Source organism: Collinsella aerofaciens, assembly GCF_018785265.1.
In the GTDB taxonomy this organism is placed as follows: domain Bacteria; phylum Actinomycetota; class Coriobacteriia; order Coriobacteriales; family Coriobacteriaceae; genus Collinsella; species Collinsella aerofaciens_AI.
Window position 1 is genome coordinate 1 of record NZ_WQPK01000004.1, and the last position, 47,469, is coordinate 47,469.

38 protein-coding genes and 4 tRNA genes are annotated in these 47,469 nt (G+C 60.2%); 19 read left to right on the plus strand and 23 right to left on the minus strand.

The window, feature by feature from the left end; genetic code table 11:
• The 3 genes from GPK42_RS00595 to GPK42_RS00605 form a co-directional block, all read right to left on the minus strand.
• Positions 1–1,327 (minus strand): GH25 family lysozyme (locus GPK42_RS00595; protein WP_275950415.1); only part of this gene is annotated, 1,327 nt, incomplete at its 3' end.
• A 148-nt stretch (positions 1,328–1,475) separates the two neighbouring features.
• Complete coding sequence (locus GPK42_RS00600) at positions 1,476–4,538, minus strand: NlpC/P60 family protein (RefSeq protein WP_215692796.1); 3,063 nt, start codon at positions 4,536–4,538, stop codon at positions 1,476–1,478.
• A 346-nt stretch (positions 4,539–4,884) separates the two neighbouring features.
• On the minus strand, positions 4,885–5,034 hold the full coding sequence (locus GPK42_RS00605) for a hypothetical protein (RefSeq protein ID WP_195535193.1): 150 nt from the start codon (positions 5,032–5,034) through the stop codon (positions 4,885–4,887).
• 514 nt (positions 5,035–5,548) lie between these two features.
• Between GPK42_RS00605 and GPK42_RS00610 the strand changes: the two genes are divergently transcribed.
• From GPK42_RS00610 to GPK42_RS00620, 3 genes are all read left to right on the plus strand, one after another.
• Complete coding sequence (locus GPK42_RS00610; protein ID WP_118405878.1) at positions 5,549–6,649, plus strand: glycosyltransferase family 2 protein; 1,101 nt, start codon at positions 5,549–5,551, stop codon at positions 6,647–6,649.
• Positions 6,650–6,653: 4 nt separating this feature from the next.
• On the plus strand, positions 6,654–7,784 hold the full coding sequence (locus GPK42_RS00615; protein WP_215692798.1) for an acyltransferase family protein: 1,131 nt from the start codon (positions 6,654–6,656) through the stop codon (positions 7,782–7,784).
• Between the two features lie 170 nt (positions 7,785–7,954).
• The gene (locus GPK42_RS00620) at positions 7,955–8,974 is read left to right on the plus strand and encodes a glycosyltransferase (RefSeq protein WP_195361697.1); all 1,020 of its coding nucleotides are present in this window, start codon (positions 7,955–7,957) and stop codon (positions 8,972–8,974) included.
• A 20-nt stretch (positions 8,975–8,994) separates the two neighbouring features.
• On the opposite strand, the gene GPK42_RS00625 is transcribed toward GPK42_RS00620, so the two are convergent.
• From GPK42_RS00625 to GPK42_RS00645, 5 genes are all read right to left on the minus strand, one after another.
• Positions 8,995–10,791: an AAA family ATPase gene (locus GPK42_RS00625; RefSeq protein WP_215692800.1), complete on the minus strand. Its 1,797-nt coding sequence runs from the start codon at positions 10,789–10,791 to the stop codon at positions 8,995–8,997.
• Positions 10,792–10,994: 203 nt separating this feature from the next.
• Complete coding sequence (locus GPK42_RS00630; protein WP_215692801.1) at positions 10,995–12,776, minus strand: VgrG-related protein; 1,782 nt, start codon at positions 12,774–12,776, stop codon at positions 10,995–10,997.
• A 127-nt stretch (positions 12,777–12,903) separates the two neighbouring features.
• Positions 12,904–13,323 carry an HI0074 family nucleotidyltransferase substrate-binding subunit gene (locus GPK42_RS00635; protein WP_055286557.1) on the minus strand — a complete coding sequence of 140 codons (420 nt, stop codon included), beginning with the start codon at positions 13,321–13,323 and terminating at the stop codon, positions 12,904–12,906.
• Entirely contained in the window at positions 13,310–13,597 is a 288-nt protein-coding gene (locus GPK42_RS00640; protein ID WP_195544756.1) for a nucleotidyltransferase family protein, read from the minus strand. The genes GPK42_RS00635 and GPK42_RS00640 overlap by 14 nt, the downstream gene beginning before the upstream one ends.
• A gap of 9 nt (positions 13,598–13,606) precedes the next feature.
• Positions 13,607–14,038 (minus strand): RrF2 family transcriptional regulator, encoded by a 432-nt coding sequence (locus GPK42_RS00645; protein ID WP_215692803.1) that lies wholly within the window; start codon positions 14,036–14,038, stop codon positions 13,607–13,609.
• Positions 14,039–14,260: 222 nt separating this feature from the next.
• Here GPK42_RS00645 and sufC point away from each other — a divergent pair, with 222 nt between their 5' ends.
• From sufC to sufU, 5 genes are read left to right on the plus strand one after another with little or no spacing between them, the layout of a single operon-like run.
• Positions 14,261–15,061, plus strand: a complete 801-nt coding sequence (sufC, locus tag GPK42_RS00650; RefSeq protein WP_006235561.1) for a Fe-S cluster assembly ATPase SufC — start codon at positions 14,261–14,263, stop codon at positions 15,059–15,061.
• A gap of 12 nt (positions 15,062–15,073) precedes the next feature.
• Positions 15,074–16,486 carry a Fe-S cluster assembly protein SufB gene (gene sufB, locus GPK42_RS00655; RefSeq protein WP_138112781.1) on the plus strand — a complete coding sequence of 471 codons (1,413 nt, stop codon included), beginning with the start codon at positions 15,074–15,076 and terminating at the stop codon, positions 16,484–16,486.
• Positions 16,486–17,757: a SufB/SufD family protein gene (locus GPK42_RS00660; protein WP_215692805.1), complete on the plus strand. Its 1,272-nt coding sequence runs from the start codon at positions 16,486–16,488 to the stop codon at positions 17,755–17,757. Before sufB ends, GPK42_RS00660 begins: the two co-directional genes overlap by 1 nt.
• Positions 17,754–19,079, plus strand: coding sequence for an aminotransferase class V-fold PLP-dependent enzyme (locus GPK42_RS00665; RefSeq protein ID WP_215673611.1), 1,326 nt, complete (start codon positions 17,754–17,756; stop codon positions 19,077–19,079). Before GPK42_RS00660 ends, GPK42_RS00665 begins: the two co-directional genes overlap by 4 nt.
• The gene (sufU, locus tag GPK42_RS00670) at positions 19,072–19,506 is read left to right on the plus strand and encodes a Fe-S cluster assembly sulfur transfer protein SufU (RefSeq protein ID WP_138340649.1); all 435 of its coding nucleotides are present in this window, start codon (positions 19,072–19,074) and stop codon (positions 19,504–19,506) included. Before GPK42_RS00665 ends, sufU begins: the two co-directional genes overlap by 8 nt.
• Positions 19,507–19,572: 66 nt before the next feature.
• Here the strand turns inward: sufU and GPK42_RS00675 are convergent, their stop codons facing one another.
• Positions 19,573–20,382, minus strand: a complete 810-nt coding sequence (locus tag GPK42_RS00675; RefSeq protein ID WP_215692807.1) for a transposase — start codon at positions 20,380–20,382, stop codon at positions 19,573–19,575.
• A 403-nt stretch (positions 20,383–20,785) separates the two neighbouring features.
• On the opposite strand from GPK42_RS00675, the gene GPK42_RS00680 reads away from it, so the two are divergent.
• The 3 genes from GPK42_RS00680 (at position 20,786) to GPK42_RS00690 (ending at position 24,391) form a co-directional block, all read left to right on the plus strand.
• Entirely contained in the window at positions 20,786–21,520 is a 735-nt protein-coding gene (locus GPK42_RS00680; RefSeq protein WP_006235554.1) for an iron-sulfur cluster assembly scaffold protein, read from the plus strand.
• Between the two features lie 18 nt (positions 21,521–21,538).
• Entirely contained in the window at positions 21,539–22,543 is a 1,005-nt protein-coding gene (locus tag GPK42_RS00685; RefSeq protein WP_006235553.1) for a GGGtGRT protein, read from the plus strand.
• A 321-nt stretch (positions 22,544–22,864) separates the two neighbouring features.
• A complete protein-coding gene (locus tag GPK42_RS00690; protein ID WP_215692809.1) occupies positions 22,865–24,391 on the plus strand; it encodes an FAD-dependent oxidoreductase in 1,527 nt (508 codons plus the stop codon).
• A 394-nt stretch (positions 24,392–24,785) separates the two neighbouring features.
• On the opposite strand, the gene GPK42_RS00695 is transcribed toward GPK42_RS00690, so the two are convergent.
• The 3 genes from GPK42_RS00695 to GPK42_RS00705 form a co-directional block, all read right to left on the minus strand.
• A tRNA-Lys gene (locus GPK42_RS00695) sits at positions 24,786–24,858 on the minus strand.
• Positions 24,859–24,901: 43 nt separating this feature from the next.
• Positions 24,902–24,977 (minus strand) — tRNA-Lys (locus tag GPK42_RS00700).
• A gap of 22 nt (positions 24,978–24,999) precedes the next feature.
• Positions 25,000–25,076 (minus strand) — tRNA-His (locus tag GPK42_RS00705).
• A 166-nt stretch (positions 25,077–25,242) separates the two neighbouring features.
• Between GPK42_RS00705 and GPK42_RS00710 the strand changes: the two genes are divergently transcribed.
• The 3 genes from GPK42_RS00710 (at position 25,243) to GPK42_RS00720 (ending at position 27,453) form a co-directional block, all read left to right on the plus strand.
• Positions 25,243–25,383: a hypothetical protein gene (locus tag GPK42_RS00710; RefSeq protein WP_215692811.1), complete on the plus strand. Its 141-nt coding sequence runs from the start codon at positions 25,243–25,245 to the stop codon at positions 25,381–25,383.
• A 70-nt stretch (positions 25,384–25,453) separates the two neighbouring features.
• Complete coding sequence (locus tag GPK42_RS00715; RefSeq protein WP_215692813.1) at positions 25,454–26,425, plus strand: pyridoxal phosphate-dependent aminotransferase; 972 nt, start codon at positions 25,454–25,456, stop codon at positions 26,423–26,425.
• Positions 26,426–26,562: 137 nt separating this feature from the next.
• A complete protein-coding gene (locus tag GPK42_RS00720) occupies positions 26,563–27,453 on the plus strand; it encodes an ROK family protein (protein ID WP_215692814.1) in 891 nt (296 codons plus the stop codon).
• A 114-nt stretch (positions 27,454–27,567) separates the two neighbouring features.
• Here the strand turns inward: GPK42_RS00720 and GPK42_RS00725 are convergent, their stop codons facing one another.
• The 4 genes from GPK42_RS00725 to argS form a co-directional block, all read right to left on the minus strand.
• Positions 27,568–28,017 carry a VanZ family protein gene (locus GPK42_RS00725; RefSeq protein ID WP_006235485.1) on the minus strand — a complete coding sequence of 150 codons (450 nt, stop codon included), beginning with the start codon at positions 28,015–28,017 and terminating at the stop codon, positions 27,568–27,570.
• A gap of 7 nt (positions 28,018–28,024) precedes the next feature.
• Complete coding sequence (locus tag GPK42_RS00730) at positions 28,025–29,425, minus strand: hypothetical protein (RefSeq protein ID WP_196025429.1); 1,401 nt, start codon at positions 29,423–29,425, stop codon at positions 28,025–28,027.
• A gap of 313 nt (positions 29,426–29,738) precedes the next feature.
• A complete protein-coding gene (rho, locus tag GPK42_RS00735) occupies positions 29,739–32,156 on the minus strand; it encodes a transcription termination factor Rho (RefSeq protein WP_338404306.1) in 2,418 nt (805 codons plus the stop codon).
• Positions 32,157–32,820: 664 nt separating this feature from the next.
• Complete coding sequence (argS, locus tag GPK42_RS00740) at positions 32,821–34,674, minus strand: arginine--tRNA ligase (RefSeq protein WP_215692816.1); 1,854 nt, start codon at positions 34,672–34,674, stop codon at positions 32,821–32,823.
• A gap of 342 nt (positions 34,675–35,016) precedes the next feature.
• On the opposite strand from argS, the gene GPK42_RS00745 reads away from it, so the two are divergent.
• Together GPK42_RS00745 and GPK42_RS00750 are read left to right on the plus strand one after the other, a co-directional pair.
• Positions 35,017–35,502 carry a CarD family transcriptional regulator gene (locus GPK42_RS00745; protein WP_138112805.1) on the plus strand — a complete coding sequence of 162 codons (486 nt, stop codon included), beginning with the start codon at positions 35,017–35,019 and terminating at the stop codon, positions 35,500–35,502.
• Positions 35,503–35,609: 107 nt separating this feature from the next.
• Positions 35,610–36,209: an HD domain-containing protein gene (locus GPK42_RS00750; RefSeq protein WP_138375338.1), complete on the plus strand. Its 600-nt coding sequence runs from the start codon at positions 35,610–35,612 to the stop codon at positions 36,207–36,209.
• A gap of 70 nt (positions 36,210–36,279) precedes the next feature.
• Here GPK42_RS00750 and GPK42_RS00755 read toward each other — a convergent pair whose 3' ends face one another.
• Positions 36,280–37,566, minus strand: a complete 1,287-nt coding sequence (locus GPK42_RS00755; RefSeq protein ID WP_055310674.1) for a glutamate-5-semialdehyde dehydrogenase — start codon at positions 37,564–37,566, stop codon at positions 36,280–36,282.
• Between the two features lie 112 nt (positions 37,567–37,678).
• Here GPK42_RS00755 and GPK42_RS00760 point away from each other — a divergent pair, with 112 nt between their 5' ends.
• The gene (locus GPK42_RS00760; protein WP_252200005.1) at positions 37,679–39,097 is read left to right on the plus strand and encodes an alpha/beta fold hydrolase; all 1,419 of its coding nucleotides are present in this window, start codon (positions 37,679–37,681) and stop codon (positions 39,095–39,097) included.
• Between the two features lie 101 nt (positions 39,098–39,198).
• Here the strand turns inward: GPK42_RS00760 and proB are convergent, their stop codons facing one another.
• From proB to GPK42_RS00785, 5 genes are all read right to left on the minus strand, one after another.
• Positions 39,199–40,326, minus strand: a complete 1,128-nt coding sequence (proB, locus tag GPK42_RS00765; RefSeq protein ID WP_215692820.1) for a glutamate 5-kinase — start codon at positions 40,324–40,326, stop codon at positions 39,199–39,201.
• A 79-nt stretch (positions 40,327–40,405) separates the two neighbouring features.
• Entirely contained in the window at positions 40,406–41,911 is a 1,506-nt protein-coding gene (locus GPK42_RS00770; RefSeq protein ID WP_215692822.1) for a nicotinate phosphoribosyltransferase, read from the minus strand.
• Between the two features lie 82 nt (positions 41,912–41,993).
• Complete coding sequence (locus GPK42_RS00775; RefSeq protein ID WP_215692825.1) at positions 41,994–42,479, minus strand: hypothetical protein; 486 nt, start codon at positions 42,477–42,479, stop codon at positions 41,994–41,996.
• Positions 42,480–42,543: 64 nt separating this feature from the next.
• A tRNA-Ala gene (locus GPK42_RS00780) sits at positions 42,544–42,616 on the minus strand.
• A gap of 151 nt (positions 42,617–42,767) precedes the next feature.
• The gene (locus GPK42_RS00785; RefSeq protein WP_215692827.1) at positions 42,768–43,706 is read right to left on the minus strand and encodes a radical SAM protein; all 939 of its coding nucleotides are present in this window, start codon (positions 43,704–43,706) and stop codon (positions 42,768–42,770) included.
• A 535-nt stretch (positions 43,707–44,241) separates the two neighbouring features.
• Between GPK42_RS00785 and GPK42_RS00790 the strand changes: the two genes are divergently transcribed.
• Both GPK42_RS00790 and trpS read left to right on the plus strand, forming a co-directional pair.
• A complete protein-coding gene (locus tag GPK42_RS00790) occupies positions 44,242–45,441 on the plus strand; it encodes an MraY family glycosyltransferase (protein WP_215692829.1) in 1,200 nt (399 codons plus the stop codon).
• A gap of 156 nt (positions 45,442–45,597) precedes the next feature.
• Positions 45,598–46,647, plus strand: a complete 1,050-nt coding sequence (gene trpS, locus GPK42_RS00795; RefSeq protein ID WP_215692831.1) for a tryptophan--tRNA ligase — start codon at positions 45,598–45,600, stop codon at positions 46,645–46,647.
• A 392-nt stretch (positions 46,648–47,039) separates the two neighbouring features.
• Here trpS and GPK42_RS00800 read toward each other — a convergent pair whose 3' ends face one another.
• Positions 47,040–47,360: an MGMT family protein gene (locus GPK42_RS00800; RefSeq protein WP_215692833.1), complete on the minus strand. Its 321-nt coding sequence runs from the start codon at positions 47,358–47,360 to the stop codon at positions 47,040–47,042.
• Positions 47,361–47,469: the final 109 nt, after the last annotated feature.

Genomic DNA, 47,469 nt, shown 5'->3' on the forward strand with positions numbered 1-47,469 from the left:
CGGCCTCGACGGCGCGTCCCTGGCCGGTGGTTCCGCCCTCGGAGGCCGAGGGGGTGTCCCAGCCCTGCCAGCCGATGCCACTTACATTGGCGTTAATTTGCACAGAGCCATCTTCAACGGGATTCAAGATGCTGACTTTAAGATCCTCCACTGATTTAGATTGCCCCGTTGTGCCAGCCGTAGATCCGTCGCGCTTACTGCTCATCCAGCCAATATTCGAGACATGCGCCTCATACTGAATATGCATCTTGCTGTCATCTACGTTCAGAAGAGAGCCGTTGAAGCAGTAGTTCATGTCACAGCGTCCGTTGACGCCCGGGACATTGCCACTGCTTGAATACTGCCAGAAACTGTAGCTGCCAGCATAATCGCAACGCCAATTATATTGAGCGACCCAATGGTCATAACCGCTCAACGACGGAGAATTCAGGTAGTTGTTAAGCCAGTTAAGGTTCGCATAGATACCCGACTTAAAGCCAACGGCCTCCATACGGTTGCAAAAAGCCTGCGCAATCTGGGTAAGCTTATCCTTGCTGAAATCCGGATCTTGCAAGATATAGCTATCCTCAAGATCATAATAAACGGGAAGCGACGGATGATGGCCGCCGAGCCAAGCAAGTGTCCTGTCGGCCTCTTTATTGGCATCCTCTACAGAACGGGCGTAGGAGTAGTAATACACGCCATAAGGAATGCCGAGGCGTTCACATTCAGCAGCGTTCCTTTCAAAAGAATCGTCAGGTTTTCCGTAAACCGGACCGACCTTGAGAATGGCAAAATCAATCCCCGCGGCCTTAACCTTATTCCAATCAACAGTTCCTTGATGATTGCTGACATCGATGCCGCGCGCAACAGCGCCATTGGGCAAAGGATCGTCAGTTAAAGACTGCGCATCGATGTCGCCATTGTCAGAATCGATAAGCACGCCGTTTTCGAAACGCCAAGAGTTCGGTTCCAAAGAGTCGGCTTCGCAGGAATTCATTTCAGTGGAATCATCGGTTGGGGCTTCACCGTTTGACTCGTCAACACGAGACTCTTCGATGCCAATTCCAGGCTGTTCGCCTGAATCAGAGTCTACACCCCCATCAGGACGAGCAGCATTTGCATCGTCACCATACCATTCGGTTACACCCTGAGAACCCGAGGCATCGTCCTGCGCTCCCTGAGAGCTTGCACCTTGAGATTCGTACTCGTTCGATGTTTGCGAGACCGACTGCGAAGCAGCGGCGGCCTGGACCGACAGCGCATACGCGCTGTAAGGCTGAATGATTTGCGACCAGCCCATCAATAGCGTACAAACCAAAGCAGCAGACGCTTTAAGACGTTTCATGCATATCCCCCGAGACAGTAACCACAGATAAAGAAACGAACACTAGCTATATTACCGCACTTCCATACAGGCATTTAAAGCTTAGGAAAGCACCAGTTAGCACACAGTCAAAAAGAGGCGCTCCTGCAACGGAGCGCCTCAACAGACTCTATGCGAAAGGCCTAGCGGCACCGATTACACGACCTGGAGCATTGACCGAGCGCTCGGTCACACCGATCCCAGGCCACGAATCAATGATTCGACCGTTTCCGATATAGATTCCAATATGGCCCTGGTAGTAGACCACATCTCCCCTCTGCATAGCAGAAGTGCTAACCGGCATAAACGTGTTGTTGCGATACCAATTCATGGAGTTGTAGGTTTGCTCGGGCAACCAACGATGGTTATACGGGTTATACCAACCCATATCCATGCCAGTCGCATACAGACATTGCAGCACTAAGCCCGAACAATCAACCGCATCCCCCGGCCAAGAAGACCAAGGCTCGATATAACGCGTCCCGATATATTCACGAGCACGCTGGACGAATGCGTTGATGCAATCCTGTCGCGAAGCGTTGTAAGGAATTCGAGAAGGCGTGACATACGTAAAGTAACCGGTGCAATACGAAGGAAGCTGCACGCTATTGCAACTAACCTTTGGATAAGATCCCGGGGTCTGATACCCCATATAACGATAGGTCTCAAAATACGAATCAGACGTAGAGCCTGGTGCGGAAGCGCCCTTGGGAACAATCTTTACCTGTAATGCCTGAACAGGAATGCCAAGCTTCGTGGTGCCCGCCGGTGATCCATTTTTGGTCCAGCCAAGCCATCCGTAATTTGACACGTGGACGCGATACCAGACATCAAAGTAATTCGAAACGTCACCAGTCAAATTAATCTTCACAGCTTGGATTTGTTGTCCCTGTCCAATGGTTCCCGCTGTGGCTCCATCTGAGACAGCAGATTGCCAGCCGATATTGGATACGTGGGCGGAATACGAAATGCCACCGTTCATGGAACTATCGGAAAGGGACAGTTGCATTGCCTCCATGGCACGGTTCTGCCCAACCGTTCCGGCAACACCGCCATTGCCAACAGACGCTTGCCAGCCAAGACCGGAGCAATTTGCCTTAGCGGATAGCCCAGGAAGCTGGATCAACGCAGCATGATCTTGAACGGGAGCGTCGGACGAACCCTTGGCAACCAACTTAATTTGAATTGCCTCGGCCTGCTTAGACAGCCCAACGGTGCCAGCTGCGGCGTCATTTTTAGCCCAACCAAGCCAACCATAATCCGCCGCATGAATACGGTAGTAAATATTGTATTTTGACGAGTCGTTACCAGTGAGCCTTAATTTAACCGCCTGAATTGCGAGGCCCTTGCCAACAGTGCCAGCATAGGAAGCACCCGAAACGTATGGCTGCCAACCGATATTCGCAACGTGTGCTGACACTTCAACGGAGGCATCGATGCCCTGCGTCGAAATATACAACGCCTGCAGAGAACGAGACATGCCCGTCTGGCCGGCAGTTTCGCCATTGCCAACGGGAGCCAACCAGCCCGCAGAAGCAACGTGCGCCTGGGATACAAGACCGATTCCCGACGTTTCGGTAAATGCATTACCGGTAGAACCAGGGGCAGGTTGACCCTTACGAACAAGTGCAACATCTATGCCGCACAAACCGGAAGAACCACCAGAAACGCCACATGCCTGACCATTTGACGTCCAGCCAGTCCAGCCATTACCGGAATCGCATACTCGATACCAGATGTCATAATTGGCAGCGAGTTGACCGCTCAACGACATTTTTATCGCTTTTATGGGTGCGCCGGATACCGCCTTGGCAGCGCCACCATCCGATGAAGAAGCGCCCCAGCCTGAATACCCATCCATAACGGAATAAGAAATAGACCCGTTATCAGTTTGACCGGCAACGCTCAGGGCAATAGAGTTCAGCAGTTTAGCACCCTTGCCTCCGATCGTGGCCTTTTGACCAGAAGAGGAGCCAAGACTCTCCCCAGAAACGGCCGATCCGGAAACCGCAACAGCATCTGGATCGCCGATAAAGACCTTGGCCGAGGAACCGGGCGCCGCTCCGCCTTTCTCCACGAGAACCACTTTGACCGCTTCGATAGCCCTGCCCTTACCGGCAGAACCAGCGGCAGCACCATTGCAGGCCCAATCGAGCCAGCCAATGCCTGACACATGAGCGCAATACCAGATGTCATATTTATCTGCCGCCTCGCCGGTCAAGCGAATCTGGACGGCCTCGAGGCGCTGAGACTTTCCGGTCGTGCCGCAGTGCCCCTTAGACCACTGCTGCCAGCCAACATTCGAGACATGACCACGAAGCTCAATAGAACCCGAGTGGCCATACCAGCCAAGCTGGGCTTCGAGGGCCTCCATGGGAAGGCCCCTGCCAGTTGTCCCAGCAACAGATCCGCCACCTACGGGAGACATCCAGCCAATATTCGATGTATGCGAACGGATGGCAATCGAAGCGGGATCATCGCTACGGTTCTTAAAAGGACGGGTAGTGTCGCCCGGGGCGGGGTCGCCCTTGGGCAGGACCGCGACCTGGACGGCCTGGACGGCGCGGCCGTAGCCCGCCGAGCCGGCGTCGGCGCCGTCGCACGCCCAGCCGAGCCACCCGAACTCGGCGGAGTGGACGCGGTACCAGACGGTGTAGCGGGCCGACAGGTCCGCGGACAGCCTGACCCTCAGGGCCTCGACGGCGCGGGACTGGCCGGTGGTGCCGGCGGTGCCGCCGTTGCCGACGGCGGCCTGCCAGCCGACGTTGGAGACGTGGGCCTCGACGGATATGGCGTCAGAGCCGAGGGGCTCGCCGGTCGAGGCGTCGGACAGGACGAGGCGCAGCGCCTCGAGGGGGAGCCCCCTGCCGGTCGTGCCGGCGGTCTCGCCGCCGGCGACGGCGCCCATCCAGCCGATATTGGAGACGTGGGCGGAATAAGACAGCGAGACGGCAGTGGCCCCATCGGACTGCGCGGCCTCCGCCTGGCCCCCGTCGGCCTGGGCGGTTTCGGCCTGGGCGGCCTCGTCCTGGGCGCCGGACTCCCCGCCGGCGGGCTGCGCCTCGCCGGGGAGCGGCTGCGTGTCCCCCGCCGCGGCGGGGGCGGCGTAGGCCGCGGGCCCGCACAGGGCCAGGGCGGCAGCGACCGCGAGGACGGCGGCGGCCCCGGAAACTCGTTTCATGGAGCGTTTCATGGAAAATCCCCCTAATCTAGCAACGGTTTAGAGTCTACTAGATTGGGGGGACGGGGGCCAAGCCCGCACAGTTAGCGTCGGCGTGACGTCCTTCGTCTACAGCACGGTTAAATGCATCGAACAAATGGGCTGCTTCCTCGGGACGCGAGGAAGCATCTAAAACAGTGTTGAGAATGTCTCCCGCATCACGTCCGTGTGTCTCCGTCGGAGGAACCGACGTGGTCTCGCCATCAAGAATGCAAATATTGTCACGAGGCACTGAAGCCACGACAACCGGCGAATGCGTGGTCACGACAAACTGCACGTTGGGGAAGATGCGAACGAGGTCCTCCAGAATTCGTGCCTGTCAACGAGGGTGCAAATGAAGGTCGATCTCGTCAATCATTACCACGCCCGGCGTCTTGAGCACACGATCCCCTAGTGCGGGGTTCAACATCGCCATGCGATATGCGATGTCCGCAAAAAGGCTCGACGTGCCACGATATCCGTCGCTCATAGAGTGAATCCTATCGCGATGGTAACTACCATCGGCAGTGCTTATATGTAAACACCAGCTGGCCGAGTTCGGCATCAAAATCGACCATCGCGTCCACGGTAGAAGCAGCGGCATCAAAACATGAGGCCGGTGCCTTTTTAACCGCAGAGAACAGTGCGCTGTCACGCCTATTCTGCTACTCCCAAATGGATTGAGATTTAAACCATGCATTCATACGTGCATCGTTCGAAGATGCCTGTAGGGCACCTTCGAACCCACGCGTCTTGTTGGGCAACGATTGGTCTTTAGGTTCAGTCCGCGTCCACAATCGATCGGTCCCATAACGAGCAAGAATGGGAAGGACAACCGTCTCGCCACTGCCGACATTTTTATTGCAGCCGATCGCTGACATCCATTACAGGCGCAGCGTCAGCAATAGTCGCGCAGCCCTTGGCAGTATTAGGCGAACGCAACTAAAACCGTTGCAAATGCAATTAGGTATAATTCTTCCAAATCGCCTAGAGAAAGTGTTTGAATGCTGACCGTAATCGTGCCTACTTACAATGCCGAGCCGTATCTTTCTCAGGCTATAGGCAGCCTATTAAACGAAAACAAAATCGAACTGGAAATCCTCGCCATCAACGACGGATCCACCGACAACTCGCTCGCCATTATGCAAGATTTCGCTGCGCGCGACTCACGCGTTCGAGTGATCGATAAGGCAAACCAGGGTTACGGCGCAACCTGCAATCTGGGCATTCGCGAGGCAATGGGCGACTGGATTGCCATCCTCGAGCCCGATGACTGGATCGAGCCCGGAATGTACTCCGACATGTTTGCCTTTGCCAAGCGCGAATTTGGCGGTCCGAACAAGCTCGATATTATTGAGACCCCGTATTGGATCATTCGCAACCCCGATACCCCCCAAGAGGTCAAACTACATTGCGCATATCGTGGTCGCATCAAACCGTCTCGGCAACCGTTCACCATTCACGACGCTCCACACCTGCTGGCCCATCATCCGTCCATTTGGTCGGCAATCTATCGTCGCGACTTCCTAATGCAAAACAATATCTGGTTTAAGGAAATCCCCGGTGCGGGCTGGGCCGACAATCCATTCCTTGTCGAAACGCTCTGTCAGGCAAAGGCGATCGCTTACTGGCCCAAGCCGTATTACTGCTACCGCGAGGAAACACCCGAAAAGGCAGCTGCTCTGGCAAAGCGTGACCCCTTGATGCCGTTTAATCGCTGGAACGACATGGTCGATATTCTTGAGCGGCTCAACGTCACCGACCCCGCCGTTTGGACACCCCAAATCACACGTGGCTTCACCTATATGGGCATCATGATTGAGCACACCGGAATTGATGGCCACCCCGAAATCGAGCGGGCGATCCACAGGATGTTCGAACGCATGCCGCAAGAGCTGGTATTTGCCAATCCTCGCATTACCCCTGCGGCCAAAAAGCTCTATGCCGAGTATATGGGCATCGCCAACCCTAAAATCAGCTACTGCGCATACGCCAAGGACCTCGTGGGCGAGGGCCTGTATAACGTATGGAACAAGGGGCCCAAGCAAACTCTAAAAATGATCACATCGCACTTTGGTTCATACAACGCACGCGCTGGAAAATAGTCTGATGGGCAGCAAAACAAGCAGAAACACCTCCATCGAAGCGCTGCGCTTGGTAGCGGTCGCTGGCATCGCGGTATTCCACACGTTTCAGTGGACCTTCCAGGCCGTCTGCATCAGCGTGCCGGAATATGCACCGCTCGCCGCCTTCCCCTATTCGGGACTGCTGGGGTTCATTAACTTGCTTGGCTGCTGGGCCAACGAGGTCTTCTTTATGATCTCGGGCTATTTTCTCATCGCTTCGGCCGCGCGTGCTTGGGACGGTGGAGCAACGTGGAAGTCGCAAATGCAACGGACGGCGCAGCGCCTTGGCAAGGTCATTATGCCCACTGCGTTTTATTGCCTCGTGGCGCTCGCGTGGTCCACGGTCGTCTCACCCATTCCTGATGTAGCCCTCAACACGCACAACTGGTATACCCTGGGACTCGAGTTCATTTGGGTCTATGCCGCCACGGTCTTCATGGCGCCATGGTTTGGACTAGCAAGGAGTCGACTCCCCCGGAAGAGCTACACGGCGACGGTCATCGCCGTTGGCATCCTCGCATTTGTTGTTAACGGGTATTTAGCCGCTATGAGTGCGACAAGCGCCGGCGAGTTTTCTTGGCTCCAAAAGTTCATGAGCGCCGTCACGTACGTAGTCGCGTTTTTGATCGGCGGACTGCTCCGCGACGTTACCGATGTCATGGATTCGGACAGGGTGGGCGCCTTGGGCATGCGCTCGCTCGTAACGGTTTTGGTGCTCACCATCATCCTGGAAGGAGCACTCTCCTTCACCGACAACCTCACAGCGATGACAATCCTCTCCTACAAATCGACCTCGCTGATCTCGTTTGCCCTCGCTGCCGCCTGCCTGCTCTTTGCGGCAACCCGACGCAGTGCCTCAGGCAATCCGCGGACTGCAGGTGTCATCGTCACCTTATCGACCGCCACGCTTGGTTTCTATGTGATGCAGTCACTCACCAGTAGCCTGTGGCGTCCCGTCTTCAATACGTTGCTCGCAAACATACTGGTCAGCCAAAACAGCCCGGTAGCTATATACATCGTCACGGGTACCGTCATTAGCATCGTCTTTGCTCTGGCACTTCTCATCATCGATGCAGCCAGAAGCTTTATCGCTCGCAAGCTCAAGCGGCAATAGACACGCTGCCGTCAGACGCTAAAGCCGCTACAGCCGTGGCAGGTTCCTGCGTTTTATTCAAAGCTTGCCGTCAAGGTGCGCCGAGCCTTTACAATAGGACAGTCCCAAGGACGTATTCGATAGCTTCCGTGCAGCGCATGCGCGCCGCGCGTGAAAGGATATATTGCCCCATGCCTTCAACCCTTCCCGCCCCCATCGACAAGCTCGCCATCGTCGTCGTTACGTACAAGCGCCAGGAACTCCTGGCCAACTTGTTCGACTCCATGACCGAGCTCACAGCAACGCCCTGGCGCATCGTGATTGTCGATAACGAAAATTCGCGCGAGACCGAGGCCATGTGCACCGCATTCAACGAGCGCCTGGCTAACCTGTGGGGCATCGACACCGAGCAGCCTGACGCGCAGGGCGGCACCGACCGTGTCATCTACGTCCCGCAGCTCGAAAACGGCGGCGGTGCGGGCGGCTTCTCCGCCGGTACTAAATGCGCCTACGACTTGGGGGCCCAGTGGTTCTGGGTCATGGACGACGACGTGCTCGTCATCCCCGAAGGCATCAAGCGTCTTGCCAAGTGGACCGACCGCTATGATGTCATCCAGGGTTCGCGCCTGGACTTTGACGGCGGCGCCTTCTTTTGGCAGTACCAACTCATCCTTTCGCTCGGCATTCCCAACCCCGTCGCCAAGTGGGACTTGGGTCCAGAGGGTTATCGCGCCATGAACCAGCTGTGCTTTGAGGGCGGCATGTTCTCGCGCCGCGTGGTCGACAAGATCGGCCTGCCCGATGCGCGCTTCTTTATCTACGGCGACGATGCCTGCTACGGCTACGTAGCCAGCCAACACTTCCCCGCCGCCGTTGTTGCCGACGTGGTTCTCAAGCGAGCCCGCGCCGTCTCTAACTGGGATATCGCCGGCAAGCGCCAGCTCAACTCTACGAGCGACACCAACCGCTACTACATCATGCGCAACCGAGGCTTCCTCGCTCGCTATATGCAGATCTACGGTGACTACCACCCCATGCTGTTCCGCCTGGGCAATGCCGCGACCTTCTGCAAGGAATTCATTCGCCTGGCTGCGGTCGATAAGTGCTTTAAGACCGGCATTCCGGCGCTGCGCCGCGGCATGAAGGACGCCCGCAAGATCATCAAGGATCCCAACTGGAAGCCCATGCCGCCCATGAAGGACGCGGAGTAGTAAAGGGCTTTCGCCATCCCCTATAACCGCTGGCACACCACGGACACGCGCTGCCCATCAAACCCAAACCCCCAGCGTATGCGGCCAACGCCGGGTCGCGGCACACGGATTTCGTCGATACCGTCGCGCTCTATGTCGAGCAGCGCCTGCACGGCCAGCAATTCCAGGCCCAGCGCATCCACACCGGGGTCATACATCATGTTGATCGTTACCAGCGGACGTTCATCGAGCATACCGATCGTATCGGCTATGTCAAACACAGCGCCCGTAGGAAAAACCTGGATGTCCCAGCGATCCGCGCCACACTTTCGCCTCGAAGCAGGATTGGCATAGCCCGGCAATCCAAAGCAGAGTCCTTGCAAGAGTAGGTGATATGGCAGCGGTGTATCTGGGTCGGTCGCACCGATTCCCGCATCTCCCAAGATGCGGCTTAGCGCCCGCCTCACGGTATCCTCGTTCCCATGGCACAGCCCGTCGCGAAACGCATCGACGTCTCGAATGTCTTCTGCAGCGCACTCAAACCACTCAATAATCACTAGACGCAAGGCCTGACGAAGCTCGTTATTGGGCAATCGCAAAGCACAGAGGCGATCGCCATACTCTGGCTCCTCAGTCATATCTGTCGTCAGGAAACCTGACAGATACAGCGCCGTCCACAAGCCATCATCAGGCGAGGCCCCTAGCCCCGCAGCGCCCAAACAAAGCGGGACCCCAACGCATCCATGGGCCTCGAGCAAATCAAACAAGACCGAAAGGCGGTCGAGATTCCAGTCACTAACTACCCTACTCAGGCAATCCGCATACCCATACAGATCGGCACGCACGGGCGCCGTGCAGCCTCGGTCCAGAAAACCGATCACACGCGCTGGACTCGAGCAATAGGCCCTACCAAACCGATATCCCTCGAGCCATTCACGCGCATCATCCAGGTATTCCTCGCGCCCAACATGATTCAACAGAGCCTGGACCTCGGCATCCGAAAAGCCGAAACAACGGTCACACCAGGTCGAAAGCGGCGCCGTCAGACAATACGAGCAGCCATGCAAAGAAAGCGCCGCTTCGGCAGGGCCGGGATACTCCCCCATCAAACACGTCAGCCGCAACGAATCGTGCGCAGTGGCAATGGCGTCGAACAGTACGCGATCGAATAGCCCTGCCGGATCGGCGTCGGAAGCGTCCCTCGCGCTCGCACGGCGAGACCACGCCGCATCGTACCCATCAACGAGCAATACAACCTGCTCATCGCAGGCAATCTCCAGCAGCTCTATGAGCACACCGAGCACCGAGTCAACCTCGTCCGCGCTCGCCACGCCACGCGCGACACGTTCGATGTGACGCACCTTATCTCGAGCTAAATCCGGAGCCTCCAAGAGCGCCAACAAGCGAGCGCACTCGCCCGAAAGGGCATCGCGCACGACGCCGGCAACAGCGGGGCCACGCCTCCCAGCGCCAGAAAAGTCCAGCGATATCACCGGATAGCAAGCATACTCATCCCGATAGCGCCCGCCGTTCGCATCCCAAATCTGAGCATCGGCAAACAAACGCTGACCAGAGCGACCGACCGCTGGACGCTCCAGAAAAGCCCTGAGCATCGACAAGTTCATGCTCTTGCCAAAACCCTCGGGTCGACAGCACACCACAACGGACGCGTCGCAGTCCAACACATCGGCAATAAACATGGTCTTGTCAACCAGCATGCAACGACCAATGGCATCGGCAAAATCATGCACACCGACCGGCAAAACCGCATCATCGACATGGTTGACAAGCCGTACGCCAAAAGTATCGTCACTGTTGCAATACTCCTGTTCAGACACCGTAACTTCTCCCTAAAACGCAGCACGAAGCCCATTGTAGCGAGCAGTTCAAGTGCAACGCTGGATCCGTGCAAAGGCATCGGGCAACGGTAGGAACAAAGGCCTTGAGGGGGCATAACAAATCGTTGTGCAACAAAATGGGGCCCGATGCAACTGCACCGGCCCCCATTGCGAATCTTTAGTTGTCGGGCAACCGAAAGGGACTACTCCTCGGAGTCGTTCTGCCCAGCAGCCTTCTTTTGCTGATCGAGCTTATGCTTGCCACTCACAATAGACGTGGCACCCAGCGTGGCCAAGCTTGCACTGGCAAGGCTCGCCATAACGATAAGGTCGCCCGTCTTGGGCATGTTACCGCCAGATGACTTGGTCGTTGTAGTCGTCGTGGTTGTAGTGGTCACCGTCTTGGAGCCATTTTGCTCTTGGACTTGGTTGTCAGCACCGCTCTTGTCGTCGTCTTCGGGCTGTTTCTTTTCGCCCTCGGTCTTGCTCTCGTCCTTCTTCTGACCGGACTTGTCGCCCTTCTCATCAGAGCTAGGACCCTTATCGGATTCAGCCTTCTCGGAAGCCTTGTCCTTGGAGTCGCCCTTTGCGGCTTCGGTCTTTTCCGTGGAAACCTGATCAGAGTTGTCCTTGTTCTGGGCCGAGCCGTTATTGACGCCAGCCATCAGCGAAGAACCCAGCGTAGAACCAAGCTGCTCGGAGAAAGAAGGCTTCTTGTCCGGCGAAGCAACGGGAGCGTCCGGCGCCTTATTCGAGTCGTCCTTGGAAGCATCGGAATCAGGGGTCGTGTCAGAGCCGGAGCCGTTGTTAGAGCCGGTGTCAACGGACGAATCGCTCGAGCCGGTAGATGAGTTAGAGGTGCCAGCGTCGGTCGAACCAGAAGCGTCGCTGTCCGTATTGCCGGCAGAGCTTGAAGGCGAATCGCTCGCAGCAGAGCCGTTCGAATCGGAGCCGTTCGAGGTAGAGCCGTCGTTGGTAGTGCCACCAGCAGAGCCATTACCGTCAGCATCGGTCGAGGGCGCATCCATCCTGTCATCGTTGGCATCGTCACTCGAGCCGTCATTCGAATCAGGTGTCGGCGAGGGCGCCGGCGCAGGCTCGGGCTGCACGGGCGTCGCAGCGGCAGCGGCCTCGTCCTCGGCGATATAAACCAAGCAGTCCTTCAGCTCGTTGCGGTAGCGGTTCTTCCAGCCCTCATGATACTGGGGCTGACTTGAAAACTTGGTGGCGACATTGTTGACCACGCTATTGGAGAGCGCCGTCGCAAACTCGCGGTCGGACATATCGTTGGAAAGATTCGCCCAGCGGAAGAAGTCTCTGCAGCCACCGGTACCGCACATGTTGGTGATGCTCCACACCATACCCTTGACGCAATCGGCGCGGCCGGAGATGTCAATGCCAAGAGCGCTCTTAAGCCACGCCTCGGTCACCGCATAGTACGAGTTGTACGCATACGCATCCTGCAGAGCCGAAAACTCAGCAGGATCGGTGTTATAAGCACCCTGGAAGGCCTCCTGTGCAATACGGCCCAACTCGGTGAGCTGGTCGTTCTCGTACATGGCATTGCTCGCGTTGGAAATCTCGCTGCCGCGATCAATCGCATCCTTGAGCATGCTGTATTTTTCGGGGCTGTAGTTGTAGACCTGCTTCATAAACGGAATGAGCGACCAACGGCGGTCGAACTGGTAATAGCCCAGCGCGTTGTAGCCGTCACCATACGAAAAGCCCTGGTTGTAGTTACCATGGCTCTCGTACTTGGTAAAGTACTTCATCTCGGTAGTCACGTTGACAAACGAAACGCCCTGGACCGACCTCAGCACGCCCGAGAAGGACTGCTGGGTGTAGAGACCCTTATCGATATCGGTGGCATCCGAGGCAACGCCTGGCGTGGGCTCCTCGGCAGCGGCGGGTGCCGGCGCGGAAACGGCGCCAAACGAAAGCGCCAGCGTCAGACCCGCGACAATAGCAGAATGCTTGGGCTGCATAAGATCCTCCCTGCATTGGTGTAGTTAAAGTGCAGTTTGCAAAGATAGAATCAGTATTGCAGCTCGTCCGTTGTTGCACAACAACCCCTCGGTAAACGGCAACAACCTTCCGCGAAATCTTAAGGAATTAAACAAACTGGTCGTCGGGCGCCATCAGAAGCTCGCCATATCGCTCCATCAGCCCGTCCCTCAACTGACAGAAAGCGGGGATATAGACGTTCAAGATGCGCTGAATCAAATCTTGAGCGAGCTTGTTGTCGTAGATATGGACGTTCGTATTGCGGTCTCTGAGCATGTCTAGCCAGGCCGCCTCATCAATAAAGTCGTAGAATCGGTACGACTCCTTCAAGATGGCACGAGGAGACCCCGACGCGGCAAGCGTGGCGCCCTCATACTCGAGCAGACGCTTAAGGAGCTTCCAGCTCAGTTCAAATTGAAGATTGAACTTATTAATTAATCCACTCTGAACAAAATCATTGTTGAGATCCTGATTGGGCGCATCCTCAAGATTCGCCAAGGCGCTAACAAAGTTCTCATATTTTTTCATACAGAATCACACCATCCCTGGCAATCTCATCGAGCAATTGCTGCGATAGGGACTCGTCGAGATTGACGACATCTACATCTAAAAGAGTATCAAGATGTTCCTCGATCAAATATGAGAAACGGCCGAAATCCCGGCAACCTGCTACGGCGATGTCAATATCGCTCTTGGGCAAGTTGTCGCCTCGAGCACGAGAACCAAACAACACGACCTTCTCGGCGTCACATTCCAGAGCAAAAACTTCGATTTGCTTGTACACCTTGTCGAGAGATGTCATTTGCAGCCCTTACAGCTTAATGTCAAAGTTGATCTCGGGAACGGCGGCTAGGTCGGCCAACGTCACGCCGTCGACGTATTTTTCGATCACGTCGTCCAGACCGCACCAGAACTTGACGGTCGAGCACAAATCGCTGCGGGTGCAGCTGTTGTCGATGCCGTCGCACGCCACGGGCGCCGTGCTGCCCTCGACGGCGCGCAGGATGTCACCCGCACGTACCTCGGAGGGATCCTTGGCCATCATGTAGCCGCCGCCCTTGCCGCGCACGCTCTTAAGCAGGCCAGCCTTCATAAGCGGACGAACCAGCTGCTCCAAATACTTTTGCGAGATATGCTCGCGGTCGGCAACCTCGCGCAGGGCAATCTTGCCCTCGGCGTCGCCGAGCGCCGCGATATAGATCATCAGCCGGAGGGCATAGCGGCCCTTGGAAGAAATGAGCATACCTACCCTCCCATCGTTGCTGGGACAAAATACCAGGAGTGTTTGTCCCAAATCTTATGCACGCGGGGCAAACAAACCTGATTATTATGTCCCACATCTAAAAAGTCGAGTGGATTAGTCGGGTTTTCCCTTGACTAACGCCGAACCCATAGTAACTTTATTCCGAGAAGATTCCTAGGGTTTAGTACACCTATGAGTACACCATATACAGAGAGGGACAGCATGAGCGCAAATCCGCTGCTTTCCATCGAAGGTCTGACCGCCTCCGTGGACGAGAAGACCATCCTCCACAACGTCAACCTCAACGTCGCCGCCGGCGAGACCCACGTGCTGATGGGACCCAACGGCGCCGGCAAGTCCACCCTCGGCCACCTGGTCATGGGCGACCCCGTCTACACGGTCAACGACGGCCGCATCGTCTTTGACGGCCAGGACATCACCGAGCTCACCACCGACAAGCGTTCGCGCGCCGGCCTGTTCCTGAGCTTCCAGGCCCCGGTTGAGATTCCGGGCGTGCCACTGTCGAGCTTTTTGCGCGCCAGCATCGCCGGCCGCCCCGGCCTGGAGATGAAGGGCAAGGAGTTCCGCCGCCGCGTGAAGGAGCTCGCGGCCGAGCTCAACATGGATACCGCCTACCTCAACCGCGAGCTGGGCGTGGGTTTCTCGGGCGGCGAGAAAAAGAAGGTCGAGATGCTCCAGCTTCTGCTGCTGCAGCCCAAGCTCGCCATCCTGGACGAGACTGACTCCGGCCTGGACGTCGACGCCCTTTCCACCGTCAGTCATGGCATGGACGCCTACCGCAAGAGCTGCGACGGCTCCATGCTCATCATCACGCACAACACGCGCATCCTGGAGCACCTGGATGTCGACCGCGTCCACGTTATGGTCAAGGGCCACATCGTGCGCGAGGACGACGCCTCGCTGATCCCCTGGATCGACAAGAACGGCTTTGAGACCTTCGAGCGCGAGGCCGCCGAGCAGCGCGCCCAGGCCGAGGCCGCCGCTGCCGAGCAGCAGGCGTAAAGGGGCGACGCAATGACCAAGAACCGCACCGAGGTCGCGGACATCGACCGCAGCCTCTACGACTTCACCTATGGCGAGGAGGGATTTGAGCGCCTCGACGCCGGCATCACGCCCGACATCGTGCGCGAGATCAGCGCCAAGAAGGACGAGCCGCAGTGGATGCTCGACCTGCGCTTAAAGTCCCTCGAGATCTTTAATCGTTTTCCCGACCCGACGTGGGGCCCCTCCATCGAGGGCCTGGACATGGATAACATCGTCACCTATGTCAAGCCCAACACCGACCAAAAGCACGACTGGGAGTCGGTGCCCGACGACATCAAGAGCACCTTTGAGCGCCTGGGCATCCCCGAGGCCGAGCGCAGCTATCTGGCAGGCGTCGGCGCGCAGTACGACTCCGAGCTCGTCTACCACAACATGCAGGACACGGCGTCTAAGATGGGCATCGTCTACTCCGGCATCGAGGAGGCCCTGCACGACCCGCAGTGGGAACCGCTCATCCACGAGAAGTTTATGACGCTCATCCCGCCCACCGACCACAAGTTTGCGGCCCTGCACGGCGCCGTATGGTCGGGCGGCTCGTTTGTCTACGTGCCCAAGGGCACCAAGCTCGACTTCCCGCTGCAGAGTTACTTCCGTCTTAACGCCAAGGGCGCCGGCCAGTTTGAGCACACGCTCATCATCGTCGAGGACGATGCCGACCTGCACTTCATTGAGGGTTGCTCCGCGCCCAAGTACAACGTGGCCAACCTCCACGCCGGCGCCGTCGAGCTCTTTGTGGGCAAGCGTGCGCACCTGCGCTACTCTACCATCGAGAATTGGTCCAAGAACATGTACAACCTCAACACCAAGCGTGCGCGCGTGGACGAGGACGGCGACATCGAGTGGATCAGCGGCTCCTTCGGTAGCCACGTGGGCTACCTCTACCCCATGAGCGTGCTCAGCGGACGCCGCGCCCGCTCGAGCTTTACCGGCATTACCTTTGCCGGCGCCGGCCAGAACCTGGATACCGGCTGCAAGGTCGTGCTCAACGCGCCCGATACTTCGGCAACCGTCGAGACCAAGGGCATCTCCAAGAGCGGCGGCATCCAGACCTTCCGCAGCTCCATCGTGGCCACGCCCAAGGCCGAGGGTTCCAAGGCAACCGTGAGCTGCCAGTCGCTCATGCTCGACGACCAGAGCCGCTCCGACACCATCCCCGCCATGGACATCCGCGCCAAGAATGTCGACATCGGCCACGAGGCCACCATCGGCCGTATCGGCGACGATAAGGTGTTCTACCTGATGAGCCGCGGTATCTCGGAGGAAGAAGCCCGTACCATGATCGTCAACGGCTTTGCCAACCCGGTCTCCAAGGAGCTACCGCTGGAGTACGCCGTCGAGATGAACAACCTGATCAAGCTCGAGATGGAAGGAGCGATCGGATAATGAAACAGACCACGAACACCGCTGCTACCACCCTTGAGCAGGTCAATGCGATGCCGGCTGCCACATGGGGCTGGCTGAAGATGAACCAGACCAAGCTCGAGCTCTCTGACGAGCTTGCCGCCGCTCCCGCCGAGACCGTTAAGGTTGAGGGCTTGGACGAGCAATTTGCTGGCGTGGCAGACGCGTTCGACGCCGCCATAGACGCCATGGCCGAGCGCTTCCCCGAGCGCCGCGCCTCCGCGCCCGGCGATGCCGCCGACCGCGCCCGCATCACGCCCGAGACCGAGCTCGACGTGCCCGCCACCTCCGTCTACCAGGCCGGTGCCATTAAGCTGGAGGAGGAGCTCTCCCCCGCTGAGGCCTTCGAGACTGGCATGGGCGAGGCTGCCTACACCTACCTGGCCGACCACGCCACCAAGCGCGTCGTCATCGATGTGCCCGCATACAAGCACGCCACGGTTACCGTGCGTGTGAGCGGTGTCGATGCCGCCGCGGCCATCGCCGCCATCGACGTCGTCGTCCGTCCCCAGTCGACGCTCGACCTGCAGATCGCCCTGGACTCCCCCGTTGCCGGCGAGGGCGTCGTGGGATCCGTGCTGCGCGTGTGCGCCCACGAGTACGCCACCGTCAACGTGGCCTGCACGCAGACGCTCGACGATAGCTGGATCGCACTCGACGATACCGGCCTGTTCCTGGACGAGGGCGCGCGCGTCAACGTGCAACACACCGTCCTGGGTGCCGGCGCCAGCGCCACCGGCCTTGCCGGCGACCTGCTGGGCGATACCGCCAAGGTCACCATCGATACTGACTACCTTGGCGCCCGTGAGCAGGTGCGCGACTTTAACTACGAGCTGCGCCACCGCGGTCGCAAGACCGAGTGCGAGATCGACGCCAACGGCGTGCTGACCGGCACGTCCAAGAAGGTCTACCGTGGCACCATCGACCTCGTGCACGGCTGCAAGGGTGCAACCGGCACCGAGCGCGAGACGGTGCTTTTGGCCAACAAGGGCGTCGACAACAAGACCATTCCCGTCATTCTCTGCGACGAGGACGACGTCGCCGGCAACCACGGCGCCACCATCGGTCACGTCCGCGACGAGCAGCTGTTCTACCTCGCCTGCCGCGGTCTTGACCAAAACGCCGCCGAGGACCTGTTCATCCGCGCCAAGCTGGAGGACGCCGCGCTTTCCGCCACCGACGAGCGCACCCGCGCCGGCATCGTCCGCCTGGGCAACAACCTGATCGACAACTTTGAAGAGGAGCTCGCATGATCGACACCGAGCACGTTAAATGCGACACCTGTACCGCACCGGAGCCTATGGAGCTCGACGCCAGCGACGAGGCCTCGCGCGGCTGGCCTACCGTCGACATCGAGACCAATCCCTACAAGGCGCAATTCCCGCTTTTCCAGCAGCACCCCGAGATCGCCTTCCTCGATAGCGCCGCCACCGCGCAGCGCCCCGCCTGCGTGCTTGACGCCGAACGCGACTTCTACCAGCGCATGAACGCCAACCCCCTGCGCGGCCTGTACTCGCTGTCCGTCGAGGCAACCGACGCCATCGCGAAGGTCCGCCAGCAGATCGCCGACCTCATCGGCGCCTCACAGGCCAACGAGGTCGTCTTCACCCGCAACACGAGCGAGTCGCTCAACCTGGTCGCCAAGAGCTTTGCGCCCACAGTGCTCAAACCGGGCGACGAGGTCGTCATCACCATCATGGAGCACCACTCCAACCTGATTCCGTGGCAGCAGGTCTGCCGCGAGACCGGCGCCAAGCTCGTCTACCTCTACCCCACCAAGACCGGCCAGCTCACCACCGAGGAGGTTCTTGCCAAGGTGGGTCCCAAGACCAAAATTCTGGCCGTGGGTCAGGTTTCTAACGTGCTGGGCGTCGAGAACCCGGTCAAGAACCTCGGCAAACTCGTGCACAAGTACGGCGGCTACCTGGTCGTCGACGGTGCGCAGTCGCTGCCGCACATGCCGGTCGATGTGGCCGACCTGGGCGCCGACTTCTTTGCCTTTAGCGCGCACAAGGCCATGGGCCCCATGGGCATCGGCGTGCTGTGGGGCAAGATGGACCTGCTCAACGCCATGCCGCCCATGCTCACCGGCGGCGAGATGATCGATTCGGTCACCGAGCAGGACGCCGTCTGGGCGCCCGTCCCCGAGAAGTTCGAGGCCGGCACGCAGGACGCCGCCGGCATATTCGCCACGGGTGCGGCACTCGACTACCTCGTCAACACGGTTGGCTACGAAAACATCCAGGCACGCGAGCAGGCACTCGTCCACTACCTGATGGGCGAACTCATGCAGCTCGACTTTGTCCAGATCATCGGCTCCATCTACTGGGACAACCATCACGGCGTCGTCAGCTTTAACGTCAAGGGTATCCACCCGCACGACGTCGCGAGCATCATGGACATGGACGGCGTGTGCATCCGTGCCGGTCACCACTGCGCGCAGCCGCTGCTTACCTGGCTGGGCGTCGAGAACCTCGCCTGCTGCCGCGCCAGCGTGGCCTTCTACAACGACAAGGCCGACATCGATAAGTTCATCGCCGGCCTGCATCACGTTTGGAGCACGTTCAATGGGTAATCTGTACACCTCCACCACGTTTATGGAGCACAACTCGCACCCCGACTACAAGTACGAGATGGATGCCCCCACGCACGAGCACGACGGCATCAACCCCAGCTGTGGCGACGAGCTCACCTTGCAGCTGCGCGTCGAGAACGGTGTGATCGAGGAGGCCTCCTTTACCGGTCATGGCTGCGCCATCAGCCAGGCCAGCGCCGACATCATGGCCGACCTCATCACCGGCGAGACCGTCGAGGAAGCTCACCGCCTGGCAGAGCTCTTCCTCGCCATGATCCGCGGCGAGCAGCTCTCCGAGGAAGATCTGGAAGACCTGGACGAAGCCGCCCAGCTCCAGGACATCTCGCACATGCCCGCCCGCGTCAAATGCGCCGAGCTCGCCTGGCGCACCCTCGACGGCATGCTCACGGGACAAAATAATCAGTAGTATTTGTCCCAAATCTTAAGAATTTTGTTGGCCGAATCGCTTGACTAAGAGTGGTTCGGCCATTTTCTATTCCGAGAGCTCGGCCTGTGCCTTCACCCGCGCATAAGCGCGCACGATACGAGAGACGGTACTTTTGCCAATCCCGGTATACCGCTCAATCTGGCGCACCGTAAAACCGGCATCGTGCAATCCAAAAATAACGGTATCGCGCTGCGCCGGCGGTGCGACTTTAACCCCGTTGAGCGGAACCCCGAGACTCTTCGCCAACTTGCCGGCAAAGGCATTGCGTTCCCACTCTGTCTCTTTCATATCGCACAGCGCTGGCTTGCTGCCGTCGGGCGTCGAAAGCGAATAGGCAATAAAGCCCTCGGCAGAACCAAAAAGCTCAAGCACGCAAGAAGGATCAGAAAATCCCCTCGCGACATCAGCCGCGTCACCGTCGTAAGCGCACAAATGCTCCGCAAAGCTACTCCAGGGATAACGCTCGATTAGGCTAACGCCCGCCTCCTGCGGATCGGCGTGTACGGAGCGAATAGCCTCCATCACCTGCCAGTCGGTATCGAGCGAGCGCCGGTCAAAACGGTTCTGGAACAGATGGCCTGTGCGCCTCGTGCGTTTATTGAACCGCCGCGCGTACGTCAAAAGCAGCCGGTGCATCGCCGCGCTCATCCTGTCCTCGTAATCTGCAAGCACCAAATGCACGTGATTGCCCATAAGGCACCAAGCGATAACCGTCACACCCTCCTCGCGGCAGCACTCGCGCATCAGCTCCAAAAACTCCCACCGGTCCTCATCGCCCTCAAAGATGAGCTGCTTGCCCGTACCGCGGGCACAGACATGGTAAAAGCCGGTAACCGTTCTCCAAACGCGCTGCATGGCGCTCCCTTCGCCGGGATCTGCTTGCCATCCAATACAGCACGATTGAAGCGTGCCATCAAAACATTCACGCAAAACAATACACTCGCGCGGCCAAAGGCAGTAATCAGGCGGCGAACGGCATCGTTGCAACAGGTCAACCCCCGCAATGCTTACAAGAGCTGACCAATAGCTTGCCCAAGACGGACCCCCTCTACGGAAGTTCACGACCACAGAACATAGAGTTAAACCGTTTCAATTAAAACTTCCGGACTTCTCGCTACGAAAACTGAGCCGTTCGCCGAATATTCCGTGCATTTCGCGGTATTATAGGGGCTGCATGTCATGTCCCTTTCGAAGGGTCGCCCGGCAATCGCCAGCCACGGCCCCCAGACGGGACGCCAACACGATAGAGAGGAGAGGCATGCAGTACTCACAGGAAGTGGAGAACATGTGCCCCGTTGCCAAGGGTGCATACCACGGCCCCGCACCCATCCCCGAGGAGGGCAAGTGGGTCCAGGCTAAGGAGATTTCCGACATCTCCGGTCTTACGCACGGTGTGGGTTGGTGCGCACCTCAGCAGGGCGCCTGCAAGCTCACGCTGAACGTCAAGGACGGCATCATCGAGGAGGCCCTCGTTGAGACCATCGGCTGCTCGGGCATGACCCACTCTGCCGCCATGGCTTCCGAGATCCTTCCCGGTAAGACCATCCTCGAGGCCCTCAACACCGACCTCGTCTGCGACGCCATCAACGTTGCTATGCGCGAGATCTTCCTGCAGATCGTTTACGGCCGCAGCCAGACCGCGTTCTCCGAGGGCGGCCTGCCCGTGGGCGCCTCCCTCGACGACCTCGGCAAGGGCCTTCGCTCTCAGGTCGGCACCATGTTCGGCACCAAGGCCAAGGGCGCTCGTTACCTCGAGCTCGCTCAGGGCTACGTCACCCGCATGGCTCTCAACGACAAGAACGAGATCATCGCATTCGAGTTCCTGAACCTCGGCAAGTTCACCGACGCCGTCAAGGCCGGCAAGACCCCCGAGGAGGCCATCGCTGGCGCTATGGGCCACTATGGTCAGTGGGAGAACGCTGCCAAGTACATCGACCCGCGCACCGACGAGGAGACTCACTCCGTCGCCAGCGTGTTCCCGGTTCACGAGTAGAAAGGGAGGGAAATAACTATGACTGTTACGTTCGAAGGTTACGAGCGCCGCGCTGACAAGATCAACAAGTGCCTCGCCGACAACGGCATCGCCTCCCTCGAGGAAGCTCTGCAGATCTGCACCGACAAGGGCTTCAACCCGCGTGAGATCGTCAACAACACCCAGTCCATCGCCTTCCAGAACGCCGAGTGGGCCTACACCCTCGGTTGCGCTCTCGCTGTCAAGCGTGGCGCCAAGTCCGCTTCTGAGGCTGCCGCCATCATCGGCGAGGGCATCCAGGCCTTCACCGTTCCCGGCTCCGTCGCCGAGGACCGCAAGGTCGGTCTGGGCCACGGCAACCTGGGCGCTATGCTGCTCTCCGACGACACCGAGTGCTTCGCCTTCCTGGCAGGTCACGAGTCCTTCGCTGCCGCTGAGGGTGCTATCGGCCTGGCTCTGAACGCCAACAAGGCTCGCAAGAAGCCGCTGCGCGTCATCCTCAACGGTCTGGGCAAGGACGCTGCTCAGATCATCGCCCGCATCAACGGCTTCACCTACGTGAAGACCCAGTTCGACTACTTCACGGGCGAGCTCAAGGTCGTCGAGACCATCCCATACTCCGATGGTCCCCGCGCCGCCGTCAACTGCTACGGCGCCGACGACGTCCGCGAGGGCGTTGCCATCATGTGGCACGAGAACGTCGACATCTCGATCACCGGTAACTCCACCAACCCCACGCGCTTCCAGCACCCCGTCGCTGGCACCTACAAGAAGGAGCGCCTCGAGGCTGGCAAGAAGTACTTCTCCGTCGCTTCTGGTGGCGGCACTGGCCGTACCCTGCACCCGGACAACATGGGCGCCGGCCCTGCCTCTTACGGCATGACCGACACCATGGGCCGCATGCACTCCGATGCCCAGTTCGCCGGTTCTTCCTCCGTGCCTGCGCACGTCGACATGATGGGTCTCATCGGCATGGGTAACAACCCCATGGTCGGTGCCACCGTCGCCTGCGCTGTCGCCGTCGAGGAGGCCCTCAAGGCCTAATCGCGCCCGCGCGATGCTCATATAGTTGAGCTTTGGAGCCGCTACCCACCCGGGTAGCGGCTCTTTTTGTTTGCCCCGTCCCAAATTGGTTACTCTTATTAGAAGGTCCGATATATCAGTTGCGGTGAAATACGGACTGAATTGCATCCATACAGGCCAAAACAGTCCGTATTCCACCGCAACTTACCAAATTAGCCGACCGAAGTGACCGAGTCCACCTGACGCCCACCTGCCATATTTGCCCTTTACCGATTTGCCGAGTCTTTGCGGCCCCATTGCCGATCACCCGTGCGACAATGCGCCGGACGAGAAAGGAATCCGATGGAATCGACTGATGTACTGGTAATTGGAGCTGGCATTGCGGGCCTTTGCGCCGCCATCGAAGCGGCACGCACGGGTGCAACCGTCACTGTGGCAAGCGCCGGCAAGACCATGAGTGGATCGAGCTTCTTCCCGGGTACCTGGGGCCTCGGCCTCATCGGTCCCGTCGACGAAGACGACGAGCAGGACCTCATCGACACCATCCAGACCGTCGGCGGCGGCGTTGCCGACCCCGAACTCGTCCAAACGTTCGTCCACGGCATTCGCCAAGCGATTGACTGGCTCGAGCAAGACCTGGGCGTTGAGCTCCAGCGTCCGCAAAGCGCCAAGAGTGCTCAACAAAAGCAGTTTATCCCCTGCTTTGACCACAAGACGCGCATGTGGCGCGGCCTCACCCGCAAGCCCCTTGAGGACGCTCTGACGACCTGGATCGAGTCGCTCGGCATTCGCCTGCTCCCCCGCCATGAGCTTATCGACCTTGTTGAGGACACGAACGGCAGAATAACCGGAACCGTACTCTACGACCTTACCGAAAATCGAATCGTGCCCTTTGCTGCCAAGGCCACGATCATCGCAGCCGGTGGCACAGGCGGCCTGTTCGAGCGCAGCCTTACGTCGGCTGATGTGCTCAGCTCCTCGCAGGCCATCGCACTGGCGCACGGCGCAACACTTACTAATATAGAGTTCATGCAGATGATGCCTGGCTTCATCGAGCCCAGGCGTAACTTGGTCTTCAACGAGAAAACCTGGCGCTACGTGCATGTAGACCAGCCGGTAGATATTGCCGACGACAAGCTGGACGACCTGCTCGAGCAGCGCTCTGGACATGGTCCCTTCACGTCACGCTTGGCCTCCCGCGCTATCGATCTCGTCATCGATCAGGCAGGTGCCGAAGGCCTGGCACTCCACTACGACTTCCCCCGCGAGGATGTCCCAGAGTTTGTGCAGACCTTTGCCACCTGGCTGCAAGACGAGCACGGCATCGCGCCGACCGACGAGATGCGCGTTGCGATGTATGCCCACGCCGCTAACGGCGGCATCAAGATCGATAAGACCGCGCACACGGGCGTTGAGGGCCTCTACGCTTGCGGCGAGGCGACAGGCGGCATGCACGGAGCCGACCGCATTGGTGGCTTGTCAAGCGCCAACGGCATCGTGTTCGGGCGCATCGCAGGCGCATCGGCAGCCCTTGCAGCGCAGAAAGAGCCTAAGACAGCCCTGAAGGCGGATATCGCCCTCCCCCAGCACGGCATTGCCACAACAGATGCCGAGCGCCTGACCCGCAGCCTTAAGCACACGATGAGTACCTATTGCATGATCAACCGCACCGAAACAGGCCTATCCGAAGCACTACACGAGCTTGAGGGCTTGAAGACAGAGGCAACGACCTTGAGCACACAGAAAGCCCAGGACAGCGAAGTCGCAGCCCTCGCCCGCCTGCAATCGCAGATTCAGCTGGCACAGGAAATGGTCAAAGCCATGCGCAAGCGAACTGAAAGCTTAGGTTCGCACTATCGAGCAGACTAAATCGATTCTCACTTTGAGTTTGATCACAACTTCTCAACATGCATCGAGCCCCGTGAGCATAATTCTCATAAGGAGAGCACGTTTATGGGGCTTTAGCCGTGTTTCCCTAAGGGAATCACGGTGCAGTTTCCCCAACTTCGCGCCCCGACGGGTTCGACCCCATGCGAGGTCAAAAAAAGACGGCCAACTTTCGTTGACCGTCTTAACTTGCTTTGGTGGGCCGTCAGGGGGTCAGCCTGCTTTGCAGGCGACCGCTGCGGCGCCAAGGCGCCTTGCGCGCTACGCTGGTAAATGCTCACGCATTTCCTCAGCTTCGCGCCCCGACGGGTTCGACCCCATGCGAGGTCAAAAAAAAAGCGACCAGCCTGAGCCAGTCGCTTTAACAATCTTTGGGTGGGCCGTCAGGGGGTCGAACCCTGGACCTTGGGATTAAGAGTCCCCTGCTCTACCAACTGAGCTAACGACCCAAAGCTAAAGTCCGTTATGGCGGACTTTAGAGGAGATATCGTGTGGTGGGCCGTCAGGGGGTCGAACCCTGGACCTTGGGATTAAGAGTCCCCTGCTCTACCAACTGAGCTAACGACCCGATATCAACACAAAGCAAGAACTGGGGTGGGTAAAGGGACTCGAACCCTCGACCTACGGGACCACAACCCGTCGCTCTAGCCAACTGAGCTACACCCACCGTGTCCTGTGCGCTTCGCGCTCGACTATTATTGCAAGGAACGCCACGCGATGCAAGCCCCAATTTTCAAGAATTTTGAAAAGAGTTTTTCGAGACCATTTCGAGCAAATCCCACCGGTTTCATAGGAGTAAACTTGCCCCACTGCAAATCCTCGAAAGGACCGTCATGAAAGAACTCTCCAACCGCACGGCAAGATTTACCGATTCGGTCATCCGCCGCATGACACGCATCTCCAATAAGTACGGCGCTGTCAATCTCTCGCAGGGCTTCCCCGACTTCGATCCCCCCGGCGCAGCTGCTCGATAGCCTCAGCGCCATCGCCAGCGACCCCAAGCCGCTCTATCACCAGTACTCCATCACCTGGGGCTCCCAGGCCATGCGCGAGGCGCTCGCCGCCAAACAGGAGCACTTTATGGGCATGCCGGTGAACCCCAACGAGAATATCGTAGTCACCTGCGGCTCCACCGAGGCCATGATGGCCGCCATGATGACGGTCACGAACCCCGGCGACAAGGTCGTCATCTTCTCGCCGTTCTATGAGAACTACGGCGCCGACACGATCCTTTCGGGTGCCGAGCCCATCTACGTGCCGCTCAACCCGCCTGCGTTCGACTTTGACCGTGAGGTGCTTGAGGCGGCCTTCCGCGACAACGATCCCAAGGCGATCGTCCTGTGCAACCCGTCCAACCCCTGTGGCAAGGTCTTTACGCGCGAGGAGCTCACCTTTATCGCCGACCTCTGCAAAAAGTACGACGCCTACTGCATCACCGACGAGGTATACGAGCACATCGTCTACGCGCCCCACGAGCACGTCTATATGGCCACGCTGCCCGGCATGTTCGAACGAACCATCAGTTGCAGCTCGCTGTCCAAGACGTACTCCATCACCGGCTGGCGCCTGGGGTACACCATCGCCCCTGCCGAAATCACCGAGCGCATCAAGAAGGTCCACGACTTCCTCACCGTGGGTGCCGCCGCTCCCCTGCAGGAAGCCGTCGTCACCGCCCTCAACTTCGACGACAGCTATTACGATGAGGTCCTTGACCACTATACCGCCAAGCGCGACCTGTTCTGCCAGGGGCTCGACAGTCTCGGTCTTGAGCACAACGTGCCGCAGGGCGCCTACTATGTGATGATGGATATCTCGGAGTTTGGCTACGACAGCGACCTCGAGTTCTGCGAGGACCTGGCCTCAAAGGTGGGCGTGGGCGCTGTGCCCGGCTCGAGCTTCTTCCGCGAGCCCGTCAACCATCTGATCCGTTTCCACTTTGCCAAGCGTGACGAGACGCTCAACGCGGCGCTGGAGAACCTCAAATCGCTACGTGATAAAATCAAGCCGCGCGGGTAAGGACGGCCCGGCAACTAAAGCAACCAAAGAAGCCCCGCACCGCCGAGTTGCGGGGCTTCTTTTTATAGCGCTTTCTTAAATGGTTTAGCGCACTATACTTTAGTCACGGAGCAACTCGTCCCAGAGAGAGGAACACTATGGCAGAGCAGCAGCTTATCGGAGCGCTCGAGGCCGGCGGCACCAAGATGGTCTGCGCCACGGGCTATGCAGACGGTACAGTCCTGGAACGTGAGCAGATCGCGACCACGACCCCGCAGGAGACCGTTGAGGCCGTTAACGCATGGTTTGCCGACAAGGGCATCACTGCGCTGGGCATCGGCGCCTTTGGCCCCACCGCAGTCAACCCTGCCTCGCCCCAATACGGCAAGATCCTGGAGACCCCAAAGACGGCATGGCGCTACTTTGACCTGCTGGGCAGCATCCAAAACGAGCTCAATATCCCCTGCGGCTACGACACCGACGTCAACGTCGCCTGCCTGGGCGAGGTCACCTTTGGTTGCGCCCAGGGCCTCACTGACGTGGTGTATCTGACCATCGGTACCGGCGTGGGCGCCGGCGTGCTCTCCGGCGGTAAGCTCGTGCACGGCATGATGCATCCCGAGGCCGGCCACATCCTGGTCACGCGCGACCCGCGCGACACCATTGGCGAGCACAGCGCCTGCCCCTTCCACGACAACTGTCTCGAGGGCCTCATCGCCGGCCCCGGCGTCAAAAAGCGCTGGGATGGCAAGAGCGCCGGAGACATGGCCGATGACCCGGAGGCCATGGACCTGCTCGCCGGTTATCTGGCACAGGCGCTCATGACCTACACGCTGTGCTACGCGCCGCAAAAGATCATCATCGGCGGCGGCGTGGCCGACCACACCCCCATCGTGCCGCTCGCGCGAAAAAAGTGCGCCGAGATGCTCAACGGCTATATCGTCACGCCCGAGGTCAACGACATCGATAACTACATCGTCAACAACAGCCTCGAGGGCAAGCAGGGCATTATGGGCTGCCTGGCCCTGGGCGCACAGGCGCTTCAGTAGCAGACGCACCCACAGGGCGTGGCGCGCCCGGTAAATCCGACCTACGGAACGACGCCACCACGCCTCATATAAGCCCTCAAATAAAAAAGGCCGCCTAGGACCAAACAATACGTCCTAGGCGGCCTTTTTGGCGCACATCAGCGACCGTAAGAGATATCGGAGCACAACGCCCGTTGCCGCTCCACAGCAGTCGATCATCACATCGGTGATCATGCCGGCGCGTCCCGGCACAAAGAGCTGAATCGTCTCGTCGATCGAGGGAATCAGCAGCAGGAACACCGCCGTGGGCAGCAGCACGTCAAAGGTGCGCCGGCCCTCAAAATCAAAGGCGTGCGTTGCCAGGATGCCGAGCACCATATACTCGGTAAAATGCGCGCACTTGCGAACAACAAAGTTGGTCACCCATTCATATGGAAGTCCCACGCCGTGCAGGAAACCGCGGATAGCTTCCATAACCGTTAGGCTCAGCGAGCCCGACCCCGAGCCGGGAACCAGCGAATTGCCCCAGATCAAGAGCGCCATCAGGCAGGTTACAACCGCCCATTTTCGATTGATCTTAACCATGCAGAAGTTATGCCTCCGCGCGGAGCGGCGCGAAGCTGGCGGTACCGCCCTCGATAACGCTCAGATAGGCACGGCCCGTACGCTTGGCGGTTGAGGACTGCAGGCGCTCGATCTCTTCCTCGAGGATCTGATTGACGCGCTCGTGACGACGGTTTTCCATAATGCCGGCGGCAATAGCCTCGGCCCGCTCGATGCTCTCGCGCGAGATACGGGCAGTATCCTCGGGGAACACAGCACTGTGACGGCCGACATAGGCGGGGGCAGCAGGCTGAGGGGCAGCGACGGGAGCGGGGGCTGCAACAGGAGCAGGCTCGTCAATCTCATCCAGAATCGCGGTGGCGGCGGCCCACATGCCCTCGTGGCCCGAGTAATCGGCCATGGGAACATCAACCTCGAGCGAGGCGTCCGGAAGGTCGCCGGTGTCGATGCGATCTTGGGCATCAATCGATGCGGTGATGGCTGCAGGCTCATCGAGGTCATCGAGATCGATGTCCGCGGCACCGGAGATGATAGGCATGCTGGCGAGGTTTGCATTGTACGGCACAGCCTCAGCCGCCTGCTGCTGGGCAGGAGCGCCCCACAATGAGCTTTCGGCGGCACGGCGGGCGGCAACGGCCTCCTCGTCAGCGGTCATGGCTTCATCAACGTACGAATTGTCGGCAGAAGCGTTCGCGTCGCCCGAGGTAGCGTTGTAGGCGTTATTGGCTGCCGCGTTGGCAACGAGTGCCACGAAAGCCGCCGTGCTGCCCGCAGGGGCGGCCTGGGAACCAGACACGGCGCGTGCCGCGGCGGCGATGTCGTCGCGATTGAAGGAGCCGGTCTGCCCGCCGTTGGTGAGCTCGTCGATGGCGACTTGATAGACGTCGCGCGAGTGTGCAGGGTCGCAGCTCACCGGCGAATCGTCGTCGAGCATACTGTCGATCATGGACCAAGCCTCGTCCTCGTCCATAGCATCTGCGGCTCGAGCGATGGTAGGGACACCATCATCGGCATGACGGCGCTGGAACGCACCGGTCAGGCCGGAAAGGAATGCCGAGGTAGACTGCTCCGCCTGAGCCTGAGAAGCAGAAGCCGCAGCGTAAGGAGTCGCATCCTGCTGCTGAGCTGGAATCGAGGCGGTCTTGAACTCGCTTTGATGCTGATTGAGATTGGCGGCACCGCCCATGGCATCAGGCTGGAACAGACGCTCTTCACGCTGCGCACGATACTCGGAGATACCCAGCGAGGCGGCATAGATACCCACGCCCGCCACCGCGCCCACGGCGAAGGGAACCGCACCCGCCACGACCGTCTCGTTCACAGACGAAAACGGCAGCGTCGCGGCATACATAACCACGGGAGCGGCAAGGCCGATCCCGCACGAAAGTCCGGCAAGGACTGCTCGTTGTGTTGCATCAGAAGAAGCCATGAGCTCTCCCCATCTTCCAGCACCCAAATCGCATCATTCAGTTGGCTGCGCGAGAGAAGATGAAGCGGGGCTATGCCCCAAAGCAACGGTATATGGTTCGTTTCATCTGCGTTTTCCGTCGCGAAGCTTAAAAGCTATTATGCGAAACCGCCCCGTCGATTGCAAGCGACGATGTCGGATTGAAACGGGAAACCTGCTGCTCGTCGGTCTTATGGTTAAAAATAAGCGCGGAGCGGCGATATGGAAAAGGGCCGAGGCTCAAAGCCCCGACCCTTTATCGCATTGATGGCTATCGCTGCGTGTGGATGACAACCTAGAACGTCTGCTCGTAGTCGCTGTGCTTTTTGGCCGAACGCACCAGGAACTCCTGGTTGGTGTTGGTGCCCTTAAGACCCTTGATAAACGATGCGGCTGCGCGCTCGGTGTTGTTCATGCCGGCAAGAATGCGACGCAGGCCAAAGACAAACGGGCGCATCTGCTCGTCGACCAGCAGATCCTCGTTGCGCGTACCGGAGGCAACGGGGTCAATGGCCGGGAAGATACGACGGTCGGCAAGATCGCGGTCGAGCTTAAGCTCCATGTTGCCGGTGCCCTTGAACTCCTCAAAGATGACTTCGTCCATCTTGGAACCGGTGTCGATGAGGGCAGAGGCCAGGATGGTGAGCGAGCCACCGTTCTCGATATTACGGGCTGCGCCCAGGAAGCGCTTGGGCGGATACAGGGCCGCCGAATCGACGCCGCCCGAAAGGATGCGGCCCGAGGCGGGCGCCGCCAAGTTGTAGGCGCGGGCAAGACGCGTGATGGAGTCGAGCACCACCACGACGTCGCCACCCAGCTCCACGATGCGCTTGGCGCGCTCGATGACGAGCTCTGCCACACGAGTGTGGTTGTCGGCGGGCATATCGAAGGTCGACGCCACAACCTCGCCCTTGATGGAACGCTGCATATCGGTGACCTCTTCGGGGCGCTCGTCGACGAGCAGGCAGATGAGGTGCACCTCGGGGTTGTTAATCGAGATAGACTGGCAGATCTTCTTGAGGATCGTGGTCTTGCCGGCCTTAGGCGGGGACACGATCAGGCCACGCTGACCCTTGCCGATCGGCGACACGATGTCGATGGCGCGACCGGTAATGGAGTCCTTGCCGTGCTCCATGCGCAGCGGCTCGTTGGGATAGACCGGGGTGAGGTCACCAAACTTGGGGCGATTGCGAATCTGCTCGGGGTCCAGACCGTTGACGGTCGTGATCTTGGCGAGGCCGGCGCGCTTGTCGCCGCCGCGCGAAGGACGCAGCGAGCCCTCGATGACGTCGCCCGTGCGCAGACGCGCGGAGCGGATGAGGTAGGCGGGCACGAAGGCGTCGTCGTTGGACTTCATGTAGCCATGGGCGTGGATGATGCCGGAGCTGTCCGGGCGAATCTGCAGAATGCCCTTGATGTCGCGGAAGCCCTCGGCCTTCGCGGCAGTGGTGTAGATCTCCTCGACGAGCTCGGCCTTCTTCTTGCCGGTCGTCTCGATCTCGAACTCCTTGGCCTTCTCGCGCAGCTCGGCGACCTTCATGGCCGCGAGTTCCTCGCGCGAAAGCGTGGGCTCGGTGGGGGCGGCGTTGCGCTCCTTGTTGCGCTGTTTGCGATCGCGCTGGCGGTTGCGACGGTCGTTGTTGCGCTCGTCCTTGCGGTCGTTGCGCTCGTCGTTACGCTTGTGCTGGCGACGGTTGGGGCGAGCGCCGTCTTCGGCCTCGGCGGGCGCGGCACCATCAGTTGCGGCGGCGTCGGCATTGGCCGCAGCGGCGTCATTGGCCTCGGCGCCGGAATCGACCTGCGCTTCGACATCAGCCCGCTGCTCGGACGCCTTGGCCTTAGCGGACTTCTTACGACCACGCTTGGGCTTTTCGGACGCAGGCTGTTCGACGTCCTGGGGCTCAGCGGCATCAATCGATGCATCGGCGGTCGTCTCGGCGGAATCCTCGGACGCACCCTTCTTGGCAGCCTTGGCCTTGGACGTGCGCTTAGCAGCAGTACGATGGCTGCGACCAGGACGGACGTCGGCGGGCTCGACATCGGCGGGAGCGGCCTCGGAAGTCGTAGCATCCTGGACGGGCGCGTCGGCGGCGGTTGCAGACTCGGCGGTCGCCGCAGCATCCCGAGCGGCTGCAGCTGCGGCTGCGGCCTTCTCTGCCTCGACGAAGGCCTTGGGCTTGCGACCGCGACGGTGCGGGCGCAAAGCCGGATCGACAACGGGAACTTCGCTGGCCTCGACAGGCGCAGCGGGCTCAACAGGCGATGTGCCCTCCCCTGCCGCGGAACGGACCGAAGCCTCAGTGAGCTCGGGGGTTACCTGATCGGCAACCTGCTCGGCCTTAGCAGCCGTGCGACGGCGTGTGCGCGGTACCGGCTTCTCGGTCGGCTGGTCGGCGACAGGGGTCTCGGTGGCGGCAGGCGTCTCGGGCACAGACGGAGCTGCAAGCTCGGTCAGAGCCGCGGCCTCGCGCTCGGCAGCACGACGGCGGGCGCGCACCACCTGAGCCTCGCTAATCTGCGCCAACGCACGTGCCTGCGCGACCTCATCGGAAATCGGCGCCGAGGAGTCAGCTGCAACGGTGCGCTTGACGCGCGTCGTGCGCGTGGTACGGCGCTTGGGCTTGGTGACCTCCTCGCCGTCAGCAGCAGGCTTGGCCGTGCGGCGCGTACGCTTGGGCTTTGCCGGAGCAGCCTCCTCACCAGTTGCAGGCACGGCCTTCTCAGCCGTTGCAGCCTTAGGCGTCTCAGGAGCCGACGTTTGCGCGGGCGCCGCGACTTGGTCCGACGCAACCGGTGCAGCGGGAGCGGCTTGCGTCGTCGTTATTTCGTTTTCTTGCTGTTGATCAGACACAGTGTTTGCTCAACTTTCTTTTCAAGCCCTGTGATCACATGCTCCCTGCATAAACCTTCAGGGCGGCTAAACAGTCTAGTTCCGTTCAAAACGACGGACATCATTGATCTGTATCGAGATGATTGCGCCATATACGCAGCGTTAGTGTAACACAACCGCCGCCAGCTGCAACTTAGTCATTGGGAACGCTCTTAAACGACTAGTCAAAAGGGACACTCTTTGGTTTAACACCCACAAATCTGACTGCCTCCGCCAAAACTATGGCGGTTTACTACGATGAATCGCTCAACCGCGACCACTCCGAAACTTGTTGAACTAAAACCGCAGGTAGATGCCTTGCACTTTTTGCGAAAAGCCGGCGTGGTTGGAATTTCTCATTTCATCGTAGTAAACCGGCATAGTTTCGTATTTCCAGCAGTTCCAAATTCGTCAATACGTCGGCGTTTGCAAAAAGCCCGACCTCCGTGGGAGATCGGGCTTTCAAGGCTTAGTTAAACCAAGTCTGTACGGTCAAATGACTCGCAGATTACATCTGCTCGGGCGCGGAAACGCCAACAAGGGTGAGCACCAGGGCGAGCGTCACGCGGACGGCGTCGCAAGCGGCCAGACGGGCACGCGAAAGCTCGGGGTCGACGGGACGGCCCTCGCTCGGCAGAACCTGGCAGGCAGCGTAGAAGCTGTGGAAGTCGCCGGCGAGTTCCTCAGCAAAGTGCGTCAGACGGAACGGGGCGCGGTCGCGAGCGCAGCTGGCGATGAGGTCGGTGAGCTCGTTGAGCTTACGCGAAAGGGCGAGCTCGGTCGGGTCGGTCAGCAGCGAGTAATCGACGTTCTCACCGATGGCCTTGGAGGCGACGGCCTTCATGCCCATCTCGTCAGCCTGCTCGGGCGTAACGTCAGCGGCACGGCGCAGGATGGAGCACACACGGGCGTGAGCGTACTGCACGTAGTACACCGGGTTGGAGTTGTCGCGTTTCTTAACGGCCTCAATATCGAAGTCGACCATCTGGTTGGAGCTCTTGGAGATGAGCGTGTAGCGAGCGGCATCGGAGCCGACCTCGTCGACGAGCTCCTGCAGGGTCACCATGGTGCCCTTGCGCTTGGACATACGGACGGGCTTGCCGTTGCGCAGCAGGTTGACGAGCTGGCCCAGCAGAACCTCGAACTTGCCGGGATAGCCAAGAGCGTCGCAGACGCAGCGGACGCGCTCGATGTAGCCGTGGTGGTCGGCGCCCCAGATGTCGATGACGTGGTCGACGCGCTGGAACTTATCCCAGTGATAGGCAACGTCGGAGGCGAAGTAGGTGTACTCGCCGTCGGACTTGATCAGGACGCGGTCCTTGTCATCGCCCAGGTCGGTGGAGCGGAACCACAGGGCGCCGTCCTTGGTGTAGAGGTAGCCCATCTTGTCGAGCTTCTCAAAAGCGCGGTCGACGGCGGAGGTGCCGGCGGTCTCGCCCTCGGTGTCCTTCACATACAGCGAGCGCTCGGAGAACCAACGATCGAAGTCGCAGTTAACGGCATGGCAAAGGTCGCGCATGTTGTCGACCATCTTTACATAGCCGCGCTCGCGGAAGCTCTCCATGCGCTCCTGCGGATCGGCGTTGACCCACTTATCGCCGTCGGTGCGCCAGAACTCGGCGGCCTCGTCGATGATGTAGTCGCCGCCGTAGGAGTCCTTGCCCAGGGTCTCGGCAAAGTTATCCTGGTACGGATGGGTCTCGGGATGCTCGTCGTTCTCGTCGGCAACGAAAGCGTCGCGGTCGGCGATCAGCAGCTTGTGAGCCTCGTCGATATCCACGCCCTGCTTGGCGATGATGTCGGCAAGCTGCATATAGCGCGTGCTGATGGAGTTGCCGAAGGTGTTCATCTGAGAGCCGTGGTCGTTGATGTAGAACTCACGCTGGATGTCGTAACCGGCGTGGTCCATAACACGGCAGAGCGAGTCGCCCAGCGCGGCCCAGCGGCCGTGGCCGATGTGCATGGGGCCGACGGGGTTGGCGGAAACGAACTCGACCTGGGTCTTCAGGCCACCACCGACGTTGGACTTAGCGAAGTCCATACCCTTCTCGCGAGCCTCGCCAAAGATGGCATTCTTGACGGCAACGGAGAGGTAGAAGTTGATGAAGCCGGGGCCTGCGATCTCGACCTTCTCGATCGCGGGGTCCTCGGGCATATGGGCAACGATGGCCTCGGCGATCTTGCGCGGGGCGCAGTGGGCCAGCTTGGCGGACTTCAGGGCCATGGTAGAGGTCCACTCGCCATGAGAAGTGTCAGCCGGTCGCTCGATAGCGCAATCGTCAAGTTCAAATGCGGAAAGGTCGCCGGCCTCCTGGGCCGCAGCAAGCGCAGCGCGTACCAGCTCTTCAATCTTCTCGGGCATAGATCCTCCTTGTGTTAAAGCCCCCGAGCTCTTGGTCACTCGTAGGGCAAAAGCCAGAGTTTGTAGCACTCTATCACAAGCGACGGGCACTGTCGCAGGGTAAAGCTAATAGATATTGCATATGCACAAAAATGACTACAGCTTGTATGGAGTCACTCAAAGATGCCAGTCTGCCTGCAGATTATGCAGGCGTTGAAAATGCATAAAGGTGTGAATGAGCTGCGTCTGTTATCGAATACTCTTACCTATCAGAGTTGTGTGCTTTTCCTGCATAAAGTAAGGGTTTGCGCACGTCAGCGTGTTATTCTAGACATACGTAAATTCGTATAAGTTGGAGGTAGCATGTTCTCAATCGGTCAACACGTCATTCATCCGGGTCAGGGAGTCTGCACCGTCGTCGGTTTTAGGGACGACACGCCGCAGCCCATGCTGCTGCTCGAGACCAAGCAGGGACATGCGCAGACGATCCTCATGTACCCCGTGGCGCAGGCCGATCGTTTGCACGCCGCCATCTCTCAGCAAGATGCCGAGCACCTGCTGAGCCACTATGACGAGCTGGAGTGCGACACCTTTACCGAGCGCAACAGCTCGCTTGAGGAGACGCACTTTAAGCAGCAGCTCAAGCTGGGCGCGCCCGAGACGGTCCGCGTGGCAAAGACCATGATGTACCGCATTCGCCAGGCCGAGGAAGCTGATAAAAAGCCCAGCTCCTACTACATGCGCGTACTCAAGGAAGCCAAGCGCCGCTCCATCGAGGAGTTCGCCGTGGCCTTGGGCGTCACCGAGGAGGCCGCCGAAGCCCGCCTAGCCCAAGCCGCCCTCAACTAACCCAACCGCGCCAAAACCACCACAAAGGGGACAGGCACCTTTGTGGTGGTTTTCTTGTTCTAGTAGTATTCATTCTTATCGATACCCACGAGCACAAGGAGTCTCCTATGGCAGAGCCGCTTACCGCCGGAATCACCCGCGACCGCGCGTTCGAACTGCTCAACGAGCACAACAAGGACCCGTTCCATATCACCCATGGCGAGACGGTCGAGGGCACTATGCGCTACTTTGCGCGCGAGTTCGACCCCGAGAACGAGGAGTTTTGGGGCATCGTCGGTCTGCTGCACGACCTGGATTGGGAGGAGCATGAGGACGACCCCATGAACCACACCATCTATGCTGCCGAGATTCTTAAGGGCGAAGGTGCGTCTCCAGAGCTCATTCGCGCCATCCAGACGCACACGTCCGACTTCAACACCTCGCTGCCCAAGCCCGAGCTGCAGATGGAAAAGATCCTGTTTGCCTGCGATGAGCTCACCGGCCTGATCGGCGCTGCAGTCATCATGCGCCCGAGCAAGAGCGTTATGGACTTTACGACCAAGTCGCTCAAGAAGAAGTTCAAGGACAAGCGCTTTGCCGCCGGCTGCTCGCGCGACGTGATTTCGCAGGGCGCCGAGATGTTGGGCTGGGAGCTCCCCGAGCTCTTTGACCGCACCATCGCGGCCATGCAGTCCTTCGCCCCCGACCGCGATACCTTCCAGGCCTAACCGCCCACGCCACCTAAAACCACCACGAAGGGGACAGGCACCTTTGTGGTGGTTTTCGTTTACGAGGGGTTTAGGGGCGGACCTGGCCGGTGCCGCGGAGCTTGTATTTGTAGGTGGTGAGGGCCTCGGCGGCGAAGGGGCCACGGGCGTGGAGTTTTTGGGTCGAGATGCCGATCTCGGCGCCCAGGCCAAACTCGCCGCCGTCAGTGAAGCGCGTGCTGGCGTTGGCGTACACGGCCGAGGCATCGACCGCATCCAGGAAGCGCTCGCAAGCATCCGTGTCCTCGGCAACGATGGCCTCGGAGTGCATCGTGCCGTAGCGGTTGATGTGTGCGATGGCCTCGTCCTCGCTCGCCACGACCTTCACGCTCATCTCGAGAGCCAGGTACTCGCGACCCCAGTCCTCCTCAGTCGCGGCGACGTAGTTGTCGCCCTCGGCAAGCCCAGCGTCGGCGCATGCGGCGCACGTGGCCTCGTCGCCGTGAATCAGTACGCCGTGGTCGTGCAGCACGGCAACGACCGCCGGCAAAAACGAATCTGCCACAGCACGGTCGACCAGCAGCGACTCGGCGGCATTGCACACGCCTACGCGCTGGGTCTTGGCATTGACGATAATGTTGAGCGCCTTATCAAAGTCGGCGGATTCATGCACGTAGATGTGGCAGTTGCCCGTGCCCGTCTCGATCACCGGCACAAGCGACTCGCGCACGCAGCGCTGGATCAAGCCTGCACCGCCGCGCGGAATGAGTACGTCGACGATACCGCGGAGCTTCATGAGCTCGCCGGTGGCCTCGCGGTCGGTGGACTCGATCATCGACACGGCCTCGCGCGGGAAGCCCTTGGCCTCGAGCGCATCGGCCAGCAGCTCGGCGATCATGGCACACGAGTGATAGGCCAGCGAGCCGCCGCGCAGAATGCAGGCGTTGCCGGTGCGGATGCAGATGCCCGCGGCGTCGGCTGTCACATTGGGGCGCGCCTCGTAGACCATGGCAACCAGACCCAACGGCACGCTCACGCGGGTCAGGTCCACACCGCTCGCAAGCACGCGGTGGTCGAGCACGCGGCCGACGGGATCGGGCAGCTCGGCGAGCTTTTCCAGGCCGGCGGCCATGCCCTCGACGCGCTCGGGCGTCAGCAGCAGACGGTCGAGCAGACCGGCCGAAGTGCCCGCATCGCGTGCGGCGGACATATCGAGCTCGTTAGCGGCGACGATGGAGTCGACACCGTTGCGCAGTGCTGCGGCCATGGCGCGCACGGCCTCCTGACGCTGCTCATCGCTCGCCGTGGCAAGCGAGGCCGACGCTGCCTTGGCGGCAACGGCAAGATCGTGGACATACGTGGCTATATCGACCGACATGGGCGGCCCTTTCTCCTAGAAGTTTGCAACCATGGTAGCCGATTTGCGCATGGCCTCGCCCGCGGCGGTAGAATTGGTCAACCCGAAACACCGCAACGAACGGAAGACTCACATGGCCCTCATCACTTCGTACCACGTCCTCGGCCTGTATGTCGAGGACCACAGCATCGACGTCCCCCTCGACTGGCGCGGCCTGGAGCCGATGCTCCTGGCCGTCGGCAGCACCATGCGCCGCGGCGCTATACCGACACCCATCGCCGGCGCGCCCGAGAGCATCAAGCTCTTCTACCGCGTGGTTTGCGCACCCGACCGCATCAACGACGACCTGCCGCTCCTTCTCTTTTTGCAGGGTGGCCCCGGTGGCGAGAGCCCGCGTCCGCTGTCGCCCACAAGCGATGGCTGGATCGAAGAGGCCGTCAAGCATTTCCGCGTCGTGCTGCCCGACCAGCGCGGTACCGGGCGCAGCAGCTGTGTAGACGGGCGCACGATTGCCGCACTGGGCGAGCGCGCCGAGGCGGCCGGCTCCGATGCTGCCCGCTCGCAGGCGGACTTCCTCAAGCGCCACCTCGCCTGCTCCATCGTGCGCGATTTTGAGTACCTGCGCCTGGTGGGCTTTGGCGGCAGGCCCTGGGTCACGCTCGGGCAGAGCTACGGCGGCTTTTTGACGCTGAGCTACCTGTCGCTCTTCCCCGAAGGCATGGCGGCAAGCTTTACCTGCGGCGGAATTCCGCACGTGCCGGCGAGCGCCAGCGAGGTCTACGCGCACACCTTCCCGCGCATGGCCGCCAAGACGCAGCAGTATTACGACCGCTACCCCGCTGACGTCGAGCGCGTGGCGGCCCTTGCCGACGCGCTTGAGGAGCAAAAGCCTGTGCTACCCGACGGCTCGCCGATGACGGTCGAACGCCTGCAGCTCATGGGCAGCGACTTTGGCATGAAGCCGAGCTTTGAGCGCATGCACTGGATCATCGATCATGCGTTTGCTGATGGCGACGGTACGCCGAGCTGCGGTTCCTCGGTATCCGACAGCTTTTTGATGCGTGCCTTCGAGCGTACCAACACGCGCACGAATCCGCTGTACTGGACGCTGCAGGAGTTCATCTACGCCGACGGCGACACCATGCCCATTCAGTGGGCAGCGGCAGAAGAGAAAGCTCATCGTGCCGAGTTCGACACGCTCGCGCGCCCGCTCATGTTTACCGGCGAGGCCATGTTCCCGTGGATGTTCGAGCAGATGCCCGAACTTAAGCCCTTCAAGCCGGCGATGGATCTGCTGATGGAAGACACCAGCTGGGACAAGATCTACGACCCGCAGCGACTGGCGTGCAACGAGGTGCCCCTGCAGGCCGCAGTGTATTTCGACGACATGTACGTCGATTCGGGCCTGCAGCTCGATACGCTCAGCCGCGTGGGCAACTCGCATGCCTGGGTGACCAACGAGTTCGAGCACGACGGTCTACACGGCGGCGTGGTGTTCAAGCACCTCTTCAACGAAGCCCTCAACCGCGGAGACCTGCGCCGGATCTTCTAGCAAAGGAGTGTCCCCACCTGCCGGCACAATAGGAACGTCCCCAAGTGCCGGAAAAGGAGAGGCAGCACTGCTGGCAAAACGAGCCGCAGCGCTGCCTCTCTTTATGCAAACACTATCAAGTTGTCCCTATGGATTGCGGGCTTCTCGGCCAGGTCTGCGAGCAGGCGGTTGCTGGCAATCTGGTCCTGGCGGCGGCCGGCGGCAAGCTCCAGCACGTCCGAATCGGCCTCGGCGATACCGCGGGCGACAACCATGCCGCTCGGGTCGCACACGTCGAGCACATCGCCCTCGGCAAACTGGCCATCGACCTCGCGAATACCCACCGCGAGCAGCGACGATCCGCGGCTGACCAGCGCCTTCGCGGCGCCGTCATCGACCGTCACCGAGCCGTGCGCCTTGTCGCCCAGTGCAATCCACAGCTTGCGGGGTGCAATGTCCAGGCGCTCCGCCGGCGGATCGAACAGCGTGCCCACGCTCTCGCCGCGGGCCAAACGCACGAGCGCATCGGGCTCCTCGCCCGAGCAAATCACGCTCTGAATGCCGGCCGTCATGAGAATGCGGCTTGCACGGATCTTGGTGATCATGCCGCCCGTGCCCACCGATGTGGAAGAATCGCCCGCCGAGGCGATGATCTTGGCGTCGATCTTATGCACGACCGGGACGAACTCGGCCGTAGGATCCTCGTGCGGATTGGCGGTGTAGAGGCCATCGATGTCCGAGAGCGTCACGCACAGATCGGCAGAAACCAGGCAGCTCACAAGCGCCGCCAGCGTGTCGTTGTCGCCAAACTTGATCTCATCGACGGTGACGGTATCGTTCTCGTTGACGACCGGCACCACACCCAGCTCCACAAGGCGCAGCAGGGCGTCGCGCGCGTGCAGGTAGGACGTGCGGCGCGCCGTGTCGTGACGCGTGAGCAGCACGAGCGAGGTGAGCAGGTCGCGCGCATGGAACTCCTCGTCGTAGGCCGACGAGATGATGCACTGACCGGCCGAGGCGCAGGCCTGCAGGCTCGGCAGGTCACCGACCGGCTTACGGTCGAAGCCCAGCACGAGATAGCCGCAGGCAATGGCGCCCGAGCTCACCACGACCAGGCGCCAGCCAAGCTCGCGCAGCGCTGCGGCCTGATCGGCAAGCCCGCCGATAAAGGCGCGGTTGACCTTGCCGTCGGCGCCCACCACCGTGGACGAACCGATCTTTACCACCATCGTTTTATAAGAAGTCGTCATACGTCAAACCAATCAACTGTTCAGCGAACGGGCGAACGGGCAACGAGAAAATGATCCGTTTTCCTCCGTCCCCAAGGGATCATTTTGCCCAGGGGAAAGCCGAGGCCGCGGCCATGTTCTTGCGCACGAGCTCGTCGCGCACCTGAGCCAGGCCCTGCTCCATGCCCACCACATAGGTCTGCGGGTACAGGAAGCGCTTATAAGCGGCGTCCAGATGATCGAGCGCCCAAGCACAGCGCTCGCGCGCGTCCTGAATGCTCTCACGCGGAGCCACCGCACTGCCATCGCGCACGATCGGCACCAGCAGCTCGCGATACTCGAGTTCGGACACGTCGGTCACCAGGGCGGCATCGTTCACGGCCACAAGGGTATTGCCGCGCGCGGCGCCCTCCCCCGCCAGATGGTCCTCGTCGTAGATCATGTCGCAGACCGGGCCGCCAAAGCCGTCGTAATAACGGCGCACGCGTTGCACACCCGGGATCGTGCGCTTGTATGGCTGCTCGGAAAGCTTCACCACCGGCGTCCACGGCTCCGCGTCGCTCGCACGACGGGCCGAAAGCTTGTACACGCCGCCCAGCGCAGGCTGATCGTAGCAGGTCGCAAGCTTGGTACCCACGCCAAAGCTGTCGATGGGCGCGCCCTGGTCGAGCAGCGACTGAATCGTGTACTCATCCAAATCGTTAGAAACCGAGATCCCCACATAGGGCAGGCCCTCGGCATCAAAACGGCCGCGCACATACTTGGAGAGCTTGGCGAGGTCGCCGGAGTCGATGCGAATGGCCGACAGGCGCTCGCCCACCGCTTCCATCTCCTTGGCAACCGTAATGGCATGCTCGCAACCCTCGCGTACGTCGTAGGTGTCGATGAGCAGCGTGCAGTTCTTGGGACTCGACTTAGCAAAAGCCCGGAATGCCTCGAGCTCGGAGTCGAAGCTCATGACCCAGCTGTGCGCATGCGTGCCAAAGACGGGAATACCGTAGCGGCGGCCGGCGAGCACATTGGACGTAGAGGAGCAGCCGGCAACGTAGCTCGCGCGCGCGACGGCCAGCCCGCCATCGGGACCCTGGGCGCGGCGCAGGCCAAACTCGGCAACGGGACGGCCGTCCGCCGCCAGCACCACGCGCGCCGTCTTGGTGGCGACAAGCGTCTGGAAGCCGACGATGTTGAGCAGCGCCGTTTCGAGCAGCTGGCACTCCAGCGCGGGACCGGTGACGCGAACCATGGGTTCGCGCGGAAAGACGAGCTCGCCCTCGGGGACGGCGTCGATGTTTACATGTGCACGAAAATCGCGCAGGTAGTCGAGGAAAGCAGGCTTGAACATCGCGCCGCCGGCCGGGGCCTGGAGTGAGGCGAGGTAGTCGATATCCTCGGGCGTAAAGCGCAGGTTCTCGACCAGCTCGGGCAGCTCGGCGGTGCCGCACATGACGGCATAGGCGCTGCCAAAGGGATGGTCGCGGTAAAACGCGGTAAAACAACCCTGCTCATTGGCCTTGCCGCTCTCCCACAGGCCCTGGGCCATAGTGAGCTCGTACAGATCGGTGAGCATTGCAATGTCGGTGGGATGCGAGATGTCGGTCAAAGCCATGGGGCGACCTTTCGGATGCGTTGTGCAGAGGTTGAGGGTTGGGCGAGACGGACGTGCGGGCATGGAGCCCGGCGCGAACAGGTTAGTGCAGGCCCATGCTGCCCGTGATCGTGTAGACCATAAAGACGATAAACGCGATGAGGGCGAGCACGATGATGATTTTTTGAGCCGGTGCCATGCCAGGGATCTCATTCTCGCCCGTAGGCTCCTTGGAGGTGACCATGCGCTGGGCAAAGGTCATCTCGTCACGGCTCGGCTTGGGCTCGACGGACTTGGGACGAGCGGCCTTTTTAGGCTGAGGTTTGGGCGCGGTGGGCGCGGGCTTCGCGGCGACGAGCTTGGGCGCAGGCTTCGCGGCGGCGGGCTTGGGTGCGGGCGCGGGCGCCGGTGCGGATGCGGCGTTCGCGGCGACCTCCTCGGCCTTCGCACGCTCGGCACGCAGGGCAGCCAGCTCCTCACGCTCGCGGCGTGCCTCTTCCTGGGCCTCGCGACGAGCCTTCTCGGCGCGGAGCTCTTCCAACTCGGCGCGCTCCTCGGCAGACAGTGGTTGGGACTCAAGCTCGGCCATGGTACAGCCCTTTCTTTTAAAAAAAGCCGCCGACACAATGTCAGCGGCTTATCAAATCCAAGGGTGGAGACGAAGGGAGTCGAACCCTCGGCCTCTGCCATGCGACGGCAGCGCTCTCCCAACTGAGCTACGTCCCCAGGACAAGTTGATATTTTACCTACGGCTCGCCAACTGTCAACGCCCAATACCCAGTCTTTTTGGGACGGGGCTGTTTTGACTACTTTTCGAACGCCCGAGCCACCCGATGATTATTTATCCCCCGTCCCAGAAAAATCATCGGCGAACGCGCTACTTTGCGCTGGTGAGGACACCGGTGGTGTCGAACGCCGGGGTAAAGCTCTCGTCTACCGCTCCGCCTTCTTGCCAGAACATCGTCGTAAAGCCCAGGTCGTCGGCATGGTCGAGCACCTGCTCGTACTCCTCGCGCGTCACGGCGCGTGCCAACTCGCCGCCTTGCTCGCGCATGAGCGCATTGGGCGTGTACTGGTTCATGACCGAAATCGGCACGTCGCCCACCGTCTGCCACACCAGGTCCAGCACGCGGCACGAATCGTCCGCATGTCCCGGCAGCACTAGGTGACGCACGATGATGCCGCGCTTCATGAGCCCCTCGTCGTCCACCAGCTCTCCCCCGCGGCGCTCGACCTCGCGCGCCATCTGTGCCAGGCCCGACACGGCCGCGCGCGGGTAATCCTTAATATGAGAAAGTGACTGAGCAAGCTCGGCATCAGCATATTTAAAGTCGGTGAGCCACACATCAACCAGGTCACCCAGGGCAGCAACGGCACTCGCCCGCTCATAGCCGCTCGTGTTGTAGACGATCGGGATGTCCAGCCCGCGCTCCCGCGCTTCGTCAATCGCGGCCGGCAGCAGGTGAGCATAATGCGTCGCAGTCACCAGGTTAATGTTGTTGGCGCCCTGGTCCTGCAGCTCCAGCATAATCTCGACCAAGCGCTCGGGCGAAATCTCAAGACCGAAATTGCCCGTCGAGATCTCGTGGTTTTGGCAGTAGACGCATTTGAGCGAACAGCCGCTAAAGAAAATCGTGCCCGAGCCGGCCTCACCCGAAATGGGCGGCTCCTCCCACATATGGAGCGCCGCGCGGGCGACTTTAAGCGTGTCGTCGGCACCGCACACGCCATGCGCGCCCTCGTCGCGTGCCGCGCCGCAACGGCGTGGACACAAATGGCAGGCGGGCGAAAAAAGTTCGGTCAACGACGTCGGCATAAAAACATGCTCCAAAACAACGATTCAGCAGCTCAAACGTAAAGGCCCGGACCGCGCAGACGGCTCCAAGACCAAGGCGCCGTAATCGTCCGACACGATTTTTGTAATGTCAAGACTGGAATCAACAAAGTGCCGCTTTATGATGTAGGTATTCCGCCCCCCGCGGAGCAACTGGGTGAACCGTCGCGTTTATTTAGGGAGCCCACACAGTCGTACTTAGTACAGGTATCCTTCGTTGTTAAGGACGCTGGAACAGTCGATGAGGGCACCCACCTGTTTTAGGTGGGTTCATTTTCGTAACGTGGGGGGTGGTTTTCTTTTGCCGATTTTGCCAAAAATTGCCATCGCAGATCCCGTATGACACCCAACAGTACTCGGCAGAACCCCCGCCAACATCCCAATATCTGGTAAGCGCGTGATAATCGCACAGCGCAAACCCCCGCACCCCCTCGGTCGAGTATTATGGTTCGGCTATGCCCTTTGCGCATGGCGTTCTTCTGACCTTTTCCTTCGACGCTTGGCGGTTTTTAGATTCATGGCTTCATCCCCGAGCTACATACCGTACCTATGCGTGGCAGCGGCGGCTTTTATCACGACCTTCCTCGCGGTGCCCCTGGTCAAGCGCTTGGCAATTAAGCTCGATGCCGTCGACTATCCTTCTAAGCGCCGCATCAACACCAAGCCCATCCCGCGTTTGGGCGGAACGGCGGTGTTTTTGGGCCTGGTCGTTGCCTGCATTGTGCAAATCCTAGGCACCTGGTACCTAGGCTGGCCACCCGTCCTGGTGCCGCACCCGCGCCTTCACATTAGCTATCCCATGCTGGCGCTCTCCTTTACCGTCATCTTTGCGACCGGCGCTATCGACGACGTCTTCCAGCTCACGCCCAAGCAAAAGCTGGCCGGACAGGTCCTCGCCGCGCTTATCGCCTGCATGGGCGGCCTAAAAATCGGCGTCATCGTCAACCCGTTTGCTCCCGGCGAGATCATGCTCGGATGGCTCGCCTACCCCATTACCGTGATCTATCTGGTGGCATTCACCAACATCATTAACCTCATCGACGGCCTCGACGGCTTGGCCACGGGCATCTGCGGCATCGCCTCGTTCACCATGTTTTCGATGGCCGTTCTCTCGGGCCGCATCGACGCCGCCGCGCTCTCCATTGCGCTCTTTGGCGCCTGTCTGGCCTTTTTGCGCTACAACTTCAACCCCGCAAGCATCTTCTTGGGCGACTCGGGGTCGCTGCTTCTGGGCTTTGCGCTGGGCTCCATCTCGCTGCTCAACGTGAGCCGCACCGCCGCACTCACCTCGCTTATCATCCCGCTCATCGTTGCCGGCGTGCCCATCATCGACACGTTTAGCGCCATTGTGCGCCGCAAGCGCGCCCACATTAGCATCGGGCAGGCCGACAAGGGCCACATCCACCACCGCCTCATTCAAGAGGGCTACAACCAAAAGCAGGCCGTACTGCTCATCTACGCCTGGTGCATTATGCTTTCGGCCGGCGCCGCCGCCATCAATCAGGTTGAAGTGCCCACGCGCGTGCTCATCTTTACCGTGCTCGCCATTGGCTCGGCAGCCTTTGCCAAGCACCTACACCTGTTTGAGCCCGTGCTGCGCCACCATTACAACAAGCGCACGCACGAAGACGAGCTGGTAACCCCCGATGACCCCGCCTTTAAGCAGGAGGAGCAGGCAGCCGAGGAACGTAAGGAAGAGCGCCACCACAAGCTCTAGGGTAAGCTGCCGAGGATGTGCCCCGGCGCCGCTGGCCATGCGCAGCCCCGCGCCCATCATGCAAGCCGCCCCTCTCCTGGTCCTCGCCTACTTACGCCCCGACCCTCCAATAAACGCGTTATCATCTTGACCCATGAACATACGTTAGGAGCAATCATGCCAAACGAGAACAGCTACGAAGTCGCGCTGCAAAAGAGCAACGCCATTCGCGAGGGCCTGGCCAAGACGCCCGAGAAGTTCACCATGCTTACCGGCGACCGCCCCACCGGCCGTCTGCACCTGGGCCACTACTTTGGCACCCTCAAGGGCCGCGTCGAGCTGCAGAACATGGGCGCCAAGACCAACGTGCTCATCGCCGACTACCAGGTCATCACCGACCGCGACACCACCGAGCACATCCAGGACAACGTGTACAACATGGTCATGGACTACCTTGCCTGCGGCATCGACCCCGACAAGACCATGATCTACGCGCACTCCGCCGTGCCCGCCGCCAACCAGCTCATGCTGCCGTTCCTGTCGCTGGTGTCCGAGGCCGAGCTGGCGCGCAACCCCACGGTTAAGGCCGAGATGGAGGCCTCGGGCCACGAGCTCACCGGCCTTCTGCTCACCTACCCGGTGCACCAGGCCTGCGACATCCTGTTCTGCAAGGGCAACGTGGTGCCGGTTGGTCGCGACCAGCTGCCGCACATCGAGCTCACCCGCACCATCGCCCGCCGCTTTAACAACCGCTACGGCAAGGTGTTCCCCGAGGTCGACGCGCTGCTGTCCGAGACCCCGCTGCTGCCCGGCCTGGACGGCCGCAAGATGAGCAAGAGCTACGGCAACGCCATCAACATCTCGATGACCGCCGAGGAAACGGCCAAGCGCATCAAAAAGAGCCAGACCGACTCCGAACGCATGATCACGTTCGACCCCGAGAACCGCCCCGGCGTGTCCGGCCTGCTTTCGACGGCTGCCATCTGCACCGGCCGCTCCGAGGTCGAGATTGCCGAGGAGATTGGCATGGGCGGCTCCGGCCGGCTCAAGAAGTACGTGACCGAGGCCGTCAACGAGTACTTCGCACCGATCCGCGAGCGTCGACAGCGCTATGAGAACGATCTGGACTATGTGAAGGATGTGCTGCACGAGGGCAACCGTCGCGCCAACGAGATCGCCGAGCAGACCCTGGCCGAGGTTCGGGACGCCATGGGCATGGTGTACTAGACCGATCTGCTGACTTGAGCTTTCGATTGCTTTAGGGCGGGCGCGACGGCGTCCGCTTTTTTGGAGCCGGACCGCTTCGGCTCCGCCCATCGCACTCCCCCGACAAACAGGAACAGGCCCGCCGGCAGTTAGTTGCCAGCGGGCCTGTTCCCGAAGTACACCGTTGAATCGCACAGAGGGGAGGAATGCGAATCAAACTCAACAGGGCAGGCTTTTTCATCGCCTATTGCCTGCTCCGTTGCTGAAACCAATATAGTTCACCGTGGTTTACTTTCTAGCGTCAATATACGCCGCCATAGCTTCTCCATAAGTTAGCCCCGGTAAACCTGCAACGGAAAACCACCACGATGGCGACAGGCACCTTTGTGGTGGTTTTGACCACGGCAGAGCTGTTAGAGTCCGGCAGGCCAACGACAGGTGCCCAGCGCGACGTGCATGGAATCGGTAAACGTCACGCCCTCCCCCATCAAGAGCTCACGCTGAGCATCGGGGCCGCCAAAGGCAAAGCCCTCACAGATACGGCCGTCGGCAAACACCACACGATGACAGGGAATTTGGCCAGGACGTGGGTTGCTATGCAGCGCATAACCCACATAGCGCGCACTGCGCGGACGACCGGCGAGCAGCGCCACCTGGCCGTACGTAGCGACCATCCCCTCGGGAATCTGCTCGACCACCTCGTACACCCGCTCAAAAAAGCCCTCAGACGCCATCGCATGCTCCTTTCAACCGAAACCAGCATAAACCACCACAAAGGTGCCTGTGAACTGCGCCCCGAAACTTGGACTGAATAAATAGCGACTACGCCGCAAGGGCCTGGTT

What these genes read in the sequence shown, in the direction of transcription:
- GPK42_RS00600 (WP_215692796.1), bottom strand. Translation starts at nt 4,538, where the DNA reads ATGAAACGCTCCATGAAACGAGTTTCCGGGGCCGCCGCCGTCCTCGCG.
- GPK42_RS00605 (WP_195535193.1), bottom strand. Translation starts at nt 5,034, where the DNA reads ATGAGCGACGGATATCGTGGCACGTCGAGCCTTTTTGCGGACATCGCA.
- GPK42_RS00610 (WP_118405878.1), top strand. Translation starts at nt 5,549, where the DNA reads ATGCTGACCGTAATCGTGCCTACTTACAATGCCGAGCCGTATCTTTCT.
- GPK42_RS00615 (WP_215692798.1), top strand. Translation starts at nt 6,654, where the DNA reads ATGGGCAGCAAAACAAGCAGAAACACCTCCATCGAAGCGCTGCGCTTG.
- GPK42_RS00620 (WP_195361697.1), top strand. Translation starts at nt 7,955, where the DNA reads ATGCCTTCAACCCTTCCCGCCCCCATCGACAAGCTCGCCATCGTCGTC.
- GPK42_RS00630 (WP_215692801.1), bottom strand. Translation starts at nt 12,776, where the DNA reads ATGCAGCCCAAGCATTCTGCTATTGTCGCGGGTCTGACGCTGGCGCTT.
- GPK42_RS00635 (WP_055286557.1), bottom strand. Translation starts at nt 13,323, where the DNA reads ATGAAAAAATATGAGAACTTTGTTAGCGCCTTGGCGAATCTTGAGGAT.
- GPK42_RS00640 (WP_195544756.1), bottom strand. Translation starts at nt 13,597, where the DNA reads ATGACATCTCTCGACAAGGTGTACAAGCAAATCGAAGTTTTTGCTCTG.
- GPK42_RS00645 (WP_215692803.1), bottom strand. Translation starts at nt 14,038, where the DNA reads ATGCTCATTTCTTCCAAGGGCCGCTATGCCCTCCGGCTGATGATCTAT.
- sufC (WP_006235561.1), top strand. Translation starts at nt 14,261, where the DNA reads ATGAGCGCAAATCCGCTGCTTTCCATCGAAGGTCTGACCGCCTCCGTG.
- sufB (WP_138112781.1), top strand. Translation starts at nt 15,074, where the DNA reads ATGACCAAGAACCGCACCGAGGTCGCGGACATCGACCGCAGCCTCTAC.
- GPK42_RS00660 (WP_215692805.1), top strand. Translation starts at nt 16,486, where the DNA reads ATGAAACAGACCACGAACACCGCTGCTACCACCCTTGAGCAGGTCAAT.
- GPK42_RS00665 (WP_215673611.1), top strand. Translation starts at nt 17,754, where the DNA reads ATGATCGACACCGAGCACGTTAAATGCGACACCTGTACCGCACCGGAG.
- sufU (WP_138340649.1), top strand. Translation starts at nt 19,072, where the DNA reads ATGGGTAATCTGTACACCTCCACCACGTTTATGGAGCACAACTCGCAC.
- GPK42_RS00675 (WP_215692807.1), bottom strand. Translation starts at nt 20,382, where the DNA reads ATGCAGCGCGTTTGGAGAACGGTTACCGGCTTTTACCATGTCTGTGCC.
- GPK42_RS00680 (WP_006235554.1), top strand. Translation starts at nt 20,786, where the DNA reads ATGCAGTACTCACAGGAAGTGGAGAACATGTGCCCCGTTGCCAAGGGT.
- GPK42_RS00685 (WP_006235553.1), top strand. Translation starts at nt 21,539, where the DNA reads ATGACTGTTACGTTCGAAGGTTACGAGCGCCGCGCTGACAAGATCAAC.
- GPK42_RS00690 (WP_215692809.1), top strand. Translation starts at nt 22,865, where the DNA reads ATGGAATCGACTGATGTACTGGTAATTGGAGCTGGCATTGCGGGCCTT.
- GPK42_RS00710 (WP_215692811.1), top strand. Translation starts at nt 25,243, where the DNA reads ATGAAAGAACTCTCCAACCGCACGGCAAGATTTACCGATTCGGTCATC.
- GPK42_RS00715 (WP_215692813.1), top strand. Translation starts at nt 25,454, where the DNA reads ATGCGCGAGGCGCTCGCCGCCAAACAGGAGCACTTTATGGGCATGCCG.
- GPK42_RS00720 (WP_215692814.1), top strand. Translation starts at nt 26,563, where the DNA reads ATGGCAGAGCAGCAGCTTATCGGAGCGCTCGAGGCCGGCGGCACCAAG.
- GPK42_RS00725 (WP_006235485.1), bottom strand. Translation starts at nt 28,017, where the DNA reads ATGGTTAAGATCAATCGAAAATGGGCGGTTGTAACCTGCCTGATGGCG.
- GPK42_RS00730 (WP_196025429.1), bottom strand. Translation starts at nt 29,425, where the DNA reads ATGGCTTCTTCTGATGCAACACAACGAGCAGTCCTTGCCGGACTTTCG.
- argS (WP_215692816.1), bottom strand. Translation starts at nt 34,674, where the DNA reads ATGCCCGAGAAGATTGAAGAGCTGGTACGCGCTGCGCTTGCTGCGGCC.
- GPK42_RS00745 (WP_138112805.1), top strand. Translation starts at nt 35,017, where the DNA reads ATGTTCTCAATCGGTCAACACGTCATTCATCCGGGTCAGGGAGTCTGC.
- GPK42_RS00750 (WP_138375338.1), top strand. Translation starts at nt 35,610, where the DNA reads ATGGCAGAGCCGCTTACCGCCGGAATCACCCGCGACCGCGCGTTCGAA.
- GPK42_RS00755 (WP_055310674.1), bottom strand. Translation starts at nt 37,566, where the DNA reads ATGTCGGTCGATATAGCCACGTATGTCCACGATCTTGCCGTTGCCGCC.
- GPK42_RS00760 (WP_252200005.1), top strand. Translation starts at nt 37,679, where the DNA reads ATGGCCCTCATCACTTCGTACCACGTCCTCGGCCTGTATGTCGAGGAC.
- proB (WP_215692820.1), bottom strand. Translation starts at nt 40,326, where the DNA reads ATGACGACTTCTTATAAAACGATGGTGGTAAAGATCGGTTCGTCCACG.
- GPK42_RS00770 (WP_215692822.1), bottom strand. Translation starts at nt 41,911, where the DNA reads ATGGCTTTGACCGACATCTCGCATCCCACCGACATTGCAATGCTCACC.
- GPK42_RS00775 (WP_215692825.1), bottom strand. Translation starts at nt 42,479, where the DNA reads ATGGCCGAGCTTGAGTCCCAACCACTGTCTGCCGAGGAGCGCGCCGAG.
- GPK42_RS00785 (WP_215692827.1), bottom strand. Translation starts at nt 43,706, where the DNA reads ATGCCGACGTCGTTGACCGAACTTTTTTCGCCCGCCTGCCATTTGTGT.
- GPK42_RS00790 (WP_215692829.1), top strand. Translation starts at nt 44,242, where the DNA reads ATGGCTTCATCCCCGAGCTACATACCGTACCTATGCGTGGCAGCGGCG.
- trpS (WP_215692831.1), top strand. Translation starts at nt 45,598, where the DNA reads ATGCCAAACGAGAACAGCTACGAAGTCGCGCTGCAAAAGAGCAACGCC.
- GPK42_RS00800 (WP_215692833.1), bottom strand. Translation starts at nt 47,360, where the DNA reads ATGGCGTCTGAGGGCTTTTTTGAGCGGGTGTACGAGGTGGTCGAGCAG.